At 67.4% G+C, this 57,671-nt stretch carries 53 protein-coding genes and 1 pseudogene (2 of these 54 only partly in view); 23 read left to right on the plus strand and 31 right to left on the minus strand.

What is annotated here, in order from left to right; all coding sequences use genetic code 11:
* Positions 1-257 carry the 3' portion of a lipase family protein gene (locus L5G28_RS02665; RefSeq protein WP_237000202.1) on the plus strand. 1,141 nt of this gene lie to the left of the window's left edge, so the window shows 257 of its 1,398 coding nt (coding positions 1,142-1,398); its start codon lies beyond the left edge, outside the window; it ends in the stop codon at positions 255-257.
* 73 nt (positions 258-330) lie between these two features.
* On the plus strand, positions 331-651 hold the full coding sequence (locus L5G28_RS02670) for a hypothetical protein (protein WP_237000203.1): 321 nt from the start codon (positions 331-333) through the stop codon (positions 649-651).
* Here the strand turns inward: L5G28_RS02670 and L5G28_RS02675 are convergent.
* Entirely contained in the window at positions 648-1,340 is a 693-nt protein-coding gene (locus tag L5G28_RS02675; protein WP_237000204.1) for a TetR/AcrR family transcriptional regulator, read from the minus strand. The genes L5G28_RS02670 and L5G28_RS02675 overlap by 4 nt on opposite strands.
* A 63-nt stretch (positions 1,341-1,403) precedes the next feature.
* Positions 1,404-2,012, minus strand: coding sequence for a VOC family protein (locus tag L5G28_RS02680; RefSeq protein WP_237000205.1), 609 nt, complete (start codon positions 2,010-2,012; stop codon positions 1,404-1,406).
* A 101-nt stretch (positions 2,013-2,113) separates the two neighbouring features.
* Here L5G28_RS02680 and L5G28_RS02685 point away from each other — a divergent pair, with 101 nt between their 5' ends.
* Positions 2,114-3,040 (plus strand): sterol desaturase family protein, encoded by a 927-nt coding sequence (locus tag L5G28_RS02685; protein WP_237000206.1) that lies wholly within the window; start codon positions 2,114-2,116, stop codon positions 3,038-3,040.
* 1 nt (position 3,041) lies between these two features.
* On the opposite strand, the gene L5G28_RS02690 is transcribed toward L5G28_RS02685, so the two are convergent.
* The 5 genes from L5G28_RS02690 to L5G28_RS02710 all read right to left on the minus strand — a co-directional run bounded on the left by L5G28_RS02690 (position 3,042) and on the right by L5G28_RS02710 (position 12,388).
* Entirely contained in the window at positions 3,042-4,328 is a 1,287-nt protein-coding gene (locus tag L5G28_RS02690) for a condensation domain-containing protein (RefSeq protein ID WP_237000207.1), read from the minus strand.
* A gap of 363 nt (positions 4,329-4,691) precedes the next feature.
* A complete protein-coding gene (locus L5G28_RS02695; RefSeq protein ID WP_237000208.1) occupies positions 4,692-5,312 on the minus strand; it encodes a DNA-3-methyladenine glycosylase I in 621 nt (206 codons plus the stop codon).
* The gene (gene murJ, locus L5G28_RS02700) at positions 5,312-8,878 is read right to left on the minus strand and encodes a murein biosynthesis integral membrane protein MurJ (protein WP_237000209.1); all 3,567 of its coding nucleotides are present in this window, start codon (positions 8,876-8,878) and stop codon (positions 5,312-5,314) included. The genes L5G28_RS02695 and murJ overlap by 1 nt, the downstream gene beginning before the upstream one ends.
* A complete protein-coding gene (locus L5G28_RS02705; RefSeq protein ID WP_237000210.1) occupies positions 8,875-11,430 on the minus strand; it encodes a DUF6049 family protein in 2,556 nt (851 codons plus the stop codon). The genes murJ and L5G28_RS02705 overlap by 4 nt, the downstream gene beginning before the upstream one ends.
* Positions 11,420-12,388, minus strand: a complete 969-nt coding sequence (locus L5G28_RS02710) for an NUDIX hydrolase (protein ID WP_237000211.1) — start codon at positions 12,386-12,388, stop codon at positions 11,420-11,422. The genes L5G28_RS02705 and L5G28_RS02710 overlap by 11 nt, the downstream gene beginning before the upstream one ends.
* 88 nt (positions 12,389-12,476) lie before the next feature.
* On the opposite strand from L5G28_RS02710, the gene L5G28_RS02715 reads away from it, so the two are divergent.
* From L5G28_RS02715 to L5G28_RS02725, 3 genes are all read left to right on the plus strand, one after another.
* A complete protein-coding gene (locus L5G28_RS02715) occupies positions 12,477-13,955 on the plus strand; it encodes a CCA tRNA nucleotidyltransferase (protein ID WP_372477149.1) in 1,479 nt (492 codons plus the stop codon).
* A gap of 102 nt (positions 13,956-14,057) precedes the next feature.
* The gene (locus L5G28_RS02720; RefSeq protein ID WP_237000212.1) at positions 14,058-15,149 is read left to right on the plus strand and encodes an aminotransferase class V-fold PLP-dependent enzyme; all 1,092 of its coding nucleotides are present in this window, start codon (positions 14,058-14,060) and stop codon (positions 15,147-15,149) included.
* 125 nt (positions 15,150-15,274) lie between these two features.
* The gene (locus L5G28_RS02725) at positions 15,275-15,691 is read left to right on the plus strand and encodes a hypothetical protein (RefSeq protein WP_237000213.1); all 417 of its coding nucleotides are present in this window, start codon (positions 15,275-15,277) and stop codon (positions 15,689-15,691) included.
* Between the two features lie 12 nt (positions 15,692-15,703).
* Here L5G28_RS02725 and L5G28_RS02730 read toward each other — a convergent pair whose 3' ends face one another.
* The gene (locus L5G28_RS02730) at positions 15,704-17,002 is read right to left on the minus strand and encodes an MFS transporter (RefSeq protein WP_237000214.1); all 1,299 of its coding nucleotides are present in this window, start codon (positions 17,000-17,002) and stop codon (positions 15,704-15,706) included.
* Positions 17,003-17,114: 112 nt separating this feature from the next.
* Between L5G28_RS02730 and L5G28_RS02735 the strand changes: the two genes are divergently transcribed.
* On the plus strand, positions 17,115-17,708 hold the full coding sequence (locus L5G28_RS02735) for a YqgE/AlgH family protein (protein ID WP_372477150.1): 594 nt from the start codon (positions 17,115-17,117) through the stop codon (positions 17,706-17,708).
* 22 nt (positions 17,709-17,730) lie between these two features.
* Entirely contained in the window at positions 17,731-18,360 is a 630-nt protein-coding gene (locus tag L5G28_RS02740) for a DedA family protein (protein WP_237000216.1), read from the plus strand.
* On the opposite strand, the gene L5G28_RS02745 is transcribed toward L5G28_RS02740, so the two are convergent.
* On the minus strand, positions 18,336-19,331 hold the full coding sequence (locus L5G28_RS02745) for a bile acid:sodium symporter family protein (RefSeq protein WP_237000217.1): 996 nt from the start codon (positions 19,329-19,331) through the stop codon (positions 18,336-18,338). The genes L5G28_RS02740 and L5G28_RS02745 overlap by 25 nt on opposite strands.
* A 3-nt stretch (positions 19,332-19,334) precedes the next feature.
* Complete coding sequence (locus tag L5G28_RS02750; protein ID WP_237000218.1) at positions 19,335-19,853, minus strand: SdpI family protein; 519 nt, start codon at positions 19,851-19,853, stop codon at positions 19,335-19,337.
* Positions 19,854-20,034: 181 nt separating this feature from the next.
* Between L5G28_RS02750 and L5G28_RS02755 the strand changes: the two genes are divergently transcribed.
* From L5G28_RS02755 to L5G28_RS02775, 5 genes and pseudogenes are all read left to right on the plus strand, one after another.
* Positions 20,035-20,412, plus strand: a complete 378-nt coding sequence (locus tag L5G28_RS02755) for a PLD nuclease N-terminal domain-containing protein (protein ID WP_237000219.1) — start codon at positions 20,035-20,037, stop codon at positions 20,410-20,412.
* A gap of 297 nt (positions 20,413-20,709) precedes the next feature.
* Positions 20,710-21,777: an ABC transporter substrate-binding protein gene (locus L5G28_RS02760; protein ID WP_237000220.1), complete on the plus strand. Its 1,068-nt coding sequence runs from the start codon at positions 20,710-20,712 to the stop codon at positions 21,775-21,777.
* Positions 21,774-22,598, plus strand: coding sequence for an ABC transporter ATP-binding protein (locus tag L5G28_RS02765; RefSeq protein ID WP_237000221.1), 825 nt, complete (start codon positions 21,774-21,776; stop codon positions 22,596-22,598). The genes L5G28_RS02760 and L5G28_RS02765 overlap by 4 nt, the downstream gene beginning before the upstream one ends.
* Position 22,599: 1 nt before the next feature.
* Positions 22,600-23,439: an ABC transporter permease gene (locus L5G28_RS02770; protein WP_237000222.1), complete on the plus strand. Its 840-nt coding sequence runs from the start codon at positions 22,600-22,602 to the stop codon at positions 23,437-23,439.
* A 20-nt stretch (positions 23,440-23,459) separates the two neighbouring features.
* Positions 23,460-24,633, plus strand: a pseudogene (locus L5G28_RS02775) (LLM class flavin-dependent oxidoreductase).
* Positions 24,634-24,798: 165 nt separating this feature from the next.
* On the opposite strand, the gene L5G28_RS02780 reads toward L5G28_RS02775, so the two are convergent.
* Positions 24,799-26,154 (minus strand): LLM class flavin-dependent oxidoreductase, encoded by a 1,356-nt coding sequence (locus tag L5G28_RS02780; RefSeq protein ID WP_237000223.1) that lies wholly within the window; start codon positions 26,152-26,154, stop codon positions 24,799-24,801.
* A gap of 176 nt (positions 26,155-26,330) precedes the next feature.
* On the opposite strand from L5G28_RS02780, the gene leuS reads away from it, so the two are divergent.
* Positions 26,331-29,243, plus strand: coding sequence for a leucine--tRNA ligase (gene leuS, locus L5G28_RS02785; protein WP_237000224.1), 2,913 nt, complete (start codon positions 26,331-26,333; stop codon positions 29,241-29,243).
* A 192-nt stretch (positions 29,244-29,435) separates the two neighbouring features.
* Here leuS and L5G28_RS02790 read toward each other — a convergent pair whose 3' ends face one another.
* On the minus strand, positions 29,436-30,527 hold the full coding sequence (locus L5G28_RS02790; RefSeq protein WP_237000225.1) for a DUF2804 family protein: 1,092 nt from the start codon (positions 30,525-30,527) through the stop codon (positions 29,436-29,438).
* Between the two features lie 201 nt (positions 30,528-30,728).
* Here L5G28_RS02790 and L5G28_RS02795 point away from each other — a divergent pair, with 201 nt between their 5' ends.
* Both L5G28_RS02795 and L5G28_RS02800 read left to right on the plus strand, forming a co-directional pair.
* A complete protein-coding gene (locus L5G28_RS02795) occupies positions 30,729-31,916 on the plus strand; it encodes an acyl-CoA dehydrogenase family protein (protein WP_237000226.1) in 1,188 nt (395 codons plus the stop codon).
* Positions 31,917-32,075: 159 nt separating this feature from the next.
* Positions 32,076-32,471, plus strand: coding sequence for a nuclear transport factor 2 family protein (locus L5G28_RS02800; protein WP_236998283.1), 396 nt, complete (start codon positions 32,076-32,078; stop codon positions 32,469-32,471).
* On the opposite strand, the gene L5G28_RS02805 is transcribed toward L5G28_RS02800, so the two are convergent.
* Entirely contained in the window at positions 32,468-33,610 is a 1,143-nt protein-coding gene (locus tag L5G28_RS02805) for an MFS transporter (protein WP_237000227.1), read from the minus strand. The two genes, L5G28_RS02800 and L5G28_RS02805, sit on opposite strands and share 4 nt — an antisense overlap.
* Before the next feature lie 471 nt (positions 33,611-34,081).
* On the opposite strand from L5G28_RS02805, the gene L5G28_RS02810 reads away from it, so the two are divergent.
* Complete coding sequence (locus L5G28_RS02810) at positions 34,082-38,344, plus strand: non-ribosomal peptide synthetase (RefSeq protein ID WP_237000228.1); 4,263 nt, start codon at positions 34,082-34,084, stop codon at positions 38,342-38,344.
* An 11-nt stretch (positions 38,345-38,355) separates the two neighbouring features.
* Here L5G28_RS02810 and L5G28_RS02815 read toward each other — a convergent pair whose 3' ends face one another.
* From L5G28_RS02815 to L5G28_RS02830, 4 genes are all read right to left on the minus strand, one after another.
* Positions 38,356-39,033 carry an SDR family oxidoreductase gene (locus L5G28_RS02815; RefSeq protein ID WP_237000229.1) on the minus strand — a complete coding sequence of 226 codons (678 nt, stop codon included), beginning with the start codon at positions 39,031-39,033 and terminating at the stop codon, positions 38,356-38,358.
* 41 nt (positions 39,034-39,074) lie between these two features.
* Positions 39,075-40,313, minus strand: coding sequence for an MFS transporter (locus L5G28_RS02820; RefSeq protein ID WP_237000230.1), 1,239 nt, complete (start codon positions 40,311-40,313; stop codon positions 39,075-39,077).
* Positions 40,313-40,750 (minus strand): MarR family winged helix-turn-helix transcriptional regulator, encoded by a 438-nt coding sequence (locus L5G28_RS02825; protein ID WP_236998275.1) that lies wholly within the window; start codon positions 40,748-40,750, stop codon positions 40,313-40,315. Before L5G28_RS02825 ends, L5G28_RS02820 begins: the two co-directional genes overlap by 1 nt.
* Before the next feature lie 95 nt (positions 40,751-40,845).
* Positions 40,846-42,516 carry a TPM domain-containing protein gene (locus L5G28_RS02830; protein ID WP_237000231.1) on the minus strand — a complete coding sequence of 557 codons (1,671 nt, stop codon included), beginning with the start codon at positions 42,514-42,516 and terminating at the stop codon, positions 40,846-40,848.
* 58 nt (positions 42,517-42,574) lie between these two features.
* On the opposite strand from L5G28_RS02830, the gene L5G28_RS02835 reads away from it, so the two are divergent.
* On the plus strand, positions 42,575-43,987 hold the full coding sequence (locus L5G28_RS02835) for a phytoene desaturase family protein (RefSeq protein WP_237000232.1): 1,413 nt from the start codon (positions 42,575-42,577) through the stop codon (positions 43,985-43,987).
* A gap of 1 nt (position 43,988) precedes the next feature.
* Here the strand turns inward: L5G28_RS02835 and L5G28_RS02840 are convergent, their stop codons facing one another.
* The 6 genes from L5G28_RS02840 to L5G28_RS02865 are packed head-to-tail and all read right to left on the minus strand — an operon-like array spanning position 43,989 to position 46,663.
* On the minus strand, positions 43,989-44,558 hold the full coding sequence (locus tag L5G28_RS02840) for a hypothetical protein (protein WP_237000233.1): 570 nt from the start codon (positions 44,556-44,558) through the stop codon (positions 43,989-43,991).
* Positions 44,555-45,175, minus strand: coding sequence for a DUF6286 domain-containing protein (locus tag L5G28_RS02845; protein WP_237000234.1), 621 nt, complete (start codon positions 45,173-45,175; stop codon positions 44,555-44,557). Before L5G28_RS02845 ends, L5G28_RS02840 begins: the two co-directional genes overlap by 4 nt.
* On the minus strand, positions 45,159-45,668 hold the full coding sequence (locus tag L5G28_RS02850; RefSeq protein ID WP_236998270.1) for an Asp23/Gls24 family envelope stress response protein: 510 nt from the start codon (positions 45,666-45,668) through the stop codon (positions 45,159-45,161). Before L5G28_RS02850 ends, L5G28_RS02845 begins: the two co-directional genes overlap by 17 nt.
* Positions 45,661-45,840 (minus strand): DUF2273 domain-containing protein, encoded by a 180-nt coding sequence (locus L5G28_RS02855; protein ID WP_236998269.1) that lies wholly within the window; start codon positions 45,838-45,840, stop codon positions 45,661-45,663. Before L5G28_RS02855 ends, L5G28_RS02850 begins: the two co-directional genes overlap by 8 nt.
* Entirely contained in the window at positions 45,840-46,145 is a 306-nt protein-coding gene (locus L5G28_RS02860) for an Asp23/Gls24 family envelope stress response protein (RefSeq protein ID WP_236998268.1), read from the minus strand. The genes L5G28_RS02855 and L5G28_RS02860 overlap by 1 nt, the downstream gene beginning before the upstream one ends.
* Entirely contained in the window at positions 46,145-46,663 is a 519-nt protein-coding gene (locus L5G28_RS02865; RefSeq protein WP_236998267.1) for an Asp23/Gls24 family envelope stress response protein, read from the minus strand. Before L5G28_RS02865 ends, L5G28_RS02860 begins: the two co-directional genes overlap by 1 nt.
* Positions 46,664-46,780: 117 nt before the next feature.
* On the opposite strand from L5G28_RS02865, the gene L5G28_RS02870 reads away from it, so the two are divergent.
* Together L5G28_RS02870 and L5G28_RS02875 are read left to right on the plus strand one after the other, a co-directional pair.
* The gene (locus L5G28_RS02870) at positions 46,781-47,416 is read left to right on the plus strand and encodes an RNA polymerase sigma factor (protein ID WP_237000235.1); all 636 of its coding nucleotides are present in this window, start codon (positions 46,781-46,783) and stop codon (positions 47,414-47,416) included.
* Positions 47,413-47,880 carry a hypothetical protein gene (locus tag L5G28_RS02875; protein ID WP_237000236.1) on the plus strand — a complete coding sequence of 156 codons (468 nt, stop codon included), beginning with the start codon at positions 47,413-47,415 and terminating at the stop codon, positions 47,878-47,880. The genes L5G28_RS02870 and L5G28_RS02875 overlap by 4 nt, the downstream gene beginning before the upstream one ends.
* A 22-nt stretch (positions 47,881-47,902) precedes the next feature.
* Here L5G28_RS02875 and L5G28_RS02880 read toward each other — a convergent pair whose 3' ends face one another.
* Positions 47,903-48,697, minus strand: a complete 795-nt coding sequence (locus tag L5G28_RS02880) for an LLM class F420-dependent oxidoreductase (RefSeq protein WP_237000237.1) — start codon at positions 48,695-48,697, stop codon at positions 47,903-47,905.
* Positions 48,698-48,820: 123 nt separating this feature from the next.
* Here L5G28_RS02880 and L5G28_RS02885 point away from each other — a divergent pair, with 123 nt between their 5' ends.
* Complete coding sequence (locus tag L5G28_RS02885) at positions 48,821-49,450, plus strand: class I SAM-dependent methyltransferase (RefSeq protein ID WP_237000238.1); 630 nt, start codon at positions 48,821-48,823, stop codon at positions 49,448-49,450.
* A 17-nt stretch (positions 49,451-49,467) separates the two neighbouring features.
* On the opposite strand, the gene L5G28_RS02890 is transcribed toward L5G28_RS02885, so the two are convergent.
* Genes L5G28_RS02890 through L5G28_RS02910 form a run of 5 tightly spaced genes read right to left on the minus strand, consistent with a single transcriptional unit; the run spans position 49,468 to position 53,222 of the window.
* On the minus strand, positions 49,468-50,088 hold the full coding sequence (locus L5G28_RS02890) for a response regulator transcription factor (protein ID WP_237000239.1): 621 nt from the start codon (positions 50,086-50,088) through the stop codon (positions 49,468-49,470).
* Positions 50,085-51,215, minus strand: a complete 1,131-nt coding sequence (locus L5G28_RS02895; protein WP_237000240.1) for a sensor histidine kinase — start codon at positions 51,213-51,215, stop codon at positions 50,085-50,087. Before L5G28_RS02895 ends, L5G28_RS02890 begins: the two co-directional genes overlap by 4 nt.
* Positions 51,212-52,030: an ABC transporter permease gene (locus L5G28_RS02900; RefSeq protein ID WP_237000241.1), complete on the minus strand. Its 819-nt coding sequence runs from the start codon at positions 52,028-52,030 to the stop codon at positions 51,212-51,214. The genes L5G28_RS02895 and L5G28_RS02900 overlap by 4 nt, the downstream gene beginning before the upstream one ends.
* A complete protein-coding gene (locus L5G28_RS02905) occupies positions 52,027-52,947 on the minus strand; it encodes an ABC transporter ATP-binding protein (RefSeq protein ID WP_237000242.1) in 921 nt (306 codons plus the stop codon). Before L5G28_RS02905 ends, L5G28_RS02900 begins: the two co-directional genes overlap by 4 nt.
* A complete protein-coding gene (locus tag L5G28_RS02910) occupies positions 52,944-53,222 on the minus strand; it encodes a hypothetical protein (RefSeq protein ID WP_237000243.1) in 279 nt (92 codons plus the stop codon). The genes L5G28_RS02905 and L5G28_RS02910 overlap by 4 nt, the downstream gene beginning before the upstream one ends.
* A 147-nt stretch (positions 53,223-53,369) precedes the next feature.
* Here L5G28_RS02910 and dinB point away from each other — a divergent pair, with 147 nt between their 5' ends.
* Positions 53,370-54,581 (plus strand): DNA polymerase IV, encoded by a 1,212-nt coding sequence (dinB, locus tag L5G28_RS02915; protein ID WP_237000244.1) that lies wholly within the window; start codon positions 53,370-53,372, stop codon positions 54,579-54,581.
* Positions 54,582-54,598: 17 nt separating this feature from the next.
* Here dinB and L5G28_RS02920 read toward each other — a convergent pair whose 3' ends face one another.
* Together L5G28_RS02920 and L5G28_RS02925 are read right to left on the minus strand one after the other, a co-directional pair.
* Entirely contained in the window at positions 54,599-56,173 is a 1,575-nt protein-coding gene (locus L5G28_RS02920) for a glycerol-3-phosphate dehydrogenase/oxidase (protein WP_237000245.1), read from the minus strand.
* Positions 56,170-56,796, minus strand: a complete 627-nt coding sequence (locus tag L5G28_RS02925) for a TetR/AcrR family transcriptional regulator (protein ID WP_237000246.1) — start codon at positions 56,794-56,796, stop codon at positions 56,170-56,172. The genes L5G28_RS02920 and L5G28_RS02925 overlap by 4 nt, the downstream gene beginning before the upstream one ends.
* A gap of 42 nt (positions 56,797-56,838) precedes the next feature.
* Between L5G28_RS02925 and L5G28_RS02930 the strand changes: the two genes are divergently transcribed.
* On the plus strand, positions 56,839-57,671 hold the 5' portion of the coding sequence (locus L5G28_RS02930; protein ID WP_237000247.1) for an FAD-binding oxidoreductase. Its footprint extends 775 nt past the window's final position; 833 of the gene's 1,608 nt are visible here — the first part of the coding sequence; it begins with the start codon at positions 56,839-56,841; its stop codon lies beyond the right edge, outside the window.

Genomic DNA, 57,671 nt, shown 5'->3' on the forward strand with positions numbered 1-57,671 from the left:
ACCGGCGTGCGCAGTTCCCGCCGAAGCTCATTCCACAACTCAATTCGCCGCACGGGGCGACGATGGTTCTCGGCGCACCGGCCTCGTTCGAGTGGCTCGACCGTCGGATGAGTTCGTCGGCCGTGCCTACCCGACGGTGCGACGTGAAGACGTTGCCGACCACCGCGCTCGAACCTGAAGCATTGGGCCGATTTCCGGGGGTGATCCGGTCCGCGTTGGAGTCCATGCTCGGCCTGCCCCTCTCCGCCGCGAACTGAGATCGCTTAGCGGCTGGTCGAGATTCGCCACGAAGGCGAATCGCACTTCGGCGCGTGTCCTATCCTCGTAGGCATGGACGACGACCAGCCGTTGGCGAGGTGGACGGCGGCACGGTCGATGGACCGTGTCGCTGTGCCGGGCGAGTTGCAAGTGACCAAGACGCACGTCGTGTTCGAGCCCAAGGGTCGACGCGCGCCGGGGGCCCGGTTCTCGGTCGCGTTCAAGTTCGTCGTCGGCGTCGGGACGGCTCCCGGTACGGGAAAATTCTTCAGCGGCGGGAAACGCGAACGGCTGTGTCTGACCCTCGGCGACGGGTCCGAGTGGTTGTTCGTCGTTCCCGACCTCGATGCGGCGATGGCAGGTATCCGGAGTGCGCTGTCCCCTCGCCGCTAGTCGTGAAAAAGCTGCTGGTACGTGGCCACGAAGGTCGCGGTGACCACGCGGTGGATCGCATCGATGTCGAACAGTTCCAAGTCGTACCCGGGTTCGATGGGGGCGTCCAGGGCGGTCTGCCAGTCGACGAGGAGCTGAGTCAGTGCGCCGACGAGACCGATCGCGCCGAGCCGCTGGTCGGCAGTCGGTTCGTGGCCTCGAGCGGCGAAACCGAGGATGAGGTCGGCCCACCCGTGAATCGCCCGCAGTCGCAGCATCTCGAGTTCGGGGCTGACGCCGACGACTTCGATCATGATGATGCGCGCGCGGCGCGTGTCCTCGGTGAGGCTGGTGATGAATCCCCGCAGGGCCTGTTCGGCTAGCGCGGGCACCATGTCGTCCGGTATCGGACCGTCGGTGAGCTCGGTGTCCTCGAGCACCTCCGCGGCCGCGGCGAGCGTTGCGGCGCGCGCGATGTCGACGCAATGGTTGTAGACCTCGCCGAGCAATGCGGCACGGTCCCCGAACGACTCGTAGAAGTACCGCTGCGTCAGGCCGGCCTCGGTGCAGATGCGTTTCACCGAGACGTTCGGGTAGCCCAGCGTGCCGAACAGCTGCAGGCCCGCTGCAATCAGTGATTCGCGACGTTGGAGCTGTCGGTCCTCTGCGGTCAGTCCCCCGTATGTGCGTCCGCCGGCAGTCGTCATCATCACCGACCATCGTAAGCCGGTGCCCGGCAGCGGTATCGGCGTGTTGGTCTATTCAGTGCTCATCTACCCGGCGTTCGTGGTCCACACGAAGCCGTCGGGATCGGTCAAGGAGTCCGCGTCGAATCCGATCCGAACTCGATGCGAACCGGTGCCGACCGACAGACCGGTGACCTTCGCCAGGTTCGCTTGCCTGGTGAGAGCCAACGTCGCTGTGCCGGTGTCGAACTCGGCGTATCGGGAGCCGTAGCTCCGTGCCACGGCGAATCCGTTCTCGACGTAGAACTTCTTGCTGGCACCTACGTCGGCTGGCCCGAGTTGGACGACGAACTGTTCGACTTCGTGGTCGAGAGGTCCACTGTCCTTCCTCTTCGAGGACGCGAACGTCCACACGGTGCCGTCCGGTGCCTGAACGGACCCTCCATATCCCCAGAGGGACTTCTTGGCGGGTTTGAGAGCGACGGCCCCGGCCGCCAGTGCCCGTCCCATGAGTGCGTCGACGGCGGACGGCTGCGGGGTGACGATCGACAGAGTGAATCCGCGAAATCCGGTCGTCGGAGCCGAGGACTGCTCCACGCGGATCGGCAGGGCGACGCCGAACGCGGCGTCGGTGTAGAACTTCTCCGCCGCGGCGGGATCGTCGGCTTCGATGGTCAGGCTCGTGATGGTTGGCATACGAGGAACATTATCGCTGCACGTCATCGTGCGCTTCTTGATTCCTGATCGGTTCCGTTCAGGCTGGACACCCACTCATCTGACATAATATCGTGTCAGATATGTTGGACTCGATTCCGGAGCAGCTGCGCGAACCCACGGTTCTTGCGATCCCGTTCTTCGCGTTGATGCTCGGTCTGGAACTGTTCGCCGCTGCGAGACTCGAGCAGTCGCACGACGACGACGGGCGCCCCCGCCCGGGCGCGTACCGGCGGGAGGACGCCAAGGCGTCCATCCTGATGGGTGTGGTGTCGATCGGGACGTCGGCCGTCGGAAAGTTCCTGGCGCTGTTCGTGTACGCGGCCTTGTTCGCGTACGTCGCGCCGTGGCAACTGCCGATCGGGTCCTGGTACACGTGGGTGATCGGCTTCGTCGGCCTCGACTTCCTCTTCTACTGGGAGCATCGGATCGCCCACCGCGTCCGCCTGGTGTGGGCGTCCCACCAAGCGCACCACTCCAGCGAGTACTACAACTTCGCGACCGCGCTTCGGCAGAAGTGGAACCCGACCATGAGCCTGATCATGTGGCTTCCGCTCCCCCTGCTCGGCGTTCCGCCCGCCGTCGTGTTCGCGTGCTACTCGCTCAACCTCATCTATCAGTTCTGGGTCCACACCGAGCACATCGGGACCATGTGGCGTCCGTTCGAATTCGTGATGAACACGCCGTCGCACCACCGGGTGCATCACGGCAGCGACCCGGAGTACCTCGACCGCAACTACGGCGGCGTCTTCATCGTCTTCGATCGAATCTTCGGTTCTTTCCGACCTGAGACGCACCGTCCCACTTACGGATTGACCAAACCCGTTGGCACACACAACATCTGGACGCTCGAAACGCACGAGTACGTGTCGGTGTTCCGTGACGTCCGCAGCGCACCCACCATTCGCGCGAAACTCGGCTACGTGTTCGGTCCGCCCGGATGGGCGCCGCGCGCTACCGAACGCGCGGACCGAAGTCCCCTCTCGCACTCGTCTGGCGCGCCGCGCTGATTCAGAGCAGAGTGCCGACTGTCTCGGTCTGCGCGGACACCGACAACTGTGAGCCGATCAGGGGCGAACCGACGTTCCACGTGGCGACGTCGATGATCTTTTCGCGCAACGATCGGAACACGGTGTCGACCGCCCTTCCTGCCGCCTCTGTATCGGGATGCGTCGCGTTGAAGTCGAGACCGGCCTCGTCGCGGTTGATCCACATGAACACCTCGCGGGACGGCGTGGCGTTGGCGTACACGGAGAAGTCGTGTCGCCGCGCCAGTTCCGCCCCGGGTACACGGGCGACGTCCACGTACGACAGCATCGGCGCCGCGAACCCGTGGTCCACCGGGAACGACGGATCGTCGGCGAGCAGGTCGATGACCGGAAACACGGGGACGCGTTCGAGCTGCCTCGCAACCTGCATCGCGGCGTGCGCGGCGGCTGCCACCTCCTCGAACGATCCCCGGGCGTCGAATTGCACGGGAACCAGCGTCACGTACCAGCCGACGGCCATCGCATCGCCGGGAGCGGAACGATCCGCCCGCGGCACGAGCATCGTGAAGAGTCCTTCCCCCGACAGCTCGTAGTGCACCTGGCCGAGTAGCGCGAGCAACGCGCTGCCGGTATTCGCGCCGGCCTGCTTCGCAGCGGTGGCGAACAGGGAGGCCGTCTCGGAATCCACGAACGACGAGTGGACCAGGATCCGACCCGCCGCCGCCTCTCCTGGGCCGAGACCCAGCGGGAGGGGGAACTCGGGCATCCCGCCGGCGCGGCCGATCACCTCACGCCACTGCTGCACCGCAGCGTGTTCCAGCGTGAGGGCCTCGGCACCGGCTCGCTGCTCCGCGCAGAACTCGGGGTACGGGCGTACCGGAACGCCGACGAACCCGACTCCGTCGCGTGCCGCCGAGTACCGGGACACGATCTCGAAGAAGCTCACCGCTTGCGAGACGCCGTCGGTGAACATGTGGTCCGCCGCGATGATCACCTCGAAGTGCGGAGTCTCCACGTCCTTGCGCGCATGCTCTATACCGGTCACCGCGAATTCGAACGCCGCCCACTCCTCGAGACCGGGCACATGCGTCATCAAATGGTCCTTGACGGTGAGCCCGGGCCAGTCGGTGGACGTTGCGGCCACGGCCAGCGAAACCTGCTCCGGTCGTAATGTCCGACCCGCGGGACGCATATCGCCCGACATGTCGAACGCCGTATGGAATGACTCATGCGAGCGGACGAATTCGTTGAAGACCGACGCGATGAGGTCGGCGTCGAAATGATCGTGGATCGTGAATGTGGTGAACACCAGTCGGCGCGTGCAGGCCTCGCCGTCGATTCCGCTCCGAAGATGGTCCGCCTGTATATACGAGGCATCTATCCCCAGGTCAGGGGCCCTTCGCATCTCTTCTCGTGTCGCCGCGTCTGGGGACCAGGTGATCCACTCCCCAGGAGGGCATTCCCATTGCTCAACGAATCCCGACTTCATTTTCACAATGTTGACTGATCCACTATCGGTTCAACAGATGAAAATGGAGTGAGAAACTACACACCGGCCGTTCGACGAGATGCGAGTATGAATGCCCGTATCACGGCTCGTGAACAGGTCGGTTGTTCGTCCGTTCCGCGTACCCGGCCGTTCATCTCGATTCTCGAAGGCCGTCCTGCGCGGTCAGTTCGGCCACACTCCCGAGGCGCCTCGGCGATAGGAGTCGACCAGGTGAGTGTCGACGATGCCGATCGCTTCCATCAGAGCGAACATCGTCGTCGGACCGACGAAGCGGTAGCCCCTTGTGCGCAACGCTTTCGACAGAGCGATCGATTCCGGTGAGGTCGTCGGGACCTCGGCCATGGTCTTCGGGCGCGGGGTGTCGGCCGGCTTGTACGACCACAGGAACGCTTCGAGTCCGACGTCCTCGCGCAACGCGATCGTGGCCTGCGCGTTCGTGATCGTCGCGTCGATCTTGGCGCGGTTGCGGACGATCCGGGCGTCGCCCATGAGACGTTCGACGTCGTGCGGTCCGAACGTCGCGATCTGATCGACGTCGAAGTCGACGAACACCTCGCGGAAAGCCTCCCGCTTGCGCAGGATCGTCGCCCACGACAGTCCGGCTTGGAAACCCTCCAGACACAGGCGTTCGAAGTGGGCGCGCTCCCCCGACACGGGCATGCCCCATTCGGTGTCGTAGTAGTCGCGCATCATCCCGGCGGCTGCGCCCCACGGGGTCCGGCGAAGCCCGTCGTCGCCGAGGACGGCGCCGCCGTCGAACGCCGAGTCCGAGTCCTCGGTCATCAGCTCAGCGTCACCCGATCGATGATGGCCTGGAACCCGCTGCCGCTCTGCGGCAGTGACGTGAGCCAGATGACGAAGTACGGAGCTTGCGCGGGCGACTCGACGTTCAGCGTGGCCTCCTTGCTGTCGACCGTTCCGCTGCCGACCTGTGTGGTCGCGTCGAGGCTCTTCGGGTTCCGCGAGGTCGAGGTACGCAGTTCGACGTTGAAGCCCGGTGTCGGGGTCGTGATCGTCACCGACTTCACGGTGCCCGGCGACTTCAGCCGGAACATCAGACCGAGTCCGTCTTTGAGCCCCGCGAAATCCGGTGAGCCGCGGTAGACGTCGGACTTCCAGCCGGGCGCCTCCCCGGTCAAGAGGTGTCCGATGTTCGCGGACGAGTCCGGGGGCTGGCTCGAGACGTCGAGCAGGCTCACCGAGCGTGCCACGATCGGCTCGGCGTCGGCGCTCTCGGCGCTCTCGGTGTTCTCGGTGTTCTCCGGTGCACTCGTCGACGATCCGGGCAGGAACGAATTCATGTCGGCATCGTCGTCGGACGAACCGAACAGGTTGGTCGCAGCGACGATGATCGCGACGATGACGAACAAGATGAACAGGCCGCCGCCTGCGAGCAGCGCGGTGTTCTTCTTCCCGGCGTCGCCCTCGCCCATGAGCCGTTCTCTGCGCGTCCTGCTGATCGGCGCGACTGACACGGGCGCGGGTGCGTCGAGGACACGGGGCAGCAGGTCGGTCTGCAGATCGACGACGGTCGCCTGGTCGAGCACGTGCTGGACGGTCGCGGCCGTGCGGATGCCCCGGTCGCCTTCCAGAGCACGTGCGGCGACAGCCGAGATCTCGAACGGAATGTCCGGTTTCGCGTCGCGCGGCACCCGCGGCTGGGACGGGTCGGCCGGATCGGGTCCGGCGACGGCCATGCCGCCGACGGGGTCGCTCGTGATCGCCGACGTGACGAGCCGTTTGCCGGTCTCCCCGTCGAGCGTCCACCGTCCCAACAGGAGCGCGTACAGGACGGCGCCGAGTCCGCGGACATCGCTGCGGCGGTCGTCGTCCGGCATGATCGCCGGGAACGCGAGGACCGCGTCGCCGGACGTGCTCACGCGGATCCGGTCCGGATGGTCGATCGACAGGACCGTGCCCGCCCGGTGTGCCGCTTCGGCGCCTGCGGCGAGTGCGCGGACGGCGCGTGCGGCACCCGTCGGCGACGGGTTGGTCGCGGCGACGTCGGCGAGGCTCGAGCCCGGCACCCACTCGGTGACGACGATGCCGCCGGACGCGCTGCGCACCACGTCGAGCACGCGGGCGACACCCGCCGTGTGCAGCTGCCCGAGCCGACGGGTCCGGTGCAGGACGGCTTGCGGCCCCTCCTGCAACGGATCGCGTTGACCAGGAGTGACCGGCGGGAACTTCTGATCGGGGTCGACGAACGTGAGTCCGACCTCGCGGTCGAGTCCGATGTCCTTGGCCCGCCAGAAGGCGAGACCCCGCGTACCGCCCTGCGGCTCGAGCAACCGATAGCGACCGCCCGCGACAGCGGCGCCCGGCACCAGACGGGGTCCGCGCTGGGTCTGCTCGGCCTTCGGGTTCATGGCGCGCGTCGGCTCGGTGGACGGGCGCGCCGCCGCGTCGTCCGAACCGGATGTGGTCATCGGTGCTCCTCGGGGACGCAGGGGTGGCTGCGACGGTCCGGGGCGGCGTTGGGGCGCTTGTGGCGGACAGCTGCGAACCACTGGGATCACAGATGTCTCGCCCGCTGCCCCGCCCGAGAAGGCGGAGTACTCCTGCCAGGTGGCTGTGCCTCGGTCGAAGCGGCGCCGGACGTCTACTTGTCCAGGGTACGGGAACGATTCCTCGCCGGAGACACGCTGGAACTGCACCGTCATGGTGCGGGCGTCCTCGTCGTCACCTGCGATGGTCGGCGGCGCCAGTCGCGGGATGAAGCGGCCGACGATCCGCATCACCGCATTGCTGATCGACACCATCTCGGGGATCTTCAGTGCGACCAACAGCAGGTACACGACGCCGAGTGCGACGACGGCGGCGATGACCAAGTACATGAGCGACCCGATCTTGCCCGCATGCGTCGACATGCGTGCGAAACCGGTCAGTTCGGAGATCCCCCAGACGGCCGCCGCGACGACGAGGGAGACGCCGAGAGTCAGCAGTGCCGGGCGGGTCACGTTCTTCATCGCCCGGCCGCCGAGACGCTTCTTGAGCAGGAGGTGGCCGACGATCGCACCGACGAGATAGCCGAGGCCGTTCGACAACGACAGCCAGCGCACCACCATCTCCGGGTCGTCGAACATGACGGGCCCCAGATAGGACGAGACGACCTTCACCGCGGTGATGCCGACGACCATCAGGGTCGGTGTCCATGCGTCCTCGCGGGCGTAGAACACGCGCAACTGAACGAGGGTCATCGCGTACGGGATGAGGGTGAAGGCGCCCCACGCGAGGACGGAACCGACCTGCGACGCGGTGTCGGCGTCGAACTCGCCGAAGTTGAAGATCGCGACACCGATGGCCGGCCCGAAGAACGTCATGAACGCTACGACGGGTACCAGCGCGACGATCGTCAGTCGGGTGGCGAGCGACATGTCGTCGACCACGGCCTCGGTGTCGTCGGCGGCCGCGTTGCGGGACATCCGGGGCATGATCGCGGTCAGAATCGTCACGCCGAGGACGCCGTACGGGAGCTGCAGCAGCTGCCAGTGGGTGGCGTACGCGGAGATTCCGCCCGCGCTGGCACCCGCCGCGATGTTGTAGGTGACCATCAGACCGACCTGCAGCACGAGCACGTAGCCGATGATCGCGACCGCCATGTTGCCGAAGGTCCGCAGACGCGCGTCGATGCCCCACTTCCACCGGAGCCGCACGCCGACCTTCCGCAGGTACGGGCGCAGAATCGCGACCTGGGCGACGACGCCGAACGTCGTGCCGATGCCGAGCACCAGCAGTTTGGGATCGGACAGCTGGACCGGGTTCAGCGTGATCTCGCCGGGCATCAAGAAGAACACGACGAGGGTGGTGATCTGCACGACGTTGTTGAGGACCGGGGCCCACGCACCGGGTTTGAACAGGCCCTTCATGTTCAGGATGGCGATGAACAGGGCGGTGAGGCCGTAGAAGAGCACTTCCGGAAGCAGCAGGTAGGCCAGGGCTGTGGTGACATCCCGGTTCACTTCGCCTTCGCCGACGTTCAGACTCGTCAAGACGGGTGCGGCGATGATCGCGACGACGGTCGCGACGCCGAGCACGACGAGCGTGAGACTGAAGATCCGGTTGATGAAGTCGGCTCCGCCGTCGGCGTCCTCGGCTTCGGCGCGGACGAGGACGGGGATGACGATCGCGGTGAGCACCGCGCCCAGGAGCACCTCGGAGATCATGCCCGGCAGCACGTACGCGGCCTGGAAAGCCGATGACAGGGCGGGGCCGAGCATCGCCAACACGAGAACGGTGCGGATGAAGCCGGTGATGCGACTGGTCAGGGTGCCGATGGCGATGGACCCACCGGTCCGCATCACGCTCTCGTCGGACGGGTTCTCGGCCTTCTTGTGCTCGGTCGTCATGCACGCTCTCCGGGGTCGGGCTGCTCGCGTTCGTCGGTCTCCGTCACGCGTTCGGCCGCCAGCCGCTGCTGGTAGCCAGTGGAGGCGAGCTGACGTTCGTGCTCATCGGGTTCGGGGCGGTCGTCGTCCGCCGGGTCGGGTTCGCCGCGGAACCGGTGCCACAGCCGTCGTGCCGTCAACAGGACCAGGATGACGGCTGCACCGATCGTGATCCAGAACAGCGCCTTCCCGTAGGCGTTCGCGTACACCGACAGGTCGACCGGGCTACTCAACGGGACGTCGTTCGTCGTCACCAGCGCGATGCGGACGGTGGCCGACTGCGAACTCGACGCGCGCGTCGGCAACTGCAGCTGTCTGGTGCCCTGGGCGGGGATCTCGACGACGCCGACGTCGCCGACGCTCAGTTCGGACGGCGCCGTGATGTCCAGGCTCACTTTGATCGGCAGCGCTAGCTCGTTGCGCACCACCAGCAGCAGCGGGCTGCGTTCGGAGGCGAGCGTGTATCGGCCGCTCGGGTCGAGCAGCGACACCGACTGCTGCATGTGGGTGACGGTCGCGCCGATCGCCGCGAGTCGTGCCGGGCGTTCTATGCGGGACACGATGGTGTTCGTCGTCGACGGCGTCGAGACGGTCCGCAACAGGTCCGCCCGCAGCGGGTCGATGTACTCGGCCGGTGTGAACGGCAGATCATTGCCGGTGGCGAAGGAGTCCTGGAGTCGGTCGATGAGCTTGACGTCACGGCGCACCTCCGTGAGGTCCTTCGACGACAACGGGTACCCGTAGGCGGCGAGCTGGTCGACGTCGCCGGGAACGACGAGGTCCGCGTCGCGGTCGGCTTCACCCAGTCCGGAGATCACATCGGTGAGGGGGACCGGATCGGCGACACCGGAGGCCACCATGAGGCCTGCGGTGTCGAGGAGAGTGCGTGCATCGTCCGGTGTCGGCGACCAGTACGTCGGCGGCATCGTGAACGCGCTCCGGCCGGTCACCGCGGTAACCGGGTCGGAGTCGGAGTCGCCCGAACTCGGCGGTGAAGCGTCGAGCATCGGGAAGGCCAGCGACGCCGCCGCGGTCTGCCGTCGGCTCACCGCTGACTCCCCGGCGAGTGACGGACGCTGCCAGTCCGGCAGGTACGACGGCGCGACGGGGTGGTCGCCGATCGCGCCGAGTGCTGCACTGACTCCCGGATCGTAGGTCTGCACGGGGAGCCCGCCCGACCGGTAGCGGCCGACGAGGGCCGACCCGGTGCGCGCGCGGGCCGCGGGGTCGACGGCGGTGGAGACGACGGCTGCCGCATCCGAGCCGGCGCGGCCCTCGAGCAGGGTCCGGCCCTGCGGGGACACGGCACCGACCGCGGGGAGAGTGAGGCCGCGGACGCTTGTGACACCGAGGATGGTGTCGACGGTGTCGTAGGCGCCGGTCAGCGCCATCGCGGTGAGCTTCTTGTCACCGATGCGATCCAGTGAGTCGAGGCCGGCCTGCGCGTACGGCAACGCGGTGACGCACATGGTGGACGCGACGTGGGTGAGGCGCTGCAACCATTTGCGGGCAGTCGTCGACCCGCCACCCTCTCTCGTCGGAGACTCTGGGTCGGCGGGGTCCTCGCTGATCGAATAGCCGGAAGCCATCGATTGGACGGTGCTGATCAAGTCGGGGTCCACGGCGAGGCAGATGGCGTTGCGCACCCGGCTCTCGGGTCTGTCCGTGTCGCCGGATTCGCCTACCCCTGCGACGGTCTCTAACGCGTTCAGGGACTTCCCGAGCCGTCCGTCGTCTTCGAGAGACGACGTTAGGTCGCCGCCGACCAACCGGATGTCGGCGGTGTCGCCGCCGAGGGTCCCCGCAGCCTGTTGCGGCGGCGCGGCGAGCGGCCACAGGAAGGTGAACGCCGCCGGGTTCGTGTCATTCGCGGCGACGGATCCGTCGCGGCCCAGCAGCGGAGCAGACTTCGCTCCGGACCCGGGACTCACCCACTGTGCGGCCCGCGCCCGGTCGGCGGGCAGCGACAGCACGGGGAGCATGGTCCGCGAGTCGGCGATTCGCGCCTGCCCGCCGTAGTCGGGGGTGCCGTTGACATTCACCAGCAGCGGGTACACGCCTGCCTGCGAGATCTGCAGGCCGCCGCCGGACAGTGGCACGTCGACGGCGAACTCGACCGACTGCTGCGGGGCGAGAGTCTCGGTGACCTTGTGGAATCCGGTCGCCGTGCCGTAGACCGACGCGTCGGCGCCGAGCACGGTGCGCAGATTCGTGGATGTGACGGGGTCGGCTCGCTGCAGGCGGACGATCACGTCGTGGATCGGCCGGTCGAACGTGTTGGTGACGCGGCCCCGGACGGTGACGGTGCGGCCGGACGAACTCGTGACGGTCGACGGAGTCACTTCGGTGAGGGAGACGGACGCGTAATCGGTGTCGGGGTTGTCGTCGGGGGCCGCGGACGCGGTGGGCACCGGACCGATCCCCGCCATCGCGAGGACGAAGCCGATCGTCAGGAGCACTGCGGCCGCCGCCGCCGTGAGTGTGGCGCCGCGACCGGCCCGGTCAGCCGTCACCGTTTGCCGGTCGCCGCGGTCGCCTTCGGCGCCGCCGGGGCTTGACCGGTGGCGGCGGCTCGTTACGGCGCTGGTTGCGGGCGGCTGCGGCTCTCTCATAGTCGTTCGGCTCGGTACGGATACAGTCGGCTTCCGACTGGGCCAGTCGGTTCGGATCGCTTCGCAGATCGGCGATCACAGATTCGGCCATCCGGGCGAGACGTCGCTCGTCAGAGTACGTGAGGCGGCGCGGCAACTCGGTGAGCGGCACCCACGCGACCTCGCTGACCTCGTAGTCTTCGTCTGAGAGCTCCCCGCCGGTGAACCGGAGCAGGTAATGGTGCACCGTCTTGTGGATGCGGCGGCCTTCGCTGACGAACCAGTAGTCGATCTTGCCGAGCGGCGCGACGATGGTGCCTTCGATGCCGGTCTCCTCGGCGACTTCGCGCATCGCGGTCTGCTCGGCGGTCTCGCCGGTCTCGATATGTCCCTTGGGCAGTGACCACATGGTGCGGCCGCGGCGATCGACCCGGCCGATGAGTGCCGCGCTGAGGTCTTCGAAGGGCGCGTCGATGTCCGACAGGACGAGCCCGCCCGCGGACGTCTCACGCACGGTCCGCAGTTTCGGCGCCGGTTCGGCGTCGGTCGGGCGTCGGCCGCCGCGTCGCTGCCCGTTCGGCGTCGTCGGCTTGCTGTTGTTATTGCCGTTGCCGCTGTTCTTGCGCCGGTTCCGGTTCGCGAGGTCGGAGGGCTTGGGAGTCGCGTCGCAGTCGACTTCGGGTTTGGCCGCTGTGTCGTCGGTCTTCTTCGCCTCGGTCGGACGGTTCGAACGGCGGCCTCGCCTGCGTCGGCCTCGCCGATTACGTCGATTCCGAGCGGGTTGGTCGTTTCCGTCGTTCTTCGCCGGTTTTCCGGCGTCGCCGACTGCCGGAGCGTCGGAAGCGACGTCCGTATGGTGCAGCGATGGTTCGGCGGACACACCCCGATGCTAGCCGTTCGTTACCGTCCGTTAGCCATGGCAGGCTGACCGCGCAAGCCGCGTCGGCGAGTCGGTACTGTCTTATCTCATGACCGACAGCGCGCAGAGCAGCCGGATGACCGACGACCAGCGCGCCGAGCGTCGCAGTCGTCTGCTGGCATCTGCTGCCGTGGCACTGCGCTCCCTCGACGATGTGCTGACCCCCTTGGCGACCCGTTTCACCGACCGCGGACACGACTTGTACCTGGTGGGAGGCTCGGTGCGCGACGCAGTCCTCGGCCGTCTCGGAAACGATCTCGACTTCACGACGGACGCCCGACCCGAGGTGATCTTCGAGATCCTCAAAGGCTGCGCGGACGCGGTCTGGGACACGGGCATCGACTTCGGCACGGTGAGCGCACAGATCGGCGATCAGATGGTGGAGATCACCACGTTCCGGGCCGACATGTACGACCAGGTGAGCCGGAATCCGACTGTCACGTTCGGCGACACGCTCGACGGCGACCTGATCCGTCGTGACTTCCGGGTCAACGCGATGGCGGTCCGTCTGCACTCGGACGGCCAGCAGGAGTTCTGCGATCCGCTCGACGGCCTGTCGGATCTGCTCGCCGGTGTCATCGACACGCCTGCGGCGCCGGAGGACTCGTTCAACGACGATCCGTTGCGGATGCTGCGGGGTGTCCGTTTCGTCTCCCAGTTGGGTTTCGTGCTGGCTCCGCGCGTGTTCGACGCCATCGTGGCGATGGTCGATCAGATCGACCGGATCACCGTCGAACGGATCCGGGTGGAACTGGACAAGATGATCCTGGGCGAGCATCCGATCGACGGCGTGGATCTGCTCGTCGAGACGGGATTGGCCGAGCATGTGCTCCCGGAGATTCCCGGGATGAAGCTGACGATCGACGAACATCACCAGCACAAAGACGTCTACCAGCATTCCTTGACGGTTCTGCGGCAGGCGGTCGACCTGGAGACCGGCGACCCGGATCTCGTCCTGCGCTGGGCCGCGCTCCTGCACGACATCGGCAAGCCCGCGACGCGACGCCACGAGGACGGTGGCGGCGTCAGCTTCCACCACCACGAGGTGGTCGGCGCGAAGATGGTCCGCAAGCGGATGCGTGCCCTCAAATATCCGAAGGCCGTCGTGGAGGACGTCGCCCAGTTGGTGTTCCTTCATCTGCGCTTCCACGGATACGGGGAGGGTCGGTGGACCGATTCGGCCGTCCGTCGCTATGTGACGGACGCCGGTCCCCTCCTCGATCGGCTCCACAAGCTGGTGCGCGCGGACTGCACGACGCGCAACAAGCGCCGCGCCCGGCGCCTCCAGGAGACGTACGACGACCTGGAGCATCGGATCGCGGTGTTGCGCGAGGCGGAGGACCTCGATCGCGTCCGGCCGGACCTGGACGGCAACGCGATCATGGAGTTGCTCGGTATAGGTCCGGGTCCGCTCGTCGGCAAGGCTTGGCGGCACCTGAAGGAGCTGCGCCTGGACGCCGGCCCCATGTCCCGTGACGACGCCGAAGCCGAGCTCAAAGCGTGGTGGGCCGCCCAGTCTCCCGACTGACCTGCCGTCCTCGGCGGACCGAGCTCGGTCCTTCGGGGCGGGCCGACCGACGGCCACTCGATCGCTCGATCGAGATACCGGACGGCAAGGTAGATTCGTCGCATGTACTGCAGTGAACTCGGGGATCAGTGGCACGCCGCGCGTGTCGAGCCGTCTCTCGCTCATCTGGACGCCGCGTCAGCGGGGCGTTCGTCTCGTGCCGTCATCGCAACGATCACCAGACACCTTGAACGAGAAGCGGAACGGGGATCGTATGTGGCTGCGGCTGACGAGGAGGACGCACTGGTCGCGGGTCGTCGAGGGCTGGCGTCGTTGATCGGTCACACGCCCGAGGAGTTGTCCTTCCGGGACAGTGCTCGGACGTCGCTGCGTGCGCTGCTGAACAGTTGGGCGTTGCCGATGTCGCCGACGGTCTGGGTGGCGAAGAACGAGTTCGGGCCGAACCTGGCGGAGTTCGAACGGCGTGACTTCGCGGTGCGGGTGCTTCCAGAAGCCGACGTGTACGGGCACGTGGACGTGGACTCACTGGAGAACATGCTCCAGTTCGAGCAGCCCGACTTCATCCACGTCTGTCACATCGGGTCGGCGAGCGGTGTCGTCCAGCCGGTGGCGCAGATCGTCGAGGTCGCCCATAGTGTCGGCGTGCCGGTGGTGGTCGACATGGCGCAGTCGGTGGGGCATGTCCCGACGGTGACGGGCGCCGACGTCGTGTACGGCACGTCGCGCAAGTGGCTGACAGGTCCGCGCGGTGTCGGTTTCGTCGCGGTCCGCAGCGACTCGTTGGCGAAGATCGAGGTGGAGTCGTCGGATTCGTTCATCGCCGGTCAGCTCGGACTGGGGACGGCCGTCACGGAACTGTTGGAGATCGGCCAGCAGAAGGTGTTCCGCGAGCTCGCCGCCATCGGTAAGGCGACGCGCGAGCGTCTGCGCGGCGTCGGCAGCTGGGAGGTCGTCGAAGCGAACGACGAGCCGTCGGCGCTGGTGACGTTGGCGACCCCGCCGGGCTGGGGTGTCGCCGATCTGGAGGCGGCACGGGCCAAGCTGTTGGAGACGGGGATCCTCGTGACCGCCGCGGACTCGTGGCGGGCTCCCCTCGCAGGCGACCAGCCGCACCTGCGGGTGAGCCCTCACCTGGATGTGCGCAGCGAGCAGCTCGACGCATTGGCGACGACCATCCGCACGATGGGGTACTGAGCTGCTTGATTGCCGGCTGCCGTACTGCCGCCTGCCGTACTGCCGGCTGGGTGTCGACCCGCCGGATCTCCGCGACACGCCGCGTCCGACGGAACGCGATCGGTCGCCGCTGCGTCTAACTGAGTATGGACGGGGTCATCGAGTACGGGTTCGGTACGGGCGACGAGATGTCCTCGTGGCGTTCGCCCGCCGATCTCGATCTCGACGGTGACAGCGTCCTGGACGCGGTAGCACTCGATTTCGACGGCGACGGTCTCGTCGATGACGCGATGTGGGACACCGACGGCGACGGTGTCGCCGATCGGTCCGTCCTCGATCTCGACGACGACGGCGTCCCGGAGACCCAGTTCGCCGACGGAGGCTCCGGCCTGTGGGAGCGTCCCGTCGACGGGAGCGCAGGCCCGCGTGAATCCGAGCCGGACGCCCAGAAACCCGACGAGTCGGTCCTGGACACCGACGGCGACGGCGAGCCCGACACCGTCCTGATCGATACCGACGGCGACGGATACGCGGACGCTCACCGGTCGGCGGGCGACCGCTAACTCTTCATCCGGCTAGACCCGCGCCTGCTCTCGCTCCACGGTCTCCTGGTCCGGCCCTTCGACGACCCCCGAGTCGGCCCGCCACACAAGTAGCGCGCCGGCCAGGTAGGCGACGGCGCCTGCGATGATCAACGGCACGGAGAAGCCGTCCGCGGGGATCGCGAACGCCGCGACGAACATGGCGGCGACGAACGCCGTATTGAACACGGCGTCCTGGACGGCGAACACCTGGCCGCGGTAGGAGTCGGGGACGTCGCACTGCATGGCGACGTCGCCGCAGAGTTTCACGGTCTGGCCGATGAGGCCGAGGAGCACGGCGCCGACCAGCACTGCCGAAGCGGTGAGCGTCCCGACCAGGGTTTCGGCGAGCGCCCCGCCGACGAGCGCGACGGCGACCGTTCGGCGTCGTCCGTAGCGGTGGACCGACCACGGCGTGGCGACTGCCGCCAGCAGCGCGCCCGCCGCGACGGCCGCGCCGATCCCCGCCATGGCTTGCACGTCATGGCCGAGCGGCGCGCCGAGGTCGATGGAGCGGACGACGATGAGCAGCATCAACGTGTTCATCCCGAACACCAGTCGGTGGACGCCGATCGCGCCGAGCACGATGCCGACGCTCGGGTGATTCGCGACGGCCCGCACACCGTGTGCCAGTCCACGACCCACCGAGTAGAGCGCCGAGTGACCGGATCCGTCGGGCTTGTCGGGCCCGAGGCGCCGCGGTGCGAATGTGGCGGCGAGCATGCCCGAGGAGAGCGCGAAGACGGCGCCCGCCAGAAGTGTCGCACCGGATCCGCCGTTGTCCGCGCCGAAGATCGTGCGGAGCAGGGTGGACAGACCGGCACCGACGGCGAGCATCCCGGCGCCGAGTGTCGTGAATACGGCGTTGACCTCGATGATGACCGACTCAGACGCGACGTGCGGCAGCCCGGCCGACAGCCCAGACGCGACGAACCTGCTGCACCCGGTGACGATGAGGGCCGCGAGGAGCACAGCCGTGTCGGGCACGCCGGTGCTCATCGCGGCCGCAACGAGAACGATCGCGACCGCACGGAAAGCGTTGACCCACATGAGGACGCGTCGTCGATCCCAGTGGTCGAGCAGTGCTCCCGCGAAGGGCCCGAGGACCGAGTACGGGAGGAGTAGGACGGCGAAGCCGGCCGCGACGGCGAGTGGGTCGGTGTGGCGGTCCGGATTGAACAGGATGGAGAACGCGAGCGCAGCCTGGAAGGCTCCGTCGCTGACCTGGCTGAGGAGCCTGACCCCGAGAAATCGGAGCAGGCCGGGTGCCTTGACCTGCGTCCATAAGCTCACTAGACAATGCTACCGACGAACTCGCGAGTAGCCGTCGTCGACGACCGATGTCACAGTTTGAGTGGACCGGTCCGGTGGCGCCGCGTCGTGCTGCCTGTGGTGTCATGATGGGGTGGTGTCCGACGGCGAGTTCTCCGACGACCGACCTGAGGTGGCCCCCGGGTCGCTGCTGATCGCGTCGACCGCCCTGTCGGGTCCGACGTTCGAGCGGTCCGTCGTCTACATCATCGAGCACGACGAGCAGGGCACCCTCGGTGTCGTCTTGAACCGGATGAGCGACGCCGCCGTCTACAACATCCTCCCCGGCTGGGCCGACCTCGCGGCGAGCCCGCGCGCGGTGTTCGTCGGCGGCCCGGTCGGGACGTCGTCGGCATTGTGCCTGGGTGTCGCGAAGAGTGGTGTGGTGGTCGCCGATCAACCCAAACTGCACCAGGTGACGGGGCCGGTCGCGATGGTCGACCTGGACGCCGACCCCGACGAGATGGCCGAAGTGCTCACCGGTGTGCGGATCTTCGCAGGCTACGCGGGGTGGGAGGCGGGACAGCTCGACGAGGAGCTCGCCGACAGCAGCTGGATCGTCGCGTCCGGGCTGCCGACGGATCTGTTGGCAGAACCGTCCGTCGACGTCTGGCAGCGTGTGCTGGCGCGACAGCCGTGGCCGCTGCCCCTGCTGTCGACCTATCCGGTGCGGCCGGACGACAATTGATCACTTCACAGTTAGTCGACGTATGAATGCGCTGACCGATCAGCTGACGTCGCTGATCGACGCGGTCCCGGCGTGGGCCGTCTACGTGATCGCCATGGGTGTCGTCTATCTGGAGACCTCCGTGATCTTCGTCGGTCTCGTCGCGCCGAGTGAAGCCGTTCTCGTCGCGGCGGGGGTCGTCGCGGCGATCGGCTCCGCGAACATCGCGATCCTCGTCGTCGGCTGTGGCCTCGCGGCGATGGCGGGCGACTGGAGCGGCTACTGGGTGGGCCGTGGCTTCGGTCCACGGTTGGGGGCCACCAGGATGGGGCGCAAGGTGGCGCGACGCATGACCCGGTCCCGAAGCAAGACGCCGAGCCCGAGCGACGCGATCATCGCGGTCGCCGCTGCGCGTTGGGTCGGGTTCGTGCGCAGTGTGATTCCGCTGGTGGCGGGCGCACGGCGGATGCCGTTCCGCAGGTTCGCTCTCGCCAGCGCGATTGGCGGCGTCTCGTGGACGGCGACTGTTCTACTGGTCTCGTTCGCAGTCGGCGAGACGCTCGGCGCCGAGATGGCGTTGATCGTCGCGGTCTGTGTCGCTGGACTGGCGGTGGGGTTCTTGGTCTTCCGGCGGTGGCGTTCGCGACGTCACGCGTCGACGGTATCGCCTTGAGGATCGCTCTGTCGGTGGTATCGGTTGGCGAGCCACGCGCAGACGATGAGCTGGATCTGGTGGAAGATCATCAGCGGCAACACCATGAAGCCCACGACCGATCCGGTGAACATGACGCTGGCGAGCGGTAGGCCGGTGGCCAGGCTCTTCTTGGTTCCGCAGAACTGAGCGGCGACCATGTCCTCGCGATTGAAGCCGAGCCGTTTGGGTACGAACCAGGTGATGGCGAGCATCAGCGCGACGAGCACGGTCGACAGGACGATCACGAGGATGACGTCGACCGCGTCGACTTGGCTCCAGAGCCCCGACTGGACGCCTTCACTGAACGCCACGTAGACGACCATCACGATGGAACCGCGGTCGACATACTTGGTCGGTTCGGCGTACCGCCGCAGGAACGGGCCGACGAGGGGGCGGGCGATCTGGCCGACGATGAACGGCACGAGGATCTTCAACACGATCTCGAGGATCGACTCGCCGTCGATGTGCACGCCTGCGTCCGAACTCATCAGCAGGACGACGAGGGCAGGTGTGAGGACGACGCCGAGCAGGTTCGACGCGGATGCGCTGACGATCGCACCGGGAACGTTGCCGCGGGCGATCGACGTGAAGGCGATCGACGACTGCACCGTGGACGGGACCAGCGTCATGTAGAGGAAACCGTCGGCGAGGTCGGCACCGATCATCGGTGACAGCATCGGGTGCAGCGCGAGGCCGATGAGCGGGAACAGGACGAACGTGAACGCGAGGATCGTCGTGTGCAGTCGCCAGTGGGTGAGTCCGTCGAGTGCTTCGCGCGGTGAGAGCCGGGTGCCGTACAGGAAGAACAGCAGGGCGATCAGGCCGGTGACCACCCAGTCCATGACGTCGGCGAACACGCCGGACGCCGGAAAGACTGCGGCGACGACGACGGCGAGGAAAATCGATGCGATGAAGCCGTCGATAGGCGACTTGGCGAGGAGGTTGCGCATCCGTCAATGCGCGGCGTCGGCCGGCTGCGTCGGCTCGGCGGCGTGCTCGGTGGTGCACATGCCTTGCAGTGCGCACGAACCGCAGCTGTCGGTCCCGCAGTCGGCCGCCGGATCGTCTGCGTGCTGTTCGTCAGCGCCGCCGGAACAGCAGTCGGCGCTGCAGCCGCCAGACTCCTCTTCGGGTTCGGGGACGGTGGCCGCGACCCGGACTCCGACGCCGGCTGCGACCGCGGCGATCACGAAGGCGACGATTACGCCGCCGAAGCCGAAGAGGAAGCCGAGGTCGCCGCCGAAGGCGAGGACTCCCCCGATCAGCAGGACGAGGGCGGCGGCGAGGAAGCCGGGCGCAGCGACCTTGTTGCCGAGTGCGAACGCTTCGCCCGATCGCATGGTCTCTTCCGAGCGGACCCCGAACCAGCGGTTGCGTTCGAGTCGGCCGCTCAGTCCGCTGATGCCGACGCCGGCCCAGAACACCGCGAGCACGAGGGCCAGGACACCGGAGACGATGGACAGGATATGCACGGACCTCACTGTACGACGCGGCGGCGACGGGTGGGGAATCGTCCGGGTATGAGGTGACGGGGGTCGCGGCGGCGAGCCGGTGGTCGTCGACCGCGCGCCGGACCGGGTTAGGATCGTTGCGCTGCTTTAGGTGATTCAGGCGTTAAGCGGTCTGGGGACTCCAACGATTCGGGGGAAAGTCGTGCCGTATTTCGGTCTCATCGTGTTGGTCGTCTGGGTGGCGGCGCTGATCGACGTGATCGTCGCCGAGGAGTATCGGGTACGGCATCTCCCGAAGGTCGCCTGGGTGCTCATCGTGATCCTGCTGCCCCTCGTCGGTTCGATCATCTGGTTCCTCGTCGGCCGTCCCGAAGGCGTCGCCGCGTCGCCGCCGACCCGCACGACCGGCTTCCCCGAGTACGAGCGACCCGGATACAACGACCCCGAGTACAGGGCGGCTATCGCTGCCCGCGAAGACGCCGAGTTCCGGCGCAAAGCCCGTGAACGCGCGCAGGAGCAGCGTCGTCGTGCGCAGGAGAAGAACGGGTCTGGGGAGAACGAGGAGCCCGAGGGCGACTGAAGACGTCCCGCGGTTCCGACTACGTTCGATCGGGCGATGGGCGCAGCGACCGTCGAGTCGGGTGGACGTCCGGTCTGCCTGTGCGCGAGTCGCGCCCGGGAGCTGCAGTTTCATGCACGCGTCGACGTAATGCGCTGATTGGCCGGAGTTTAGATACCCGCGATTTCAACCATTGGCCGAATCACCGTCGCGCCATACGTTTGATTTAATTCGCCGATCTCACCCAGGGACTCTCAGTGAGTCGTTGCTCGGTGTGATTGAGCTGTATTCACCCGTGCCATTAAAGAAGGTCAGCCCATGAGATCCATTGCCGTCCGTCGGAGACCCTTCGGCCAGCGAAAGCGTGCCGTCCGCCGTTCGGCCTCCGTCTCGGTGGCCGCACTCATCGCTTTGACCGCGGTGGCGGGATGCGGTATCGGCGGGACCGAGGAGGAGACAGAGGCGACCACTATCCGTTATCAGAGCAGTGCAGGACTGATCAACTATCTCGAGGTCGCCGATGCCCTCGGGTACCTACCCGGAGTAACCCTCGACTGGATCGGTGAAAGCGGCGGCGGACCCGCGAGCCTGCAGGCGTTGGCCACCCATCAGAGCGATATTGCGAGCGGGCCGTTCAACGGTGCGATCGCCAAGGTGGTCTCGGCGGGGGTAGAGGTGACGGCGGTGGCCGCCACGTACGGATCTTCCGGCGACGTGAGTAGCTCCATCGTGACTCTGGACGACCACCCGATCACGAAGGGCCAGGACCTGATCGGAAAGAAGGTCTCCGTCAACACGTTGGGTGCCAACGCCGAGGCAATCCTGGACACCTACCTGAAGAAGGAAGGCCTCTCCGACGACGACATCGACAAGGTGACGCTGGTGCCGTTACCCGGGGTCAACGCCGAATCGTCGCTGCGCCAAGGGCAGGTCGACGCGTCGTACATGGGTTTCGCCGCTAAAGAGACGGCGATGAAGCATGGCGGGCTCCGCGTCCTCGCAGACGACGTCGACTTCGTCGGCCCCTACAACGGCGGCAGCTACGTGTTGCGGAACGGGTTCATCGAGCACAGCCCCAAGACCACCAGAGCTCTCGTCGGCGGAATCACCAAGGCGATCGACTACGCCCAGACGCATTCGACGGCCGAGGTCCTCCATCTCTACGGCGAGTATCTCGACAGGCACGGCCGGAGCGACGAGAGGAAGTCGTTCACATCGTGGAACGGCAATGGAGTCGCGACACCGGGCGGCGTGCTGCGTGACCAGGACTTCTCGATCTGGCTGGACTGGCTCAAATCGTCCGACGAGGTCGACGCCGACGCCGTCAACCCGAGTGAGCTCTACACCAACAAGTTCAATCCCTTCGCTGACAGGAAGACCGAATGAGTAGCAAGATCGAGCTGGTCAATGTGGGACAGGTATTCCAGGTCCGCGGCAACGAGGATCGCCAATTGCGGGAATTTGTCGCACTCGACGGCCTGCAACTGACTGTCGAGACGGGAGAGTTCATCACTCTCGTCGGACCCAGCGGGTGCGGAAAGTCGACGGTGTTGGACCTCATCAGTGGGCTGACCAAGCCCACGTCCGGCACCGTTCGGGCAGACGGGCGTGAAATCACCAAGCCGGGTCTCGATCGCGGGGTCGTGTTCCAGCAGTACGCCCTGCTGCCGTGGCGGACGGCGCTGGGCAACATCGAGTTCGCGCTGGAGGCCGCCGGTGGCCTCTCTCGATCCGAGCGGAAGTCTCAAGCGCGCGAATTCCTCGAACTCGTCGGACTCACCGAATTCGCCAGCCGCTACCCGCACGAGCTGTCCGGAGGTATGAAACAGCGCGTCGCCATCGCCCGGAGCCTGTCGTACAAACCCGGCGTCCTTCTTATGGACGAACCGTTCGGTGCGCTCGACGCACAGACCAGGGAACATCTGCAGGAAGAGCTCCTGCACATCTGGCGGAGTACCGGCACCACGATCGTGTTCATCACCCATGACATCGAAGAAGCCATCTTTCTCGGGGAGCGTGTTGCCGTGATGAGCGGTCGGCCCGGCCGCGTCGACCACGTCATCGACATCGAGCTGGATCGAGACTTCGACGGCGACGTGCGTTCCGACCCGCAGTTCGCACGGTATCGGCACGAGATCTGGTCCTTCCTACGCGAGAACCGTTCCCGCAGCGGCCGTAGCCGCGTCGAGTTGGCGGAGGCGCACTGACATGTCGGATCTGCTTACCGAACGTACTGAGCCGCGGCCGACCACGCGGCAGGAAACCGCTGCCGGTGTCCGCCACGTTTCCCGCTTCCGTACCCGATCGGTCCGCCTGACTCGCGGACTGGTCGGCATCGTCCTGCTCGCTCTCGTCTGGGAGTTCGCGCCCCGCATCGGGTTGCTGGACCCGCATTTCGTTCCGCCTCTGTCGACGGTGCTCGAATCATGGTGGGACCTGGCCTCGTCCGGCAGGCTCGCCACACACCTCGAAGCCAGCTTGATCCGTTCGGCCGCCGGTTTCGGCCTCGCCGTAGTCACGGCGATCCCGATCGGCGCGGCCATCGCGTCGTATCCACCGGTCCGCGACGTGCTCACCCCGGTGCTGGAGATCTTCCGCAACACGGCGGCCCTGGCGATCCTCCCGGTTTTCGTCCTGATCCTCGGAATCGGTGAGACCTCCAAGGTCGCGATCGTCCTTTTCGCGTGCTTCTTCCCGATCCTGCTCAACACGATCAGCGGCGTCGCGACCGTGGACGTACAACTGCTGCGCTCAGCCCGCGTGCTCGATCTGTCGCCGGTGACGACATTCCGCAAAGTGATCCTTCCGGCCGCGCTGCCGACCATCTTCACCGGTATCCGCATCTCTGGTGCTGCCGCGATCCTGGTTCTCATCGCCGCCGAAATGATCGGTGCGACAGAAGGACTCGGCTACCTCATCAACTATTCCCAGATGAACTTTCTGATCCCGCAGATGTACGCGGCGATCATCACTACCTCCGCAGTCGGCCTGATCGTCAACTACGGGTTGGTCGCAATCGAACGCCGGTTCTCCCGCTGGCGCGCCTGAACATCGAAGGAACAGACACGATGACTCGACAACTGCATTTGAGTGCCTTCCTCAACGGAGTGGGCCACCATGAGGTCGCCTGGCGACTTCCCGAAAGCGATCCGCGGGCGAACTCAGATGTGGAGCATTTCCATCGCCACCGCGTCGACGACGTTCGAAGAGCCCTACAACATCGCCCGCCGGTTCTCCTCCTTAGACCAGATCAGCAGGGGGCGTGCCGGGTGGAACGTGGTGACCACGGCCAGTGCCGACGCGGCCGCCAACTTCAACCTCGACACGATGCCCGATCCGGCCGACCGGTATCGCCGCGCGCACGAGTTCCTCGAGGTGACCAACGGTCTGTGGGACGGGTGGGACGAGGATGCCGTGGCGGCAGACAAAGCGGCGGGTGTCTACGCCGACCCTGACAAAGTGCATTCGATCGGCCACGACGGCGAGTTCTTCAAAGTGGCTGGCCCGCTCAACGTCGGGCGCAGCCCACAAGGCCGCCCGGTCATCGTGCAGGCGGGGTCGTCCGCTCCGGGAATCGTGTTGGCCGCCGCGTACGCGGAAGCAGTGTTCACGGCTCAGGACAACATCGCGGACGCACGGGTGTTCTACAGCAAGCTCAAGGCCGCCACCGTCGACGCCGGGCGTGACCCGGACGGCATCAAGATCCTGCCCGGGGTGGTGCCGTTGATCGGAAGTACCGAAGCGGAGGCTCGGGATCTGGAACGTCGTCTCGACGATCTCGTGGTGATCGAACACGCACTCAACCAGTTGGCGGCGGACATCGGTATCCCGGCCGATGAGATCGACTTGGACGCTCCGCTGCCGGACGACATCCGACCCGTGACTGAGGTCAGTACGAGCCGATATGAGTTGACGGTCAACCTGGCTCGCCGCGAGAACCTCACGGTCCGCCAGCTGTTGATCCGCCTCGGTGGTGGACGAGGCCACCGCACATTCGCCGGAACTCCCGAACAGGTCGCGGACACGATCATCGAATGGTTCACCACCGGCGCGTCTGACGGATTCAACATCATGCCCGCCGTCATGCCCTCGGGCTTGGAGACCTTCGTCGACCAGGTGGTGCCGATCCTTCAGCAGCGCGGTGTGTTCCGTCGCGACTACGCGGGCACCACCCTGCGAGATCACTATGAGCTCGCCGCCCCCGCGAGAGGCGTCCGTGCCGAGCTCGCCACCACTGAGTAGGACGCGAAGCCAACCGCTGGGCTGCACGAGCCGGAATTGTCAGAGGGATGCACCACCGGGTCAAGACGTTCACCGACTGGCGGGACTACCGCGACCGGCTCGGACGGCGCAGACGTCGGCGGGAACTGGGCGAGCCCGACACGCGACACTAGCGGCGGCGGCGGTTCAGGAGATCTGCGTCCGGGCGGTGTCGGAGAAGACGCTGTCCGGTCGCGGGAGACCGTAGTGTTCGCGCAGCGTCGACCCGTCGTACTCGCCGCGGAACAGGCCACGCTCGACGAGGATCGGCACCACCTTCTCGGTGAAGGCCTCCAGCAGCTGCGGATACAGCGGCGGCATCACGTTGAACCCGTCCGCGGCACCGTTCTCGAACCAGTCGGTGATGATGTCGGCGATCTGGAGGGGCGTGCCGTGCACGACGTTGTGGCCGCGCCCGCCTGCGAGACGTTGAAGCAGTTCGCGAACGGTCGGCTGCTCGCGTTCGACGATGTTCGCGATCACCTGCTGTCGACTCCGCTGGTTGTCCAGGACGCTTCCGGCGGCGCCGAACGCCTCCAACGGGACACGCTCGTCCAAGTCGAGATGGCGGAGCGAGACACCGCCCATCTTCTCCAACTGCGACAGCCCGTACTCCGGGACTATCAGCGAATTGAAGTACTCGTACAGTTCCTCAGCCTCGGCTGGAGTGTCTCCGATGAACGGGCTGATCCCGGGAAGGACGAGAACGTGGTCCGGGTTGCGGCCTAATGTCCTCACCTGAGATTTGATGTCCGTGTAGAAGGCTTGCGCATCGGCGAGCGTCTGGTGGGCGGTGAAGATTGCTTCTGCGTTGCGGGCGGCGAAGGCACGACCGTCGTTCGACGATCCGGCCTGGATGTACACCGGTCGACCCTGCGGCGGTCGCGACGCGTTGAACGGTCCGGTGACCTGAAGGTGCCGTCCCACATGATCGATGGCGTGGACCTTCGACGCGTCGGCGAACGCGCCGGACGAGCGGTCGGCGATCCGCGCGTCGTCCTCCCACGAATCCCACAGCTTGGTCGCGACGTCGACGAACTCCTGTGCGCGGCCGTACCGCTCACTGTTCGACGGCACATCGTGCAGCCCGAAGTTGCGGGCGGCATCGGTGTTGAACGTCGTGACGATGTTCCAACCCGCACGACCTCCGGAGATGCGGTCGAGGCTCGCGAACAGGCGAGCCAGGTTGTACGGCTCGTAGAACGACGTCGACGCCGTCGCGATCAATCCGATCTTCTCGGTCGCGGCCGCGACCGCCGACAGCAGAGTGATCGGCTCGAACTCCGTACTGGGGCGGTGTCCGCTGGCCGTCGCCGCCGGAATGTCCGCGAGGAATACCGCGTCGAGCTTCGCCGCCTCCGCGGTCCGCGCGATCTGCTGGTACCAGGCGATGTCGCCGATGCGGTCGACCGAGGAGTCCGGGTGGCGCCACGACGCCTCGTGGTGGCCGGTGTCGTGCAGGAAGGCATTCAACTTCAACGTGCGGTTTCGGTTGCGGCTCAACGAAAGTCCTTTCACTCGCACCGGCTCCAGGCCGGTACTTGGGGATGAGGGACATGGTTCCGCGCGCGACCCCCGATCGCCATGGTTACAAACACGGTGATCTAAAGGGACTATTGCGTTGGCTCGGACGAAGGCTCGCTTGCGGCCGTGAACGGTATGCCGTTTACCCTGGTTACGTGACTTCCGCTGATTCTTCGCCCTCCGCTCGTTCGTCGCACTCCGCTTCGTCGCACGGTCCCGCCGAGTCCGCTCCCGGGCACCGGTACACCGCCGACACGGCAGGTGAGATCGAGTCGCGCTGGCAGGAGCGCTGGACCACCGACGGCACGTTCCACGCGCCGAACCCGGTCGGCCCGCTCGCCGGGGACTTTAGCGACTTCGACGGACCGCAGGCCGATGCCCCCGACAAGCTGTTCGTACAGGACATGTTTCCGTACCCGTCGGGTGCCGGACTGCACGTCGGGCACCCGCTGGGTTTCATCGGCACCGACGTGTTCGCCCGTTTCCAGCGGATGTCCGGCAAGAACGTCCTGCACACGATGGGCTTCGACTCGTTCGGTCTCCCGGCGGAGCAGTACGCCGTCCAGACCGGCACTCACCCGCGAAGCACGACCGAGGCGAACATCGAACGTTATCTCGCGCAGATCCGCCGCCTCGGTCTCGGCCACGACGAGCGTCGCCGCGTCGCGACCACCGACGTCGAGTTCTACCGCTGGACCCAGTGGATCTTCCTGAAGATCTACAACTCGTGGTTCGACCCGGACGCGGCCAAGGCCCGCCCGATCAGCGAATTGGTCGACGAATTCGTTTCGGGTGCAAAGACTCTCGACGGCGATCGTCGGTGGGATGAGCTGTCTGTCGCCGAGCGCAACGAAGTGCTCGACGGCTACCGCCTCGTCTACTTGAGCAACTCCCTCGTCAACTGGTGTCCGGGCCTGGGCACGGTGCTGGCGAACGAGGAGGTGACCGCCGACGGTCGCTCCGAGCGCGGAAACTTCCCGGTCTTCCGCAAGAATCTGCGCCAGTGGATGATGCGGATCACCGCCTACTCCGACCGACTCATCGATGACCTCGACCTGCTCGACTGGCCCGACAAGGTCAAGACGATGCAGCGCAACTGGATCGGCCGTTCACGCGGTGCCCAGGTCCAGTTCTCCACAGCGACCGGCACACCGATCGAGGTCTTCACGACCCGCCCGGACACTCTGTTCGGGGCGAGCTACATGGTGTTGGCCCCCGAGCATGAGCTCGTCGACGCCCTGGTGGCCGACGCCTGGCCCGAGGGGACCGACGCCCGGTGGACCGGGCCTGAAGGGTACCGCGCCGGCAGCCCGGCAGAGGCCGTCGCCGCCTATCGTGCGTCGATCGCGGCCAAGAGCGATCTGGAGCGTCAGGAGAACAAGGAGAAGACCGGTGTCTTCACCGGCGCGTACGCGACTAATCCGGTCAACGGCGCGCAGATCCCGGTCTTCATCGCCGACTATGTCTTGATCGGTTACGGCACCGGCGCCATCATGGCGGTGCCCGCGCACGACACCCGCGACTACGAGTTCGCCACCGCGTTCGGTCTGCCGTTGCTCGAGGTGATCGGATCCGACGAGGGCATCGCTGAAGCCGCCTACACCGGCGACGGGCCGCTCGTGAACTCCGACTTCCTGAACGGGTTGGACGTCGCCGCCGCGAAGACCGCGATCATCGAACGCCTCGAGGCCGAGGGCACCGGTACCGGCACCATCCAGTACAAGCTGCGCGACTGGCTGTTCGCCCGCCAGCGCTACTGGGGCGAGCCGTTCCCGATCGTGTACGACGCCGACGGCGCTCCGCACGCTCTCCCCGAGTCGATGCTGCCGGTCGAACTCCCCGAGGTGGCCGACTATGCGCCGGTCGCCTTCGATCCCGACGACGCCGCGAGCGAGCCGTCTCCCCCGCTGGCCAAGGCGGCCGACTGGGTGAGCGTCGATCTGGACCTCGGCGACGGCGTGCAGACCTACACCCGCGACACCAACGTGATGCCGCAGTGGGCGGGCAGTTCGTGGTACCAGCTGCGGTACATCGACCCGACCAACGACGAGACGCTGTGCGCCCCCGAGAACGAGGCGTACTGGATGGGCCCGCGCCCGGCACTGCACGGCGCGAACGATCCCGGCGGACTCGACCTGTACATCGGCGGCATGGAGCACGCGGTCCTGCACCTGCTGTACTCGCGTTTCTGGCATAAGGTCCTGTTCGACCTCGGATACGTCAGCAGCGTCGAACCGTACCGCCGTCTGTTCAACCAGGGCATGATCCAGGCGTTCGCCTACACCGACTCGCGCGGCGTCTACGTGCCCGCAGACGAGGTCGTCGAGCGCGACGGCACGTTCTTCCACGGCGACGAAGAGGTGTCCCAGGAGTACGGGAAGATGGGCAAGTCGCTCAAGAACTCGGTGGCTCCCGACGACATCTGCCGCGACTACGGTGCCGACACTCTCCGCGTCTACGAGATGTCGATGGGCCCGCTGGACCAGTCGCGTCCGTGGGCGACGAAGGACGTCGTCGGGGCGCAGCGGTTCCTGCAGCGCGTGTGGCGTCTGGTGGTCGACGAGGAGTCCGGCGCCGTGCGGGCCACCGACGCCGAGCCGGACGTCGAGACGTTGAAGGCCGTCCACAAGACGACGGCGGGCGTCCGTGACGATTTCGCGAATCTGCGCACCAACACCGCGGTCGCCAAGCTCATCGAGCTGACCAACCATCTGACGAAGACCTACCCGGACGGTGCGCCTGCCGCCGCTGTCGAACCCGTCGTCCTGATGCTCGCGCCGCTTGCGCCGCACCTCGCCGAAGAGCTGTGGAGCCGCCTCGGCCACGACGGCTCACTCGCGCACGGTCCGTTCCCGGAGGTCGACGAGCAGTATCTCGTCGAGGACTCCGTCGAGATTCCCGTGCAGGTCAAGGGCAAGGTCCGCAGCCGGATCACGGTCGCGGCCGACGCCGCCGAGGCGACGGTCGTCGCGGCGGCGCTCGCCGACGAGAAGATCGCCGCACTGCTCGACGGTGAGCCCCGCAAGGTGATCTTCGTGCCCGGCCGCATGGTGAACGTCGTCCCCTAGTGCCTCGTATCGCTAATTCCTTAATGGTTGGCAGCGCCCCGCTGCACATCTGGCGGCGTTGTCGTCGGTCGCGATACCTACCGGTATCCCTTCCTCCTCCGCCTTGCCAGCTGCACAGCGGAACACCACCAACCGTCGAGGAATTAACGACACGCGACACGAGGGTTCGGGTCGTCAGGGCAGAAGCCGCGTTCACACTGTGATGCGCTTCTGCTCTCCCACGCCGAACACGCCGTCCACCGGCAGCGTCGCTTTCTCGGCGTGGATGACGCCTTCGAACCAGCCGTACGGCGCGTAGTACTCGGCGAGGACTTTGCGCGGTCCGACGTGCATCGTCGAGCGGACCGTGGGAGTGAACGTGACGTCGACCGCTCCGTGCTGGTCGCGCACGTGCCACTTGCCCCACGGGCCGTCCGGCCGGGTGAACGTGACCGGCGGAAGACGGTGCAACTCGTTGCCGATCCATACCGCGTTCTCGTTGTAGACGTCCGGTTTCCGGATCTGGTTGTCGGTGAGGTTGAACCCTTCGACGACGCCGTCGGAGTTGCGGCGCGCGCCGGTGACCCAGTCGTAGCGCATCGGGCGCGGGTAGTCGCCGTGATGATCGTCGAGGATGAGGAAACCGCGGTCGTCGGTGAAACCGACACGGTCGTCGCCGAGGACCAGCGAGCCGTGCATCGGCATCATCGCCTTGTGCGAGTAGAGAGCCGCTTCGTCGGAGAACGGGTGCACGATCACCAGGTGCGCCGCATCGTCTGATCCGCACTCGCCGGTCACGTGCAGAGCCAGCGACGGGTCGTCGCCCTGCGGGTCGCGGGTCGCGTCGACGGTGACGATGCCGTCGCCGAGGTCGTTTCCGATCGAGATCGCCAGGCCCGAGAACTCTCCGCACGACGTCGTCCCGTCCAGGCCGCGCGCTACCGACAACATCGGTGACGGGAGTTTCGTCTCGAACCTGCGGATCGTCGCCGCCTTCTTGTCGACGACGAGGACTTGAAGCAGGCCAATGGATTTCGCGTTGTAGACGGCGCCGAGGACGAAGTGGTCGTCGTCGCCGAGTTGGAAGGCCTCCCACTCCTTGAGCCCCAGGTCGCGGGCGATGCGGCGCGGGGCGGCGAGCAGACCGTCGCCCGCCGCGTCGAGCGGGCTGATCGTGGGTATCGGCCCGTCGTAGGTGCCGAACTGATATCGGCCGTCGGTCACCAGAGCGGGAGGCGGCGGCGTGGCCGCAGGCGGGAACGGCACAGCGTTCGACGGCACAGTGTTCGACGGGTCTGGGATCATGGCCCCATTGTGACCACACCGGGGCTGAGTCCGATGGAATGCCCCGACAAGGCCCGCGGGCGCGGCGGTCGGGTGGGCCGTCAGCTGCAGACATGCCTGTACTGCGTCGGCGGGTACCGGCGGCATTCGTCCGATTCTGCCTCGTGCGGTAGCTGCACGTAGCCGGTTGGCAAGTACCTTACTCAGTAGTAAGGTCAATGTATGGCAATCAACCTTGAGCTCCCGGAGAAGCTGAACTCCACGGTCGAGCGCGCCCGTCTCGCCGCCGAGCACATCTTTCGTCCCATCTCGCGCAAGTACGACAAAGCCGAGCACGAGTACCCGGTCGAGCTCGATGATCTGGGCAAGATGGCGAAACAGGCCCGTGGCGGCGACAAGGCCGCAGACTCCAGCAGCGACGGGGAGAGCACCGTCAACGGCGTCAACCTCCGTTCGGTGCTCAACGCACGCGAACTGAGCTGGGGCGACGTCGGATTCATGCTGTCGATCCCCTACCAGGGTCTGGGCAACGCGGCGATCGCCGCCGTCGCCAACGACGAGCAGCTCGAACGCTTCGCCGACGTGTGGGCCGCCATGGCCATCACCGAACCCGGCTTCGGTTCCGACTCCGCCGCAGTCTCGACCACCGCAGTCCTCGACGGCGACGAGTACGTCATCAACGGCGAGAAGATCTTCGTGACTGCGGGTTCGCGAGCCGATCACGTCGTCGTCTGGGCGACCCTCGACAAGAGCGTCGGACGCGCCGCCATCAAGAGCTTCGTCGTCCCGATGTCCACCGAGGGCGTCACGGTCGCGCGCCTCGAGCACAAGCTGGGCATCAAGTCGTCCGACACCGCCGTCGTCCGCTTCGACAACGCTCGTGTGCGTGCGGACAACCTGCTCGGCACGCCGGAGATCAACGTCAAGAAGGGTTTCGGCGGCGTCATGCAGACGTTCGACAACACCCGTCCGGTCGTTGCCGCGATGGCTGTCGGACTCGGCCGCGCAGCCCTCGAGGAATTGCGCCGCATCATCGAGGAGGCCGGTCACGAGATCGACTATGACCGACCCGTCGCAGCTCAGCACGCTGCTGTCGCCGAGTTCATCCGCCTTGAGTCGGACTGGGAGGCATCGTGGATGCTGACCCTGCGTGCCGCGTGGATGGCCGACAACAAGCAACCGAACTCCGCCGAGGCGTCGATGTCGAAGGCGAAGGCCGGTCGCAGTGTCACCGAGCTGACGAACAAGGCCGTCGAGATCAGCGCTACCGCGGGATTCTCCGAGACCCAACTCCTCGAGAAGTGGGCGCGTGACTCGAAGATCCTCGACATCTTCGAAGGCACGCAGCAGATCCAGCAGCTGATCATCGCTCGTCGCGTCCTGGGTAAGAACAGCGCCGACCTCAAGTGAGGACGGCATCCACCTTCTTCTGAGATCAGTACGCTCATCGCCCCGCAAGGGCATATCGCCCTCGGCGGCCGATGAGCGTACTGATCTCATTTCCGCTGTCGTGCCTCAGTGATCCCTGCTAGCGTGAACTAGAACACGTTCCAATTTCAGGGAGAGCTCATGACTGCCGACCAGCAGGAAGTCGCATTGTCAGACACGATCGCCGCCGCCGTCCAGGCCTACATCGACGGCCTGACCTCGGGGACGGCGGAGCAGATCGTCGACCTGTACGCCGACGGGGCAACCGTCGAAGACCCGATTGGCGCTCCCCTGCGCACGACCCGCGACGAACTCCTCGAGTTCTACGGCATCATCACCGGAATGCCGCACCGCGAAGCGACTCTCGCCTGGACGAGGATCGCCGGCGACACCGCGGTCTTCGAGTTCACCCTCGTCACCGGCACGGACGACGCCAAGTTCAAGATCACCCCGGTCGACGTCATGGTCTTCGACGAGCACGGCAAAGTCGCATCCATGCGTGCGGTCTGGAACCCGACGGACCTCGAGCAGGTCTAACGCCGCCTGGTCCAGACGACGGTCGTCGCGACCGCGGCCGCAACCATGCCAGCCAGAATCACGAGCGTGAGGTCTGAGTGGGCGGCCGCGGCGAGCGCGCCGATGCCGAGCCCGATCTGCTGCGCCATGCCGAGACCCGCGGCGCGGTTGAGAGTCTCGTCGCCTCGACCAGCCAGTATGTGGCCGTTGACCAGTGGAAAGGCCACCCCGACGCCGAACCCGATCGGCACCGTGGCGACGATGATCGCCGTCGACGTGCCGGGCGCACCGGCCAGCGCAGCGCAGCCGACGGCGAGAGCGGCGAACGCACACACGAGGAGGCGTCGCACGCCCGGCGGCGTCGACGAACCGCGGGCGACGGTGATCGCGCCCGCCGCGGCCGCCGCGTTCAGGGGTAGGAAGCCGAGTCCAGCGGCGACCGGCGTCCACCCGTGGTCCTGTTGAAGCGCGAAACTCACCGTGATCACCGAGGCGGCGAGGATCGCATTCGCCGCCACGATCGCCGCGTACCCGGACAGCCCGCCCTTCGTGGTCGACAGGCGCGCCGAGCGGAGCCCGACCCCCCGATCGGCTCGGGGCTGCGACGCTACGAGCCAGCCGATCGTGCACACGGCTGCCGCGACGCCCACCGCCCAGAAGCACCACCGCCACGAGACGGTGGCGAGTGGCGCCGCTACCACAAGGGCGGCGATCGCCCCCGCGCCGGACACCGTCGAGAACACTGCGAAATCGCGTGCTCTGGTTGAGGCGTTCGCGGTGGCGAGGTGCAGTGCCGCCAGCACGCAGGTGGTGGTGACCGCTGCAGTCGCTCCTTGCATGGCACGAGCGGCAATCAGGCTCGCGGCCGTGGGTGCGAGGGCGCCCGCTGCCGCGCTGACAGCGAACGCAGACGCGGCCCATGGGAGCGCCCTCCGCGGATCGACTCGCCGCAAGGCGACGACGGTTCCGGGCAGCATCACCACGAAGGCGGCCGCGAACGGTGTGACCAGGAGGTGACGTGCTTGGTCGCCCAGGTCGAGGTCGCGCGCCACCGACGGCGCGAGGAGTGCGATGGCGGTCTCGTCGACGATTATCGTGAACTGCACCGCGGCCAGTACGAAGACCACGGGCAGTGTCGACTGCCGATACGCACCAGTCACCGACACCTCATCCGCCCGATCTGTCCAACTCATGCGAAGCGTCGCACATGTGCGGAAAGGTCGTGCGGCGGCACGGGAAGAATGTGACTCTCTGTCGCCGGGACGCGAATCCGATGCCATTTGGATTACCCACCGAGATTGGCCGGTGATTCAGTAGAAGTCCGCCACGACTCGGTGATACCGTCACCTTTTCGACACTGCCGTCGACGTCTTGATCACGAAAGCCCATTGCGTCCTTCTCTGTCAATGAATCGAGTCGAGTGATGAATGTCCTGAGTGTACTCACCAGCAGCGGAACCGTTCCGCGCTCCTATTCAACGGCAATGTTCTGCGGACTTCTGAGCGAATTGGGGATAGATGGCGGATATGCGCGATATATCGATTCCGTGATCGTTCCGTCGTCAGCGGTATTCAACACTTTGTCGGCGTGATGACCGATCGGTCGGCTGCGGGCGTGCGGCATATCCGACGATGACCCGTATTCCACTCAACCGAGCCCAGCGCGCAATCTGGACGGCGCAACACCTGCTCGGCGACGACACCCCGATCGCCATCGCACAGTGCTTGGAGATCCGAGGCGCGTTGGACCCGGACCTCCTGGTGACCGTCGTCGGCGAGGTGTCCGAGGCGCTCGGGGTGTCGACCACTCGGGTGCACGTCGACGGTGCGGAGCCGTACTTGAGCATCGAGGGCGGATCCGGAGTCGCGACCGAACGCGTCTGCGTCCGTGACGCCGACGATCCCGACACGGCGGCCGCCGAGGCGATGGCGCAGATGTCGACCGCTCCCCTGCCGCCCGACGGGCCGCTGATCCGGTACGCGCTCATCGAGGTCGGCCCGCGGAAGTGGATCTTCTACGCGAGAGCCCACCACCTGCTGATCGACGGGTACGGGTCGGGGTTGGTGATGCGACACGTCGCCCACCGCTATCGGCGAGCGCTCGGTCATCAGGTCGGCGACGCGAAACTGCCCGAGCCGCAACCGATTACCGTGATCGTCGAGCAGGAGCGCGCATACCGGGACTCCGCCAGGCGCTTGCGCGACCGCGAACACTGGCGGGCGGTGATGGCGGCGGCACCCGAACCACTGCGAACCGGTGAGGACATCGCACCCATCTCCAACCGAACTCACCTCGCCGGAGCAGATCTGTCGTCCATGACGATTCAGCGACTGGGGGCGACGGCCGCTCGGGCCGCTGTCCCGACTGCCGCGGTACTGGTCGCAGCCGCTGCGGGCTGCCTGTCGCGGATCACCGACAGATCTGCGATCCCGTTCACGCTGGTCACGTCGACCAGAACCAACGCAGCCGTTCGGGCGACAGCGGGAACCCTGTCGAATCTGCTTCCGGTGATCGTCGAGCACAGATCGGAGCTGCCGGTTGATCCTCACCTGAGGACGGTTGGACGTCTCCTCTCGGACGCGTTGCGGCACCAGCAGTATCGCTACGAGGACATGGTCGTCGACCGCGGCGGCATCGGTTCGGAGGTCGCCGGTCTCGTCCGACTCGGGCCGGTCCTCAATCTGGTCCCGTCCCCGCCCGGCATCTCCCTCGGCGATGGCACGACCTGCGATCTGCGTGTTCTCACGACAGGCCCGGTCAGCGACCTCAACATCAACGTCTACCCCGGCGGCGCGGACCGGTTGCGCGTCGAGATCGAAGTCAACGCGGACGTCCACCAACCGGCGTTCGCAGACGTGATCCTCGCCGGTGTGCTGGACGCGGTCGCCGCCCTGTGTGACGCGGCGGGAGACGACCAGATCGACAGCCTCTCGCCCGAAGCTCCGTCGTGGACGTCGTGGACGTCGTGGACGTCGTCGGCGGGGGCGTCCGGGACCCTCGCCGACGGCTATCTACGGAGCCGGGACTCCACTCGGGTCGCCGTCGTCGACGAGGAGGGCGGCTCGCACTCGTACCGGGAGACCGCCGACGCGGCGGCCGGACTCGCCGCCGAGCTGAGTTCGCGTGCCGAGCCCGGTGACGTGGTCGCCGTCATCTGTGCACGTTCGCTGCGCAGCGTCGTCGCTGCCTGGGCGGTGGCATCGGCGGGGATGTGCGTGCTGCCGATCGATCCGTCGCTGCCGGAGCCGCGTCGCCGGACCATGCTCGACGCCGGTTCGCCTGCCGTGGTCGTCGGTCGTGGCAGCGGCTTCGACATCGACCTCGACGCGGTGAGCGCCGTCAGCGGGCCGACCCGTGTGCGGCGAGCATGCGCCTGTTCGCCTGCGTACCTGCTGTTCACGTCCGGGAGCACGGGGACCCCGAAAGGGATCTGGGTCTCGCACTCCGGCGTCGCCGATCTGACAGCCGAGATCGCGGCGTCGTACGAGGTCACGTCGGCGAGCGTCGTCGCGCATCTTGCGTCGCCGGGGTTCGACACAGCGATCGTCGAGATGCTCGCCGCAGCCAACGCCGGGGCCTCGCTCGCCGTCGTGCCCGCACACATCCGTGGCGGCGACGAACTGGCGCAGTGCCTTCGTGCCCGCGGTGTCACGCATCTGCTCGTCACACCCGCTGTTCTCGCGACGCTGCCCGAGGACGGCATGCCCGACCTCACGCACCTGATCGTCGGTGGCGACACGTGTCCCGCCCCGTTGATGCGCCGGTGGGCTCGCAGGGCCACGATCCGATGCGCCTACGGGCCCACCGAGACCACCTGCAGCGTGATGCTCACCGATCCGGTTGCTCCCGGCGGCACCGAGTCGAGGATCCCGCTGGGTCGGCCGATGAGCGGCGTCCGGCTCCAGGTGCTGAACCGACGTCTGCGCCCCGTCCCCCGTGGCGGCGAAGGCGAACTCTATGTGTGTGGGCCGAGTCTGGCGATCGGGATCGTCGGCCGGCCTGCGGCCACGGCGAGCCGCTTCGTCGCGTCGATCGACCGCGGTGGTGAACGCATGTACCGCACCGGCGATCGCGTGCGACGGGGCACCGACGATCAGATCTGGTTCATCGGTCGTGCCGACGACCAAGTGAAGATCCTCGGGGTGCGAATCGAGCTCGCCGAGATCGATCGCGCAGTGCTCGAGACGGGGATCGTATCGGCCAGTGCCACGATCGCGCATGAGACTGAGCGAGGCCGTCGCCTGCACACCTACGTCGTCGCGGCGGGTACGCGCGACGACATCGCTCGACGTGTCCGCGACGATGTCCGGACTCGACTGGGAACCGCGTACACGCCTGCGGGCGTCACCGTCGTCGACGAACTGCCGCTGACGGTCAACAACAAGCTCGACCGTGCCCGACTTCCGGCGCCGACGGCGGCGCCTAGGCGCGAGCACCGGCGGCCGACCGACACGTCGCAGCGAGCTGCCGTCGACGCGTTCGAGCACGCGTTGGGTGTCTCGGCGATCGGGCTCGACGACGACTTCTTCGACATGGGCGGCGACTCGCTGGCGGCGACCACGGTGGTCGCCCGGATCGCCGCCGTCCACCGTGTACGGATCGGTGTGCGCGAAGTCTTCACCCATCCGACACCGGGCGAGCTGGCCGAACTCGTTCGCTCGACAGGCCGCGTCGTTCCCGACGTCGCCGTGCACCTCGACACCGGCGGGGCGAGGGTTCCGTTGGCGCCGAGCCAACGCAACGTGTACCCCGCCCGGGACCGGATCGACCATCTCATCGCATTCGCGGTGACCGTTCCGTCGCCGATCCCCGTCTCCGTTGTCAGACGGGGCGTCGCCGCCCTCCTCGACACCCATCCGATGCTGCGCAGCCGGTTCGACGACAATGGGACCTTCGCCGTCGACCCGGTCTCCGATCCCGACTGCTGGACGGTCGACGAGTTGGGCGGGTGCGACCCGGAGGGCCTGCGAACGTATCTGCACCGGCCGATCGACGTTGCACATCGGTACCCACTGCGCATCGGCGTCGGGACGGCGTCAGACCAGTCGACGGTGATCGCGGTCTGCCTCCACCATCTCGCGGCGGACGGGGAGTCTTTGCGAATCATGCTGGCAGGGCTCCTCGGAGCGCCGGTAGCAGCGTCGGACGCCGCCGAGTATCGCGAGTATGCGCTGTCCCAGCAGACGAGCGCTCTCGAGCATCGTGCGGCCGACATCGAACATGCGGCGCGGTCGGCCGTGTCGGCCGACCTCGCGCCCCGGCGTCCGGCCGTCTGGGATCGGCGGGGTGCGCGGGTGCGAATGCCGCTCGGGAGGGCGGCCTGGGGCGAGGTCGAGGTAGTCGCCAGTGGGGCGCGCGTAACAGTGTTGACGGTGGTGCGTGCCGTACTGGCCCGCGTCCTCGCTCGACGGATCGGTACCGACACGGTACCGATCGGCGCACTGCTCTCGGGTCGCGACGACGCGCACTGGGCGAACGTGGTCGGCATGTTCGTCAACACCGTCAGCGTGCCGTGCCGCGTACGACCGACGGTGGCCGAGACGATCGTCGAGGTTCGTCGAGCCGAGGATGCGGCGTTCGCCCATGCCACGACCGCGTTCGCGGATGTCGTCGAAGCTCTCGGACCGGCCCCAACCGATCGTCATCCCTTGTTTCAAGTCATGTTGACCATGGACGATCACCCCGCGGCCGACTGGGACGGCGTCCAGGTGACACCCGTCCCCGTGGATATCGCGCACTGTGACCTGCACGTCTCCGTGATCGCGCCGCGCGGCGACGACTCCGGGGCCATCGAGGTCCTCTACGCGGTCGCGCTCTTCGACGAGCACGAGGTCCGCGACCTCGTGGCCGAACTGACGGCAGACCTGGCGGTCCTACAGCTCACGCAGTCGTGAGGTCATCCACGTCAGCGGCCCGTCGGGCGGAGCACGACGTCGGTCGGGTGCGCGTCGGCCGGAGTCGCGATCGCGTGTGCGACGGCCGCGGCGACTGTCTCCGGCCTGAGAAAACGACCGGGGTCGTACGCGTCGCCCTCGCGGGCGACGATGTCGCGCTGCATGTCGGTGTCGATGCGCCCCGGAAAGATCGAGGTCACTCGCAGCGACGGCTCCTCGGCGCGCAGCCCGTCGGCCAGCGCACGGAGGCCGAACTTGCTGGCGGCGTATGGCGTCCACCCAGGATTCACGCGCATGCCCGCACCAGAATTGACGAAGACGACGTGGCCCCCGGTCGCGCGGAGAGCGGGCAGCAGCAGCCGGGTGAGCTCGGCGGCGGCGACCAGATTCACATCGAGGACATGCCGCCACTCCTCGACCGGGGTGTCGGCGATGTTCTCGAGGCTGCTCGCGACACCCGCGCAGTGCACCAGAACGTCGAGTGACCCGATCGCCTCGACGGACGCCTCGAGTGCATCGGAGTCGGTGAGATCGACCGGGAGAGTCGACGATCCCTCCAATTCGAGTGCGAGAGAGTCGAGTTCGGTACTGCCGCGTCCTCCGAGCAGGAGATCGTGGGTCGGTGCGAGAGCGCGTGCGATCTGCGCACCCACGCCGCGGCTGGCTCCGGTGATCAGTGCGGTCGACATGCCTTCAGCCTACGGGGGCCACCTGATCAGAGTTCTTCTGCTCAGAACTCTTCTGCACCGATCAGCACCGCGTCGTCGTCGACGGTGTGCTTGTTCCGGCCGACGGCGTTGGACGCCACAATGGCCAGCACTGCGACGCCGCAGTAGCCTGCCGCGAACCAGAAGGGAGCCGCGCCGCCGAACCACTCGGCGAGATAGGCGACGAGGATGGCCGAGACCGCGGCGCCCATCCACCGCAGGAAGCTGTAGCCGGCCGAGGCCACGGACCGCGGCGTCGAGGAGTCGGTGGCCGACATCGCGACCCCGGTGAACAGAGTGTTCAGGATGCCGGACGGGATGCCGGAGACGACGACGGCTGCGCCGATCAGCCACACCTGGTCGGTGAGGACACCGATCGCGGCGAGCGCCATCACGACGGCGTACCCGCTGATCGCCCCGACGACGCCCACCCGGTCGCCGACGGCTCGCGCGATGCCGGGCGCCAGGAACACACCGGCCAGTGCGGTCAACAGACCCCACCCGAAGAAGATCATGCCCGCGTAAATCGGGCGCAGACCCATGGCCAACGGCGCCCACGCGATCACGGTGAACAGGGCGCCGGTGTAGAAGGCGGCGCCGATCGAGTTCACCAGGAGCGTCTTGTTCTTGAGCGCCTTGATCGGATCCAGAAGACTCACCGGTTGGCGTTCGCTGGCCGGTGCGTCGGCGGGCAGCATGATCGCGCAACCGATCGCGCCGATCAGCATCAGGATCGCGGTGCCCGCGAACGGGGCGCGCCAACTCCACTCGCCGAGAACCGCACCGAGCAGTGGTCCGACGGCTAGACCTGCGCCGAGTGCCGCCTCGTACAGCAGGATCGCGCCGTGCTGGCTGCCGCGTGCCTGCCCGACGATGAACGCCAGAGCCGTCGCGATGAACAGCGCGTTACCGAGACCCCAGATGACACGCAACGCGATCAATTGGTCGATGTTGCTCGCGAACGCCGAGACGCCCGCCGCGATCACGATGCACAGCAGACCGGTGCTCAACGTCTTCTTCGGCCCGAACCTATATGCGGCCCAACCGGTCAGCAGCATCGCGACGACTTGGACGCCCATGTAGACGCCGAACAGGAGCGTCAACTTCTCGTGCGGCGCGTTGAGCGCCTCGGCGATCGAGTTCAGGATCGGATCCACCAGGCCGATACCCATGAACGCGATGACCGCGGCGAAAGCAGTCACCCACACGGTGCGCGGCTGGCCTTTGAACGCTTCCGTGAGGGAGTGGTTCTCGTCTGCCATTACTTCTCCAATCGTGTGCGCAGGTCCCGCAGGGCCGGGGCGGCAGCCGCGAGGGCTGCCAGTTGTTCGTCGGACAGTTGGGCGAGTGCTGAGGCCACGACGTCGTCGCGGCGGGTGCGCACGTCGCGGATGATGGTCTGGCCCTCGTCCGTGAGCGCGATGACCACGGCACGCCGGTCGTCCGGATCGGGATCGCGCGTCACCAGTCCGTCCCGCGCGAGGACGTCGACGAGATTCGTCGCGGTCGGCATCCGGACGCCTTCACGGTCGGCGAGCGCTCCCATCCGCATGGGTCCGTGATCGGAAATCGTTGCGAGAGCGGATGCTTGGGCGGCGCTCAGATCGGTGATCGGGCTGTTGCGGCGGAGCGCGAGGTACAGGCGGGTCACCGAATGGCGCAGTTCGCCCGCCAACTCGGCAGGAAGATTCTCAGTCACATTTAGGGAGTCTAATACTTCGTAAACCTAAATAAAAAGAGAGGCGAAGCGTGATCCGGGCGACATCACGCAGACCGCCCGGTGCGGACGGGCGCTCAGACGCGCTCGCCGACTCCGATGCGTCCGGCGCTCGTCGAACCGCCGAACGACGCGGGACTGCGCCCGTCGTGGCTGTAACCGCCGTCGTGCATCGATCCATTGAGCACGCTGTCGACGAGAACGCCTGCCAGCACGGGGGACAGGTCGCTCGGTGTGCCCGACTGGCCGCTCGACCAGTCGGTGACGTCGGCGACGGCAGCGTCCATCGCCTGAGCGGCCAGATCGGCTGCGCGTGCCGCCGTTCCCGCAGACGCATCCGGATCGGTGTCGGCGAGGTCGGCTGCGGTGTCCGCGAGACGTCGCGCCTCGGACAGACGGGTGAACGCGACCGAACCGACGACGCCGCGCCGCGTCTGAATGTAGGTGGACACTGCACGGACCAGGTCGACGACGTCCGGGAGTTCAGTCGATCGGGGAGTGTCGTCGGCGTTGTCTGCGGCATCGAGCAGCCTCGTCGCCTGGTCGAGCGCGCCCTCCGCCGAGCGTACGGCGCCGATCACCGAGCCTCGCTGACCGGCGGACGCGGCGTCACGGCCCTGGTCGATGCATTCGCGGGCGAATACGAGCAGGTCGTCTGCGAGTTCGACGTTCCCGGCGACTTGTTCGGGAATCGACGAGAGTTCGGCGAGGCGGGCTTCGATGTCGGGAATCCGTACGGCCGACGCGTCGATCCCGGCGGAGAGGGAATCGAGCCGCCGGTCGGCGGCTGCGCCGAGATCGCGTAGTCGGTCGAAGGCGAAGCCTCGGCCGTCGAGCATTGCGTCGGCGTTCGAGCAGGTCGTGATGATCTCGACGAGCAGTCGGCGCTGCTCGTCGGGATCGGTGACCTGCCGGTCGTCGAGACGTTGGCGCAGCATGTGTGACGCGGCGATAGCTGCCCGCGCGTCGGCGACGGCCGCGGTGAACGGCTCGGCCGTCTCACCGAGCTCGTTGCGGGCATGGGACGCCTCGTCTGCGCTGGTCCGGATCGCCCGGTCGGTGTCCGTCAACACCTCGCGCGACCAGGGATCGAGCTCGCCGAGCGGCCGCTGACCGAGTTGGTCGGCGGTGAACGCGTCGGGCTGTTCGGCGGCGTCCCGACGCCTGCGACGCAGCCACAACGCGAGAGCCGCCGCAGCAGCGATCACGACGATCACGGCGACGGCGACGATCCACCACGGCCGCGACGCCTCTGGTTCACCGCCGACGTCCTCGAGGCGTTCTCCGACCGACACTGCGGCGTCGGCGAATCGGCCCTGTGCGACGGCGGGTCCGAGTTCGTCGGCGATGATGCCGCGGAGTTCGTCATCGGTCAGCCCCTTCACCTCGATGGGGGCCTGCAGACTGTAGTCACGCGTATCGGTCGCGATCGCGAGCACCACGTCGTGCGCGCCGAAATCGCTCTGGGAGACGGTATTCGCGACCCAGTCCTCGGGCGCGAGGCCGCCGAAATCCTTCACGTACACGACCCAGTACTGGATGTCGTGCGAACCGTCGACGTCGTCCACGGTCTGCCACACGCGATCACTCTGCTCAGTGTTCAAGGCGCCCGCCGGGTCGACCACCTGGGTGGGGAGCCGGAACGGTGCCTCAGCGTGCGCAGGCGACGCGAGAAGTGCTGAACCGAGGAGCAGGACGATGAACGTCGACAGGAGAGCCGACACTCGCCGGGCAGGAGCAGACGACATGCTTCCAATCTATCGTCTGGGTACGGCACGGGAGGCGTAGCTGTGAGAGGAGTGAAGAGTGCGTGACGCGTTCGATGCAGTGATCGTCGGCTCCGGCCCTAACGGATTGACCGCCGCCGCAGTCCTGGCGCGCGCGGGTCGACGAGTTCTCGTCCTGGAAGCCGCCGACACGATCGGCGGCGGTGCGCGCACCGACGAGTTCTTCGGGCGCGGAACCCGCACGGACATCTGCTCGGCTGTGCATCCGACCGGTTACGCGTCGCCCGCGTTCGAGGATCTGCGTCTGGCCGAGCACGGTCTGACCTGGCTGGTCCCGGACGTGTCACTGGCGCACGTCGCCGATGGCGACACGATAGGAATCCACCGCGACTCCGCCGACACCGCAACCGAACTCGGTGCGGACATGGATCGCTGGCGGCGTCTGGTCCAGGCGGCGGACCCGGTGAGCGTCGCTGGACAGATCCTCGCCATGCCCGCGGTGCCGCGTACCCGGGTGATGCGGATGGCCGGGTTCGGTGCGGCAGCCGTGCTGCCGGTGGACGTGCTGGCTCGGACGTTCGCCACCGGGCGTGTCGCGACGGTGTTCGCGGGTATCGCGGCACACGCGGGACGACCGTTGTCGTCGCCTGGGTCGTCGGCGGCCGGGCTGCTCCTGGGGATGCTCGCCGCTACCGGCTGGCCGATCGCCGAGGGCGGCTCGCAGGCCATCGCCGACGCCCTCGTCTCGGTGATCGTCGCCAACGGCGGACGCGTCGAGACCGGATGCGAGGTCACCGAGCTCGGCCAGCTTCCGACCGGCTGCGATCTGCTCTTCGACACCTCGCCGGACCTCGTCGCGACGCTGTTCGCCGACCGTCTCGGGCACCGCTACGCCCGTGCCCTGCGGCGGTTCTCGTACGGCGACGGCACCTGCAAAGTCGATCTCGTCCTCACCGAGCCGATCCCGTGGTCGGCGCGACCGGATCTGATGTCGCGGACCGCGACCTTCCATCTCGCCGACGACGTCGCACAGATCAGACGCACCGAGGAGGACGTGGCCGCCGGCCGCATCCCCGAGCGTCCGTGGGTTCTCGGCGGGGAGCCGACGAGGATCGATCCGTCGCGGGCACCGATCGGAACGCATCTGGCGTGGGCGTACTGCCACGTCCCGGCCGGATGCGATGTCGACGTCTCCGACCGAATCGTCGACGAGATCGAGCGGAGGGCTCCGGGATTCCGTGACACGATCGCTCACGTGCGGGTGACCAGAGCGACCGACCTGGAACGACACGACGCCAACTACGTCGGCGGCGACATCAACTGCGGCGCTGCGAGTCTGTCTCAACTCCTAGCGCGCCCGGTACTGTCGTCGACTCCACAGGTCACCGGGGTAGACGGGGTGTACCTGTGTTCGTCGGCGACCGCACCGGGCGGCGGCGTGCATGGCATGTCCGGTCATCGAGCCGCTCGCGCGGTGCTGGCGCGGAGCTGAGTCAGCGTCGACTCGGCGCCTTACGGGCTTCGAGGTGGACAAATGCCTGGACGTGCACGTCGGTGCCGTCGACAGCGTCCCGGATCTGATCGGTGACCACCCCGACCTTTGCCGCGATCTCCGGATACGTGCGCTCCGGACTCGCGGTCGCCTCGAGGCGGATGATGCGGCGCGACCGATCGTCGAGCGCCCGCGCGGACACCGAGGTGAACATCGGCTCACCGTCGAGCTCATCGGCGACAGCAGCGGCGATGAGCTTCGGGGCGATCGACATCGCACCTGTCTCGTCCGAGCCGTCGAGTTCGAGGTCGTCGACAGTGCCCGGCCGGACCGCCGAGACGATCAACGGCATCGCCCACACCAGCGTCAGCAGCACGATCCCGGCCAGGACCAGCGTCCACCATCCGCTGTCGGCGAAGCTGCCGACCGCATCGTTGTCGATGCGTTCGACCCAGTCGACGACCGGTTGGACGCCGAGATTCCACGCGATCGCGGCAGCCCCCACGACCAGCAGAACGAGGCCGAGCAGTGCGGTCGTCGAGCGGTGCACTGCGGCAGGCAGGCGGTTCATCGTCGACCACCGCCGCGCCGGTTCGGGAATCGGACCCGGTTCGGGAATCGGACGACGGCCCGTTTCGGCGATTCGACGTCGCCGATCACGGACTCCACCACCTCGCGGACATGATCGCGGTCGGTCGAATCGCGTGCGGTCACCGTGCACGTGGCCTTACGACGGGTGACGACCGTGGTGGCGTGCTCCACACCGGAGACCGACTCCGCGGCTGCGCTGCACCGACGGGCGACGTCGACCCGTCGTGTCCACAGCACGTCGTGGCCAGCGAGCCGAAGGTGAGTCGGTCGACGTGGTTTCACGGCGACCGCGAGCATGCCGAGACCGACCACGACGCAGGCGATCGCGGCCGCCCACATCCAGCCGGTCCACGACGTCTCGGTGGACCAGTGCGCGGCCCCGGCCAGCCAGGGGTCGCCATCGGTCCACCCGGCAGCCACCACCAGGTCGCGGATCGCGACCCCGCACAAGACGAGCATCAGAAGACCGATGACGGCGCCGAGGACCGCGGCGCCGGGCAGGCCCGATGGCGCGAACACGTTGCGGCTCGCGGTGTCGTCGGTGCCGGTGCCGGTGCCGGTGCCGGTGCGGTCGCGGTCGTCAGTCGTCGCTGTCATGGCGGTCCTCCGATGCTGTCGCGCGCTCGTGTGCTTGCGTGATGCTTGGCAGATCGATGTACCCCTGCTTTCGTCGGGACACCTCGCCACGTGGAACCAGTTCCCGCACGGTCACATCGACCCGAATCGGGCGGTCGCCGGTGAACTGCTCGAGCTCGTCGGCGACCGATGTGCGTACCTGTCGACAGACCCGTGTCACCGCGCACGGCCACTCCAACGCGACCGTCAGAGACAGCCGTCGAGCGGTTCCGGCTGCGTCGACCGACGCCTGCGGCAGGTCAGAATTGATCCCGAGGAGGTCGGTGGTCGACGAACCGAGGACCGCTCCGACCGTGCCCTGCTGACGGACCACGCCGTCGACGCTCAGTGCCGCGCGTTCGGCGATCTTCCTGACCACCCGTTCGGCGATGACGAGTGTGCCCGGCTCGCGGGTACTCGCCGGGGCCGTGCCGCCCTCCACGACACGGTCCCCGGCGAGAGTCTGTTCAGCCACGGCCCCTGCTCCGGATGACGGCGCCCAGATCGAGAGCGCCGTCGAGCTGTAGGCCGATGACCAGTCCGATCAGGCCGAAGACGATGGCCAGAACGAGCCCCCAGAATCCGCCGACGAGCGCCGCCAGCGCCAGCAGCAGGCCGGCGAACAATCCGATGACCGCCTTGCTCATCAGCCTGCCCTCCGGTTCTGGGCGACGTCCTCGACGACGACCGTGAACGGCAGTCCGGTGATCGATTCCGCGGTCTCGCGGACCGAAGCGGCCACCGCCTGCAGATCGTGCGACAGATCGACGATGATGTGGACCTCCCCGTCCTCGTCGCGCACCGCGATACCCGTCACCCGGCGGCCAGGGAGGTACGTTGCGACCTCGCCGAATAGCCCGCTGTGCAGATCGACGACGCCCGGCAGTGCGAGAACCGCGTCCGCGATCCGCTCAGCGGCGGAGCCGTCGACGTCCTCGCGCGGGGCAGTCATCACTCGACCCTCCGCGAACCGTCTGCCTGATCGTCTTCGTCGCCGAAGCTCACGTCGTGAACGGTCACGTTCACCTCGGTGACCTCGAGTCCGGTCATCTGTTCGATCGCGGTGATCACGTTGCGGCGGATCGCGGCGGCGAGCTGGTGGATCGCGACACCGTAGTCGGCGACGATCGAGACGTCGACGGCGGCCTGACGTTCACCGACCTCGACGTTGATGCCCTGCGTGGCGCTGACCGACGTGCCCGGAAGTACTTCGCGCACCTTGCCGACGACGCGCTCGGTGGCGCCGCCCACGTCGTAGACGCCGTCGATCTCGCGGGCTGCGATGCCCGCGATCTTCGCGACGACCACGTCGGCGATCGATGTGCGCCCGCGGTCGCCCGCAGTGTCGCGTCGGGCGAGCTCACGCCCGGCTGCAGCCTCGGCCGCCTTGGTCGACGGCGCCGTGACCTTCGCTGTGGCCGATTCCTGCGTCTTTTCCGCAGCTGCTGTGGTGGCGTTGTTGTCGGACACCCGAACTCCTTATATCTGATGTGGATGGCACACCGATCGCGACCCCTCGCCCGGCCGAAGCCGGATCACGCGATCCGTGTGTACAGTCAGTCGCATCGACACGGGGAAGTTGCACGGATGAATTCACGTGATGTCGATCACGACGATAACTTAGATCTGGAAAGCCTGAGCGACGACGAGCTCGCCGGTGCTGCCGCAGTGGGCGACGCCGAAGCGTTCGACCTGCTGGTCAGACGCATGTCGCCGATACTGCTGCGCTATATGCGTCGCATGGTCAGCGAGCCCCAGACGGCCGAGGACCTCGCCCAGGAGACCCTGCTCGACACCTGGAAAGGGCTGCCCGACTTCGCGTTCCGAAGCTCGTTCCGAACGTGGATGTTCGCTGTCGCGCATCGGAAGACGGTCGACTACTACCGTCGCCGACGCGATCTTCCGACCGGAGCCGAGCGATTCGAGGAACTCGTCGCGCGAGGACCGCAGCCCGCCGACACCGCGGAGCATTCGGCGTTGATGGACGCGCTGCGGGCCGAATTAGGAAATTTGCCGCACACGTCGAGAGCCGCGTGGTGGTTGAAGGAAGTCGAAGGGCTGACGCTCGTCGAGATCTCCGAGGTCTTGCGCGTCAGCACAGGGTCGGTGCGGGGACACCTGCAGCGAAGCCGGAAGTTCCTGGTGACCCGCCTCGCGCCGTGGCAGCCTGGAGCGAGATCGGGCGAGGCATCGGCTGCGACCGGGAAAGGAGGTCGATCATGAACGACGTACGTTTCGACGACGCGACCGACGACCCCACGGACGCGTGGCTGGTGGATGCGGTCCGCGACGAACGCGAACCCGACAGCGACGTGGAGCGGTTGATCTCGTCCATCTCGTCCGGGCTCAGCCGGATGCGCAGACCCGCGCGGACACTCGCCACCGACACCGACGGCGTGTGGGTCAGCGACCGGATCGTCAAACAGCTGATCGCCGTCAGCGTTCGGCGGGCGCTCGGCAGGCTGGTCGTGTTCGCGTCGATCGACGGCGCAGACGACACCGCCGACGGGGTGCGCATCGGTGTGATCGCGCGATACGCGGACGACCTGCCGGCGACGTCGGAGAAGGTCCGCGACGTCGTAGACGAAGTGCTCATCTCGACGATCGGCGCCCGATCGAGCGCTGTGGCACGCACCGAGATCACGGTGCGCTGGCAGGACCTGTACACGCGGGAGTGGCTCGGCTGACCGCCGCTCCCGACTCCGGCGATCAGCCTTCGCGGGCGTCCCGCCATGCGACGAGGCGCTCGAGAGTCGACAGGTCGTAGTCGGGCCCGCTGACCGCGTACGTCAGGAGGCCCACTCCCTCTGCGGTGATGTCGTCGGCGAACCGGAGGAGGTCGTCGATGTTCTTGCGGCCCTTCAGTTCCGCGGACCGCTCGATCGCGGACGGATCGCGGCCGACCGCAGCGCAGTGCTCGGCGAGGATCGCGGCCTTCCGCCGGTAGGTCTCGACGTCGACGAACGAATGCCAGATGTCGGCGTGCGCCGCGACATGCCGCAGCGTCTTGCGTTCGCCGCCGCCGCCGACGAGGACAGGGATCCTGCGGGTCGGCGGCGGATTCAACTGCGCCATCCGCGAGTCGATCCGGTCGAGTGCTTCACCGAGGGCGTCCAGACGCGACCCGGCGGTCCCGAACTCGTAGCCGTACTCGGTGTAGTCACGCTCGAACCAGCCGCTGCCGATGCCAAGGATGACGCGGCCGCCCGAGATGTGGTCGACCGTGCGCGCCATGTCGGCGAGCAGTTCCGGGTTGCGGTAGCTGTTGCAGGTGACGAGCGGCCCGAACTCGATGCGTTCGGTCTGTTCGGCCCACGCACCGAGCATCGTCCAGCATTCGAAGTGTGCACCGTCTGGGTCGCCGGACAGGGGGTAGAAGTGGTCCCAGTTGAAGGCGATGTCGACGCCGATGTCCTCGGCGCGACGGACTGCGTCGCGGATGAGTGCGTAATCAGGGGAGTGTTGAGGCTGGAGCTGGACACCGATGCGGACGCGTGAAGTCATGGACTCCATTCTGTACGCACCCACCGACTCTGCGCATCCGCAGCCGAGCGGCCGCGCCGGCCACTATTGCCGATTCGGCAACAAGCAATGACATTCTGGCATGTGGCTGGCATGGTTGACCTCATGACCGAAGAACACGAGCACGGACCCGGAACCACGGGCCGTCACCCAGAGACCGCCCAGGAGTGGGACGAACTGTATTCGACGTCCGATCGCCTGTGGACGACGAATGTGAATCCGGCACTCGTCGCGGAGATCGACGCGCTCGAACCCGGCTCCGCGCTGGACATCGGCAGCGGCGAGGGAGCCGACGCCCGCTGGCTCACGGAGAAGGGCTGGACAGTGACCGCCGTCGACATCTCGCAGGTCGCCATCGATCGGGCTCGTGCCGCAGATCCGGAAGGCTCGATCGCGTGGCATCGGCTCGACGTCGCCCAGGACTCTCTCCCCAACGCGCCGTTCGGGCTCGTGTCGGCGATCTACTTCCACATCGCGCGCGGGCAGGAGCCGCTCCTCGACGCCCTGATCGCTGCGGTCGCGCCCGGCGGGCGGTTCCTCCTCGTCATGCACGCGGCGCGAGGCATGAAAGAGCACGGGTTCGACCCGTCCGACTACTTCGTGCCGTCCGACATCGCCGACCGTCTCGGCGACGACTGGGAGATCGAAGTGAACGAGACACGCCCGCGCGGAGTGCCCGCAGGCAACGGTGCGCACATCGACGACGACGTGCTGCGTGCTCGTCGCATCCGGTGATCAGCCCCCGAGCCCACTCAGATCCAGCCCAGCTCCCGCGCCTTGACGGCCGCTTCGTAGCGGTTGGCGACGCCGAGCTTCGCCATCGCCGACGACAGATAGTTGCGGGTGGTGCCCGCCGACAGGTGGGCGCGCGAGGCGATCTCGTCGACCGACGAGCCGTCGATCGCGAACTCCAGTACGTCGGCTTCGCGCGGCGTCAGCACCGAGTCGCCGGTGCTGATCGCTTCGGCGGCGAGTTCCGGATCGACATAACGCCCGCCGGTGTGGACAGAACGGATGACGGTGGCGAGTGTCGCGGCCGACGCGGTCTTGGGGAGGAAGCCGCGCACGCCGGTCGACAGCGCGCGTTTGAGATAGCCGGGCCTGCCGTGGCTGGTGACGATCAGGCAGCCTGCGTCGGGGGAGAGCGACAGTACCCGCTGGGCGACGTCGATGCCGTCCATGCCGGGCAGCTGCAAGTCGAGGACGGCGACGGCGGTCGGTGATCCGCCGTCGACGCGGGCGCGCCACAGGTCGACCAGCTCCTCGCCGGTCCCGACGTGAGCGATGACCTCCAGATCGTCTTCGAGCCCGAGCATCGTGGCCATCGCCGAGCGGATCAACGTCTCGTCGTCGGCCAACAGAACTGGAATCATGCCGTCTCCCAACGAATCTCAAGAGTGAAAGTACCGTGCTCGGAGCGGGTTGCGAGGACGCCGCCGACGTCTGAGAGGCGCTCGGCCAGGCCGCGGAGGCCCGAATGCTCGCCTTCGTCCGCCGGTGCGCCGTCGTTCGACAGTGTCATTCCCGACTGCCCGAGCGAGAGGGTCGCCGCGGTCGCCGACGAGTGTCGGACGATGTTCGTCGTGCCCTCACGCACCACCCAGGCCGCGGTCTCATGAAGTGTCGGAGGGACCGCAGCGATATCGCCCTCCACGACGAGGCGACACCCGGCGGCGTCGAGCAGTGCCCGTGCGCCCGCGACCTCGCCGGGCAGGTCGATGTCCCGATAGCCGCGGACCAGCGCCCGCATCTCTTCCATCGATGCGACGGCGAGCGCCTTCACCTCGTCCATTTCGGCCGCGGCCTGCTCCGCGGCGCCCGCGCGGGACAGGCGCGATGCCAGTTCGCTCTTCACCGCCACGGTCGAGAAGCCGCGTCCGACGACGTCGTGCAGGTCGCGGGCGAAGCGGAGGCGTTCCTCGGCGACGTGGAGCTGGGCCTCGGTGCGGCGAGCGTCGTCGAGATCGTCGACGACGCGCAACGTCCACATGGTGAGCCGGGTGATGCCGACGAGGAAGGCACCCATCGCGAGCAGCGCGACGCAGTGCTGCACGAAGTCTGCGGACGACCCGTACGCCGCGGCGGTCGCGAGGGTGCTCACCAGCAGGATCGGCCACCGCATGGTCGCGAACGCGATGGTCGAGACTGAGGCCAGGGCCAGAACGAACCACCCGACACCGCGAGCCGTCTCGTCGTCCCAGCCCGCGCGCAAGGCCACGCCGCACAGCCATGCACCGACGAGGCAGACGGCGGCGCCGACGGTCAACCAGGTGTCCGAACGCGACGGGGCCCGCCCGGTGAGCTCCGGACGGGCTTCGAACTGTGCGACCGCCGCGCCGCACGAGACGACGAGTATCGCCGCCACGGCGAGATGTCCGCGTGCGGCCGCGACCGCGAACACGGCCAGGCCGATCACGGTGACCTCCAACGTCAATCGCGTGTACAGCCGGTACTTGGTCGGATCGGACAGGCGCCGCCACCGGTCGGGAGTGAGGTTCACCCGCGGTCGTCCCAACGGAAGCCCTTGTAGACGAGCGCGATCGCGATTGCGGTCCATATGACCAGTGTCGCAACCGGGCGGCCGATATCGGTGAACGTCCCGGCGAAGTCGGTCGTCGGGGCATCGGTTCCCGCGGTGGCCGTCTTGCCCGCGGCGCCCAGATGCATGAGGTCCGAGACGGCCGCGTACGGCGTCCAGCCGAGCAGGTCGGCTGCGCGGTCCGGGAGCGTCGAGCGGATGTTCCCCATCCCGGCCATCGCGAGGGCCATCACCGGAAGCGACGTGATCTGCGCGGCCTCGGCGTTCTTCGTGAAACCGCTGGTGGCGAGCGCGAGGAGGCCGAACACGGCGGATCCGCCGACGAGCGCGATGATCATCGCGAGAACGTTCACCGGCCCGGGAGCACCGGTCGCGTACACGATGGCGCAGACCAGGAGGGACGACGCCGTCGTCACCAGCACGCCCGGTGCGTTCGGTGCGGCCAGGATCTGCCAGTCGGTGGCCTCGCCTGTCCGCAGACGTTTCAGGACGCCTTCGGATCGGCGCGTCGTGACCATCGACAGCACCGTGTAGTACTGCACGAACATGAGGGCGAACAACGCGAACATATCGAAGGTCGCGGCGACGCCGTCGCCGTCGACGCGGCCGTCGTTGCTGCTGCGGAGGAGCAGATAGGTGGCGACCGGAAGCAGGACCGGAAAGATCACGCCGGTGACGACGAGCGTCTTGTTACGGCGGAACTGCAGGAATTCGGCGCGGGCCAGCGACATCAGCGGGCTGCGGCGGAAGGTGGTCGTCGGGGTGGCGGTGGTCATCGGGTGGCTCCGATCTTGTCGTCGGCGGGTTCTCCGGCCAGGTCGAGGAACACCGATTCGAGTGAGGCGGCGCGAGCGGTGAGTCCCGGCAGGGTGACCCTCTCGTGATGTGCCCAGGTCAGGACGGCGAGCAGATCGTCCTGCAAACGGTGGGTGGTCAGCGAGACGCGCCCGCCGTCCACCCTGAGCCCCGGCAGTGGCGGCAGGGTGATGCCGGGGTGGTCGAAGGCGATGGTCGACGGGTGGCCGTCGACGATCTCACGGAGCGTCCCGGACCGGGCTATGGTCCCGGCGTGCATGATCGCGATCGTGTCGGCGAGCGCTTCGGCCTCGTCGAGGTAGTGGGTGGTCAGGACCATGGTGACCCCGCTCGCCTTCAGGTCGTTCAGCAGTCGCCAGGTGGCTCGGCGGTTCTCGGGGTCGAGCCCGGTGGTCGGTTCGTCGAGGAACAGCAGCCGGGGCCGTCCGAGCAAGGCGCACGCCAGGTCGACGCGACGCTTCTCGCCGCCCGAGAGCGACCCGACGCGGACGCCTGCGCGCTCGGTGAGGTGGACTTTCGTCAGGACGTCGTCGACGGTCGTCGGGTGCGTGCAGGTGCCACGCCACATCTCAAGAGTCTCGATGACGGTGAGCTCGGCGGGGAGCCCGCCGGACTGCAGCATGATGCCCAGGTCGGGGCGGACGCGGCGACGGTCGCGCATCGGGTCGAGGCCGAACACTTCGACCACTCCGTCATCGGGGGCCGCGAGGCCTTCGAGAAGGTCGAGCGTGGACGTCTTGCCAGCTCCGTTCGTGCCGAGCAGCGCGAACACCTCGCCCTGCCGAACGTTCAGATCGACGCCTCGTACCGCGTGGTACGCGTCGTCCCCGTGGCCGTACCAACGGTGCAGGTCGTGGGCGGAGATGACGGCGTTCATCGGGCGTTCCAATGCTTGCGCTCGCCGACTGTCCAACGTGCGCCCATGAACCCGGCGACGACCACGGAGGCGGCGACGATGAAGAGCGGTGACGGCCGGACGACGGCGAAGACGACGGCCAGGAGGATCGCGGTCGTCACGATCACGAAGACTTCGCGGGATCGCGTCGGAGCCGGACCCAAGCGGCAGCAGTCCACGAACAGATCGTGCATGGAGGCCTCGCGGAAGCCGGGCGGGCGGCGAACGGCGGATGGGGTGCTTGTTGTCGATTTCATGCTTTCAAGCGTCGCCGGACGAGGTCCTCGCCAGTAGTGTGCGCAGTCACCGGACCCCGTGGGTTCTGCACGGGTCGGTGATGACAGATGTCATCCGCGCGTTCGTCTGAGCGGAGAATTGTCGTATCGCGGTGCCATGATCGGCGTATGAGAGTCGAGCCGGGGCAACGTGCGGAGGCATCGATCCTGCACGCCGACCTCGACTCGTTCTACGCGTCAGTCGAGCAACGCGACCACCCGCGGCTACGCGGCCGTCCCGTGCTCGTCGGCTCGGGCGTCGTTCTCGCCGCAAGCTACGAGGCCAAGGCCGTCGGCGTGCGGTCACCGATGCCCGGGCACGAAGCCCGTGCGCTGTGCCCGACCGCCGTCACGATGCCGCCGCGATTCGACGCCTACCTGGCGGCATCGCGTGCCGTGTTCGACGTCTTCGGCGACGTGACTCCCCTGGTGGAGGGGATCTCGGTGGACGAGGCGTTCCTCGATGTCGGTGGGCTCCGCAAGATCAGTGGCACACCGGTCGAGATCGCCGCCCGACTCCGCGAACGGATACGGGCCGACGTCGGTCTGCCGATCACCGTCGGTGTCGCACCGAGCAAGTTCCTCGCCAAGGTCGCCAGCGCGGTCGGGAAACCGGACGGGCTCCTCGAGGTGCCCGTGGGCGGCGAACTCGACTTCCTCCACCCGCTGCCGGTCCGCCGCCTGTGGGGAGTCGGCGCCAAGACGGAGTCGCGACTGCGGGACGCCGGGATCTCGACCGTCGGGCAGATCGCGCAACTCGGGGAGAACCGGATGTGCGCGTTGTTCGGGCGAGGCGCGGGCCGACACCTGTACGCACTGTCGATGGCGCGTGACCCGCGCCGAGTCGAGACGGGCAAGCGGAGGCGGTCGATCGGTTCGCAACGTGCACTGGGCCGGCGGGTCAAGTCCGAAGCCGACATCGAGACGACCCTTCTGGCCATCGTCGACCGGCTCGCTGCACGGTTGCGCACAGCAGACCGGTTGGCGCAGACGGTCGTCCTCCGGCTGCGCTTCCACGATTTCGCGAGCATCACCCGGACGCGGTCTCTGCACGATCCGACGGACTCCACCGAAATAGTCCTCGCCGTCGCGCGCGGACTCCTCGACGACGCGATGCCGCTCATCCGCGACCGTGGATGCACCCTGATCGGGCTGTCCCTGACGAACCTGCACGACCATGGCGCCGTGCAGCTTTCGCTACCGTTCGACGGCGACGACCACGCCGCGGACCTCGATGTCGCCGTCGACGGTCTGCGGGTGAAGTTCGGGCGCGACGCCGTGACACGTGGCGCCCTGGTCGGCCGACATCACGGCCACGACGCCCCGATGCTGCCGGACTGACCAGTCACGGCCACGGCCTACAGTTGCGTGACCGCCAGCTCGGCAGCCGGCCGCGCGGCCGCAGCGACGAGCGGCGTCAGGGACAGTCGCGTACGACGCTCCAGCACGTCCTCGACGGTGACTGCGCCCTCTGCGGCGACGCCGAAGACCAGTTCGGCGCCGGTCACGGCGGTCCCGTCAGCGACCGGGCGGCCGAGTGCTGCGTCCGATTCGGCGAGGGCGAGGACGGCGGGCGCCTCCGTGCCGTACTTGGCGACGAGCCGCTCGGGTGCCGCGAGACGGGCCAGCTCCGCTGTCGGGTTGGGGCCGGCGGGCGCGCCGACCAGCGGCAGCGACCGGGTGCGGCATGGCGAGGCGGGCAGCGCTGCCGCCGCGACAGCGACGTCGACGGCGTCCTGCGCCATCCGTCGGTACGTGGTCAGCTTGCCGCCGACCACAGTCACCAGGCCGTCCTCCCGGGTGAGGACCGCATGCTTGCGCGACACGTCGGACGTCTCGCCGGTGCCGGCGTCGAGCAGTGGACGCAGACCCGAGTACGTACCGACGATGGCCTCGCGGGTCAGCGGAGTGCCGAGCGCGAGGTTGATCGTGTCGAGAAGGAAGTCGACCTCGGATTCGGCAGGCTGCGGCACGTTGGGGATCTCGTGACCGGCGTCCTCGTCGGTGAGACCCACATAGACGAGACCGTCGGGCTGGGGAAGGGCGAACACGTATCGCCCGAAGCTGCCGGGGACCGCGACGGTGAGGCCGGCGCGGAGCCCGCCGAAGCTCTCTTGACTCATCACCAGGTGAGTGCCGCGGCTCGGGCGCAGCGCGATCGCCGGGTCGACCTGCGCGGCCCACACTCCGGTCGCGTTCACGACGGCTTTCGCGCGCAGTTCGAAACGGTGTCCGGTCAGCTCGTCCGTGACGCTCACCGATGTGCCCGACACCTGGTCGGCTCGCGTATGCGTCAGCACCGTCGCGCCGAGTGACGCCGCAGTGCGCGCGATGCCCACGACCAGCCGGGCGTCGTCGTTGAGCTGGCCGTCCCAGTTCAACAGACCACCGCGAAGCCCAGAGCGTCTGACGGTCGGTGCCAGCGCCTGGACTTCGGCGGCCGCGATCCGGCGTGATCGAGACAGGTACGACGACGGCGTCCGCGCCGCGACGCGTAGACCGTCGCCGGCAAGGAAGCCGGCGCGGGTGAGGGCCGCGTCGAAGAACGAGACGTCGTCGGTCAGCGGAACCACCTGCGGTAACGGACGCACGAGGTGCGGTGCGATCCGGCGGATCAGCGCATCGCGTTCCACCGCGCTCTCGTAGGCGATACCGACAGCGGCGGACGCGAGGTAGCGCAGCCCGCCGTGCACGAGTTTCGAAGACCACCGGCTCGTCCCGAAAGCGAGGTCGCGGCTCTCGACCAGCACTGTCGACAGACCGCGGGACACCGCGTCGAGCGCGACACCTGCGCCGGTCACGCCTCCGCCGACGACCACCAGGTCCACCGACGGCGACGCGGCGAGGCGTTCGAGGTCGGCGGTTCGGCGAGCCGGCGACAGCAGTGATGCCGGATCGATGGTGGGATGCGTCGAGAGCACGTCGGTCGTCATGGTCGGAGATACCTTTCGAGGAGGTCGGCGAGTTCGTCGTCGAGCACGTCGACGTCGTCGGGGTCGGTGAAGACGGGGCCGGTGAGGGTGAACGACCACGCCATCTGGAGAACGGTGGCTGCGATGCGGCGGGGGGAGCCTGCGCGGATCTCCCCGTCTCGCTGCCCGACGACGATCTGGTGTTCGATCGCCGCGAGCTGGCTGCGGGAGGTGCGGCCGGTTCGTTGGAGCAGGTACGGCGCCAGGAACTCGGGGTCCAGCTCGATGATCCGCTGTAGCAGGGGGTGGCGTCTGGCCTCGCGGACGAGATGGGTCATCGTCACGATCATCGCTTGTCGCGTCGCGCCCCGGTCGGTGACCGGCGCGGCCGCTGCGATGCGCGCGAACTCGCGTGTCGTGACCTGTGCGGCAAGGGATTCCACGTTGGGAAAGCGGCGGTACAGGGTCGCGCGGGAGACGCCTGCCGTTCGTGCGACGTCGGCCATCGTCGTGCGTCGGATGCCGATCGTGGACATGAGTCGGGTGGCGGCGTCGAGGATCACGTCCTCGCTGATCGCGTTCGCCGCAGTACGTCTCTCCGGTGCACGCTCCGGGCTCGGCTCATTGATTCGCTGCGACACCATGTGTAAGACTGTATCAGCAAATGCGACCGGAAGGCTGTGCCCATGAGCAGTAATGAGATCGACATCAACGTCGTCGACTTCGTCCCCGGACGTTGGGGAGACCCCGCGGACCCGATGCGTCTGTCGGACTCGGTCACCGGAGCCTTGAGCATGCTCGGCATCACCGAGCAGGCACCCGACCCGGCAGCACTCGCGCTGCCGTCGCCGCGTCTGGACTCGAATGCACTGACCGCCTTCTCGGCCACCGGTGCGTCGGTCACCACCGACGACGAGGTCCGCGCGGCACGGCTCCGAGGGTTCTCGACGCCGGATCTGCTGAGATTCCGCGCCGGAGACGGCAGCGACGCCCCGGACGCCGTCGTCACACCGAGCACGGCCGACCAGGTCGCGGCCGTTCTCGCCGTCTGCGACGAGCAGGGCATCGGGCTGAGTCCGTTCGCCGGCGGAACGACGGTCACCGGCGGACTCGTCCCCGACCGGTCGCGCCCGGTGATCAGCCTTGACCTGCGTGACCTGACGGGTCTGCTGCACCTTGACGAGACATCACAGATCGCGACGTTCGCGTCGGGCACCCGCCTGCCCGACGCCGAGCGGCTTCTCGGCGAGCATGGCTTCGAACTGGGGCATTTCCCCCAGTCGTACGAGGGCGCAACCATCGGCGGGTGCGCCGTCACTCGTTCGGCCGGCCAGTCGTCCGTGGGGTACGGGCGGTTCGACGACATGGTCGTCGGACTGACGGTCGCCACACCGCGCGGCGTCGCCGAGATCGGCACCGCCCCCAAGTCGGCGGCGGGCCCGGACCTGCGCCAGTTGTTCCTCGGCAGCGAAGGGGCGTTCGGAGTCGTGACCCGAGTGCGCGTGCGCGTGCACCCGAC

This window comes from Gordonia liuliyuniae, from assembly GCF_021739025.1.
Lineage (GTDB): Bacteria > Actinomycetota > Actinomycetes > Mycobacteriales > Mycobacteriaceae > Gordonia > Gordonia liuliyuniae.

Coding starts and splice junctions, on each gene's coding strand:
- L5G28_RS02670 (WP_237000203.1), top strand. CDS start 331: ATGGACGACGACCAGCCGTTGGCGAGGTGGACGGCGGCACGGTCGATG.
- L5G28_RS02675 (WP_237000204.1), bottom strand. CDS start 1,340: ATGATGACGACTGCCGGCGGACGCACATACGGGGGACTGACCGCAGAG.
- L5G28_RS02680 (WP_237000205.1), bottom strand. CDS start 2,012: ATGCCAACCATCACGAGCCTGACCATCGAAGCCGACGATCCCGCCGCG.
- L5G28_RS02685 (WP_237000206.1), top strand. CDS start 2,114: ATGTTGGACTCGATTCCGGAGCAGCTGCGCGAACCCACGGTTCTTGCG.
- L5G28_RS02695 (WP_237000208.1), bottom strand. CDS start 5,312: ATGACCGAGGACTCGGACTCGGCGTTCGACGGCGGCGCCGTCCTCGGC.
- murJ (WP_237000209.1), bottom strand. CDS start 8,878: ATGACGACCGAGCACAAGAAGGCCGAGAACCCGTCCGACGAGAGCGTG.
- L5G28_RS02715 (WP_372477149.1), top strand. CDS start 12,477: ATGACCGACAGCGCGCAGAGCAGCCGGATGACCGACGACCAGCGCGCC.
- L5G28_RS02720 (WP_237000212.1), top strand. CDS start 14,058: ATGTACTGCAGTGAACTCGGGGATCAGTGGCACGCCGCGCGTGTCGAG.
- L5G28_RS02725 (WP_237000213.1), top strand. CDS start 15,275: ATGGACGGGGTCATCGAGTACGGGTTCGGTACGGGCGACGAGATGTCC.
- L5G28_RS02740 (WP_237000216.1), top strand. CDS start 17,731: ATGAATGCGCTGACCGATCAGCTGACGTCGCTGATCGACGCGGTCCCG.
- L5G28_RS02745 (WP_237000217.1), bottom strand. CDS start 19,331: ATGCGCAACCTCCTCGCCAAGTCGCCTATCGACGGCTTCATCGCATCG.
- L5G28_RS02760 (WP_237000220.1), top strand. CDS start 20,710: ATGAGATCCATTGCCGTCCGTCGGAGACCCTTCGGCCAGCGAAAGCGT.
- L5G28_RS02765 (WP_237000221.1), top strand. CDS start 21,774: ATGAGTAGCAAGATCGAGCTGGTCAATGTGGGACAGGTATTCCAGGTC.
- L5G28_RS02770 (WP_237000222.1), top strand. CDS start 22,600: ATGTCGGATCTGCTTACCGAACGTACTGAGCCGCGGCCGACCACGCGG.
- L5G28_RS02790 (WP_237000225.1), bottom strand. CDS start 30,527: ATGATCCCAGACCCGTCGAACACTGTGCCGTCGAACGCTGTGCCGTTC.
- L5G28_RS02795 (WP_237000226.1), top strand. CDS start 30,729: ATGGCAATCAACCTTGAGCTCCCGGAGAAGCTGAACTCCACGGTCGAG.
- L5G28_RS02800 (WP_236998283.1), top strand. CDS start 32,076: ATGACTGCCGACCAGCAGGAAGTCGCATTGTCAGACACGATCGCCGCC.
- L5G28_RS02810 (WP_237000228.1), top strand. CDS start 34,082: ATGACCCGTATTCCACTCAACCGAGCCCAGCGCGCAATCTGGACGGCG.
- L5G28_RS02815 (WP_237000229.1), bottom strand. CDS start 39,033: ATGTCGACCGCACTGATCACCGGAGCCAGCCGCGGCGTGGGTGCGCAG.
- L5G28_RS02820 (WP_237000230.1), bottom strand. CDS start 40,313: ATGGCAGACGAGAACCACTCCCTCACGGAAGCGTTCAAAGGCCAGCCG.
- L5G28_RS02830 (WP_237000231.1), bottom strand. CDS start 42,516: ATGTCGTCTGCTCCTGCCCGGCGAGTGTCGGCTCTCCTGTCGACGTTC.
- L5G28_RS02840 (WP_237000233.1), bottom strand. CDS start 44,558: ATGAACCGCCTGCCTGCCGCAGTGCACCGCTCGACGACCGCACTGCTC.
- L5G28_RS02845 (WP_237000234.1), bottom strand. CDS start 45,175: ATGACAGCGACGACTGACGACCGCGACCGCACCGGCACCGGCACCGGC.
- L5G28_RS02855 (WP_236998269.1), bottom strand. CDS start 45,840: ATGAGCAAGGCGGTCATCGGATTGTTCGCCGGCCTGCTGCTGGCGCTG.
- L5G28_RS02860 (WP_236998268.1), bottom strand. CDS start 46,145: ATGACTGCCCCGCGCGAGGACGTCGACGGCTCCGCCGCTGAGCGGATC.
- L5G28_RS02870 (WP_237000235.1), top strand. CDS start 46,781: ATGAATTCACGTGATGTCGATCACGACGATAACTTAGATCTGGAAAGC.
- L5G28_RS02875 (WP_237000236.1), top strand. CDS start 47,413: ATGAACGACGTACGTTTCGACGACGCGACCGACGACCCCACGGACGCG.
- L5G28_RS02880 (WP_237000237.1), bottom strand. CDS start 48,697: ATGACTTCACGCGTCCGCATCGGTGTCCAGCTCCAGCCTCAACACTCC.
- L5G28_RS02885 (WP_237000238.1), top strand. CDS start 48,821: ATGACCGAAGAACACGAGCACGGACCCGGAACCACGGGCCGTCACCCA.
- L5G28_RS02890 (WP_237000239.1), bottom strand. CDS start 50,088: ATGATTCCAGTTCTGTTGGCCGACGACGAGACGTTGATCCGCTCGGCG.
- L5G28_RS02900 (WP_237000241.1), bottom strand. CDS start 52,030: ATGACCACCGCCACCCCGACGACCACCTTCCGCCGCAGCCCGCTGATG.
- L5G28_RS02905 (WP_237000242.1), bottom strand. CDS start 52,947: ATGAACGCCGTCATCTCCGCCCACGACCTGCACCGTTGGTACGGCCAC.
- L5G28_RS02910 (WP_237000243.1), bottom strand. CDS start 53,222: ATGAAATCGACAACAAGCACCCCATCCGCCGTTCGCCGCCCGCCCGGC.
- dinB (WP_237000244.1), top strand. CDS start 53,370: ATGAGAGTCGAGCCGGGGCAACGTGCGGAGGCATCGATCCTGCACGCC.
- L5G28_RS02920 (WP_237000245.1), bottom strand. CDS start 56,173: ATGACGACCGACGTGCTCTCGACGCATCCCACCATCGATCCGGCATCA.
- L5G28_RS02925 (WP_237000246.1), bottom strand. CDS start 56,796: ATGGTGTCGCAGCGAATCAATGAGCCGAGCCCGGAGCGTGCACCGGAG.